We start from the raw sequence: 57671 nt of genomic DNA on the forward strand, positions 1-57671 counted from the left end.
AACACCCGGACGGCGTTCATCGGCGCGGTCCGTCCCCGGGGGACCGCACCGAGGTGCAACGCAACTGTTACCGCAGGAGGACCGACAGCCGTGGCCGTGACCGAACCAGCTCCGGTGGCAGCTTCCCCCGCGCACGAAGGGATCCTGAGGCGCCAGGCGCTACGGGAGTCCGCCGCCCGCACCTATGCGCGGTCCCTGCCGATCGTGCCCGTGCGCGCGCGGGGCATGACGATCGAGGGAGCCGACGGGCGGCGCTACCTCGACTGTCTGTCAGGAGCCGGCACGCTGGCCCTCGGCCACAACCACCCGGTGGTGCTCGAAGCCATCAGGAAGGTCATCGACTCCGGCGCGCCGCTGCACGTGCTCGATCTCGCCACCCCCGTCAAGGACGCCTTCACGACCGAGCTGTTCGCCACCCTGCCCAGGGAACTGGCCGACAACGCGCGGATCCAGTTCTGCGGTCCGGCGGGCACGGACGCCGTGGAGGCGGCGTTCAAGCTGACCCGGGCGGCGAGTGGACGCAGCGAACTCCTGGCGTTCACCGGCGCGTACCACGGCATGACCGCCGGTGCCCTGGCCGCCTCCGGCGGTGCCACGGACGTGCGGGTGACGCGACTGCCCTTCCCCCAGAACTACCGCTGCCCCTTCGGAGCCGGCGGGGAACGCGGCGCGGACATCGCCGCGCACTGGACCGAGTACCTCCTGGACGACCCCAGGAGCGGAGTACCCGCTCCGGCCGCCATGATCCTGGAACCCGTCCAGGGCGAGGGCGGGGTGAATCCCGCCCCCGACGGCTGGATGCGCCGGATGCGGGAGATCACGCAGGAGCGTTCCATCGCCCTGATCGCTGACGAGGTACAGACCGGCGTCGGCAGGACCGGTACCTTCTGGGCGGTCGAACACAGCGGTATCGTGCCCGACGTGATGGTGCTCTCGAAAGCCATCGGCGGCTCGCTGCCCCTCGCGGTGATCGTCTACCGCTCCGAGCTCGATCTCTGGCCGCCCGGTGCCCACGCGGGCACGTTCCGGGGCAACCAGCTCGCCATGGCGGCCGGTGCCGCGACCCTCGCGTACGTACGCGAGAACGGGCTCGCCGAGCGCGCGGGGACGTTGGGCGCACGCATGATCGCCAGGCTCCAGGCGCTGAGCGCGGACCATCCGAGCATCGGCGACGTCCGGGGCCGCGGTCTCATGATCGGCATCGAGCTCGTGGATCCCGGGGCCGAACCGCTCGACGTCACCGCCGAGAACGGCTCCGCCCCGCCGCCCGATCCCGCCCTCGCCGCCGCGGTGCAGCAGGAATGCCTACACCGCGGCCTCATCGTCGAACTCGGTGGACGACACAGCGCAGTGGTCCGACTGCTCCCTCCCCTCACTCTCACCGACGAACAGGCGACGGCGGTCGTCGACCGCCTCGCCGACGCGCTGAGAGCGGCCGAGCGCTCTTCGTACCGCCGGGCCGCTGCCGGGCCGACCCGCTGATCCCGGACCCCCCAGAAGGAAGACCGCCGTGAACCCCACCCCCGCGCCCGAGGCCGACGGCCCCCTGACCAGTCAGCAGCGAGGACACGACCTGCCGGAGGGCCAACTCGCCGTCGAGTCGACGACCGTGCCGCGCCAGAAGGCCGGCCCGCACGGAACCCCGGGCCCTGGCACGGACACCCCCGCGGTCGCCGTCCCGGCTGACCGCCCCGGCCACACCGAGCCGGATCCGCTGGACGATCCCGACCCGTTCCGGGCAGCGGACTCGGCCGGGACGGAGAACCTGCTGCGCTGCTGGACCAGGGAGAACGACCTGCCCCGTCCGTCAGGAAGCACACTGCGCATTCCGCTCCCCGAGAGCGGTACCGCCCTGATCGTCCAGGTGACCCACTGGTCCGCGACGGGCCTGCACCGCTTCGGGACACCGGTCCTGGAGAACGCTCCCGCCGGCGCCCCGGGCGTCGACGCCGTCACCGTGGCCGCACTGCTGAGCCGTGAGTGCGAGCGGAACGCCGGGACCGACCTGGTGGCCAGGGTGGCCGACTCCGTACGGCACACGGCGACCTTCATCGCGGGCCGGCGCCGCACCCCCACCGCGTCGCCCGAGGCCGACCTCTTCCTCACCGCCGAGCAGTCCCTCGTCCTCGGCCACCCCCTGCACCCCACGCCCAAGAGCCGCGAAGGGCTCTCCGAATCCGAGACGCTGCTCTACTCACCCGAGCTGCGCGGTTCCTTCCCGCTCCACTGGATGGCCGTGGACCGCTCCGTGCTGGCCACCGAGTCCACCTGGACGAAGGCCGGCAGGACCATTTCCGCGGAGGCTCTCCTCGCACCCCACGCCGAGGGCCTGAGTCTCCCGGAAGGGGCTGCGGCGCTCCCGCTCCATCCCTGGCAGGCGGCGGAGGTCCTCCGCCGCCCCGAGGTCGTCTCCCTGTGCGAGAAGGGCCTCCTGCACGACCTCGGTCCCTACGGGGAGCGCTGGCATCCCACGTCCTCCGTCCGCACCGTGCACCGCCCCGGCTCCGACCTGATGCTCAAGCTGTCCCTGGGCGTACGCATCACCAACTCCCGCCGGGAGAACCTTCGCAAGGAGCTCCACCGCGGAGCCGAGGTCCACCGGCTGCTGCGCACCGGACTGGCGGAGCGGTGGCAGGCGGCGCACCCCGGCTTCGACATCGTCCGCGACCCCGCCTGGCTGGCCGTGGACCACCCGGACGGCAGTCCCGTGTCCGGGCTCGACGTGATGCTCCGTCACAACCCGTTCGGACCGGCCGACGACGCGGTGTGCATCGCCGGACTCACCGCTCCCCGTCCGTGGCCCGGCCGTCCGGGCACGCACTCGCGGCTCTCCGACACGATCTCCTCGCTGGCCGCCCGCACGGGCAGGACGACCGGGGCCGTGTGCGCCGAATGGTTCCTGCGCTACCTCGACCGCGTCGTCCTCCCCGTCCTCTGGCTCGACGCACACGCCGGCGTCGCCCTCGAGGCACACCAGCAGAACACGATCGTGCTCCTCGACGCGGACGGCTGGCCCGTCGGCGGCAGGTACCGCGACAACCAGGGCTACTACTTCCGGGAATCCCACCGGTCCGCGCTCGAGCACCGGCTCCCGGGCATCGGCGCCGTCAGCGACACCTTCGTCTCCGACGCCGTCACGGACGAGCGGCTCGCCTACTACCTCGGCATCAACAACGTGTTCGGGCTGATCGGCGCCTTCGGTTCCCAGCGGCTCGCCGACGAGGAGCTGCTCCTCGCCGCGTTCCGCCGCTTCCTCGAAGGCGCCGCCCCACTGGGCTCCCCCCTGCCCGCCTACTTGCTGGAGACCGGCAAGCTCCGCTGCAAGGCCAACCTGCTGACCCGGATGCACGGCCTCGACGAACTCGTCGGGCCGGTCGACACCCAGTCCGTGTACGTGTCCTTGACCAACCCGCTGCACGCCTGAGAGACACGACCGACCGAACACACGAGAGGGGAGCGTCACGGTGAGTCGAGCCGATGCCGACACCGGGACCGGTGGCGTCCCGCCCGCCGCCACCGGCACCGAGGACACCCTGGAGCTGCGGCTCACGGAGGAGCTTCTCGCCGTGCTCGGAGACGTCCCCGCGGCGACCGCCGCGGGGACCGACGCCTCCGCTCTCGTGGGCGACCCCGGCGCGTGGCGGCCGGTCACGACCCCCGCCGGCGTGTTCCGACTCGTCGTGGTGGAACGGGAACGCGATCTCTCGGTGATCAGCCGCTGGATGAACGACCCGGCGGTCGCCGCCTTCTGGGAGCTCGCCGGGCCGGACTCGGTCACCGACGCCCACCTACGCCGACAACTGGCGGGCGACGGCCGAAGCATTCCGTGCCTCGGCGTCCTGGGCGGTACGCCCATGAGCTACTGGGAGATCTACCGGGCGGACCTGGACCCGCTGGCCCGGCACTACCCGGCGCGACCCCACGACATGGGGGTCCACCTCCTCATCGGCGGCGTGGGCAATCGCGGACGGGGCATCGGCACCGTGCTTCTCAGAGCGGTCGCCGACCTCGTCCTGGACAACCGTCCGCTCTGCGGCCGTGTGGTCGCCGAGCCGGACCTGCGTAACACGCCCTCCGTCTCCGCCTTCCTGGGCGCCGGCTTTCGCTTCTGTGCGGAAGTGGACCTTCCCGACAAGCGCGCCGCCCTGATGGTCCGTGACCGAGCCCACCGTGAACACCTGTGAAGAACTCGCCGCACCGAACAGCCCGCTCGAACCCCATCGGTCCCACCCGGAGGAGTCCACGTGCCGACATATCCTGCGAGCCACCATCCGGCGAAACCGCCCGCGCCACTCGACCGTCCGGAACTCGACCGGGCCGCCTGGGACCGGGCGGCGGTGAGGCTCCTCGCCAAGATGCTCGGTGAGTTCGCCTACGAGGAGATCATCGAGCCGACGCCCCGGACGGACGGCGGCGCCGAACGGACCGGCGACTACACGGTGCCGCTCGACGACGGCGCGGACCTGAGCTTCCACGCCCGGCGCGGTGTCTACGGCAGCTGGCGCGTCGACCCGGCGACGATCCGCGAGGGCAGCGCCACAGGTGCCGGGGGCATCCCCTTCCGCGACCCCCTGCGATTCCTCGCCCGCGGCAGCGGACTCCTCGGACTCGACGGGGCCACGCTCGCCCACCTCATCCGTGAACTCACCGCCACACTCGCCGCCGACGTCCGCCTCGACCGCACCGCGCTCCGTGCGTCGCAGCTCGCCGAACTCCCGTACGCCGAGCTCGAGGGACACCAGACCGGGCATCCCTGGCTCGTGGCGAACAAGGGCCGCCTAGGCTTCTCCGCCGCCGACGCCGCCCGCTTCACGCCGGAGGCCCGGACGGCCGCCGTACTGCCCTGGATCGCCGTCAGCACCCGCATAGCCGGTTACCGGGGAGTGGGGCAGCTCACCACCCCCGAAGACCTCTACGACCAGGAACTGGACCCGCGCGTCCGGGAGTCGTTCGCCGCGATCCTGCGCGGACGGGCCCTCGACCCGGCGGACTACCTGTTCCTTCCCGTGCATCCGTGGCAGTGGGACGAGTGGATCATCCCCCTCTTCGCCCCCGCGATCGCGGACGGCGACATCGTGCTGCTGCACCCCGACGACGACCTGCGACTGCCGCAGCAGTCCATCCGCACCTTCACCAATGTGGGACGGCCCGACCGGCACACGGTCAAACTCCCCCTGTCGATCCTCAACACCCTCGTCTGGCGTGGCCTGCCCACCGAGCGCACGCTCGCCGCCCCGGCCGTCACCGCATGGGTCCAGGGGCTGTGCGAGGGCGATCCGTTCCTCCGTGACACCTGTGGCGTCGTCCTGCTCGGCGAGGTCGCCTCGGTGGCCGTCGAGCACCCGTTCTACGACCGCCTCCCGGAGTCGCCGTACCAGTTCAAGGAGATCCTCGGAGCGATCTGGCGGGAGCCCCTCCAGCCACGGCTCGTACCCGGGGAACGGGCCCGCACGCTGGCCTCCCTGCTGCACACGGACCCGGAGGGCCGCGCGTTCACCGCAGAGCTCGTCGCCCGCTCGGGTCTGACCCCCGCCGCCTGGCTGACGAGGCTCTTCGCCGCCCTGCTGCCCCCGCTGCTGCACTTCCTCTACCGTTACGGCACGGTGTTCTCCCCGCACGGCGAGAACGCCATCGTCGTCTTCGACGAGAACGACGTGCCGGTACGCCTCGCGATCAAGGACTTCGTCGACGACGTGAACGTCAGCAGGCGGCCGCTGCCCGAGCACGACACGATGCCCGCGGACGTCCGGGGCGTCCTGCTCACGGAGGAACCCTCCTTCCTCACCCAGTTCATCCACTCGGGGCTCTTCGTGGGCGTCTTCCGCTACCTCTCCCCGCTGTGCGAGGAGCAACTGGACGTGCCGGAGGGTGAATTCTGGTCACTCGTCCGTGCCGAGATCCTGAGGCACCACGCCCGCTTCCCCGACCTCAAGGAGCGGTTCGAGATCTTCGACATGCTGACGCCGACGATCGAGCGCCTGTGTCTCAACCGCAACCGTCTGCATCTGGACGGCTACCGCGACCGGTCGCAGCGGCCGCACGCCGCCGTCCACGGCAGCGTCCCCAACCCGCTCCACCCCTCCGCGTGAGGCCGGGAGCGATCGGTGTTGTCGGTGGGGCGCCGTAGGGTGGACGCGCTATGACGAAGCCATCTCTTCCCGACCTCCTGCACGCCGCCGTCGCCGCCGTCGGCGGCACGGAACGGCCCGGCCAGGTCTCCATGGCCGAGGCCGTCGCCGAGGCCGTCGACGACAACGCCCACCTGCTCGTGCAGGCCGGCACCGGCACGGGCAAGTCCCTGGGCTATCTGGTGCCGGCGCTGGCCCACGGCGAGCGGGTGGTGGTGGCCACCGCGACGCTGGCCCTCCAGCGCCAGCTGGTGGAGCGGGACCTCCCGCGTACGGTCGACGCGCTGCACCCGCTGCTGCGCCGTCGGCCGCAGTTCGCCATGCTCAAGGGCCGCTCGAACTACCTCTGTCTCCACCGGCTCCACGAGGGTGCGCCGCAGGACGAGGAGGAGGGGCTCTTCGACCAGTTCGAGGCGGCCGCCCCGTCGAGCAAGCTGGGCCAGGACCTGCTGCGCCTGCGCGACTGGTCGGACGAGACGGAGACCGGCGACCGGGACGACCTGACACCCGGTGTCTCGGACCGCGCCTGGTCGCAGATCTCCGTCTCCTCGCGTGAGTGCCTCGGCGCGACGAAGTGCGCGTACGGCGCCGAGTGCTTCGCGGAGGCGGCCCGGGAGCGGGCCAAGCTCGCCGATGTCGTCGTCACCAACCACGCCCTGCTCGCGATCGACGCGATCGAGGGCGCCCCTGTGCTCCCCAAGCACGAGGTACTCATCGTCGACGAGGCCCATGAGCTGGTCTCCCGGGTCACCGGTGTGGCCACGGGCGAGCTCACCCCCGGCCAGGTGAACCGAGCGGTTCGCCGTGCGGCGAAGCTGGTCAACGAGAAGGCGGCCGACGCCCTGCTGACCGCGTCGGAAGGGTTCGAGCGTGTCATGGAGCTGGCGCTTCCAGGGCGTCTCGAAGAGGTGCCGGAAGACCTGGGTTACGCGCTGATGGCGCTGCGCGACGCCGCGCGTACGGTGATCTCCGCCCTCGGCGGCACCCGGGACAAGTCCGTCCAGGACGAGGACGCGGTGCGCAAGCAGGCCATGGCGTCCGTCGAGTCCATCCACAGCGTCGCGGAGCGCATCACACAGGGCTCCGAGTACGACGTCGTCTGGTACGAGCGTCACGACCGCTTCGGGGCGTCGGTCCGGATCGCGCCGCTCTCCGTGTCCGGGCTGCTGCGCGAGAAGCTGTTCGCCGAGCGGTCGGTTGTGCTGACCTCGGCCACGCTCAAGCTCGGCGGCGACTTCAACGGGGTGGGTGCGTCGCTGGGACTCGCGCCCGAGGGCATGGCGGGCGACGACGTCCCGCAGTGGAAGGGCCTCGACGTCGGCTCGCCCTTCGACTACCCGAAACAGGGCATTCTGTATGTCGCCCGGCACCTGGCCACGCCAGGCAGGGAAGGCTCCCGCACCGACATGCTCGATGAGCTCGCCGAGCTGGTGGAGGCGGCGGGCGGCCGCACCCTGGGACTGTTCTCCTCCATGCGGGCGGCCCAGGCGGCGGCCGAGGAACTGCGCGGCCGCCAGGACAAGCCGATCCTGCTGCAGGGAGAGGAGACCCTGGGCGAGCTGATCAAGAACTTCGCGGCCGACCCGGAGACCTGTCTGTTCGGGACGCTGTCCCTGTGGCAGGGCGTCGATGTGCCCGGCACGAGCTGTCAGCTCGTGGTCATGGACCGGATTCCCTTCCCCCGGCCGGACGACCCGCTGATGAGCGCCCGCCAGAAGGCGGTCGAGGAAGCCGGCGGGAACGGGTTCATGGCGGTGGCGGCGACCCACGCGGCGCTGCTGATGGCGCAGGGCGCGGGCAGGCTCGTCCGGGCCATGGGCGACAAGGGTGTGGTCGCGGTGCTGGACCCCCGACTGGCCAACGCCCGTTACGGGAGCTATCTACGCGCCTCCCTGCCGGACTTCTGGTACACCACCGACCGCAACCAGGCACGGCGGTCACTCGCTGCCATCGACGCGGCCGCCAAGACCGCGGAGTGAGCGAAAGGCGGGCCGCAGGGGAACCATCGGGCGGCCCGCCGCAGGGCCGGGGCCTTGCCTGCCCGGCTCCGGGAAGGTCCGTGGGCGCGTTACAGGGCTCCGGGGTCGACGAAGCGGTCCCGGAGCCCTGTAACGCACCCGGCAGCGTTCAGACCCGCCGCAGCACCGCCACGACCTTGCCCAGGATCGTCGCCTCGTCACCGGGGATCGGCTGATAGGCGGAGTTGTGCGGGAGCAGCCACACATGGCCGTCCTCGCGCTTGAAGCGCTTGACCGTCGCTTCGCCGTCCAGCATGGCTGCCACGATGTCGCCGTTCTCCGCCACGGGCTGGCGGCGCACCGTGACCCAGTCCCCGTCCATGATCGCCGCCTCGATCATCGAGTCACCGACGACCTTCAGCACGAAGAGCTCACCGTCACCGACGAGCTGGCGGGGGAGCGGGAAGACGTCCTCGACGGACTCCTCGGCGAGGATGGGCCCGCCGGCGGCGATCCGGCCGACCAGCGGCACGTACGACGCTGCGGGCTTGCCGGTGGTGTCCGTCGGCTGCGAGGTGGGCTGGTCCGAGCCCCGGACCTCGTACGCGCGGGGTCGGTGAGGGTCACGGCGCAGGAAGCCCTTGCGCTCGAGGGCCATCAGCTGGTGGGCGACGGACGATGTGCTGGACAGCCCCACCGCCTGACCGATCTCGCGCATCGACGGGGGATAACCGCGCCTCTGTACGGAATCCCGGATCACCTCGATCACGCGCCGCTGCCGGTCCGTGAGCCCCGAACTGTCCGCCCTGATTCCTGGGGGACGGCCGGGCAAGGAGCGTGCGGGTCGCGTGGGTTCCGGACCCTCCGCGTTCATGACTGAGTCATTCATGGCATGCACCGGCTCAAGTCGGCCCTGGGAGCGGTGGTCCTGGGCAGTGATGGTGGCGCTGTCTGCGGTGGTGGTCACGTCGGCCCCTCTCGAATGGTCTCCCTGGTTAGGCAACGGTAGTAGCTTTCGAAAGGTTGCGCCAAACACACGTTCGAGTGAAAAACAAATAAAGGGCCGCCGCGGACCTGTCGAGGGGTGTATGTGCTGTAGCGGTGGACCGGAACGGGGCGGTGGATCCGGAGGATCACGCTAGCGTTCCGTCGGTCCGCCGCCCTCTGCGGGGGTGTGTCCCGGGTGTGCTGTGAGGGGGGTCCGCGGGTCGTGCCCCGGGTCCGCCGCCGGGGGCCCGCGGCCCGGAGGGCCGTGCGTTTCCCGTACCCTCGTGCCGGGCCGTAAGCTGCCCGCCGACCCCCGCCGCAGCGCGACACGCGCGGAGGGTGGGAGTGGAGCAAAACCCTAGATGTAGTGGTTGCATTGCTCGTGCCGCCCATAAGTAGTGGTCCCCGGTTCAACGGGGTCGGGTTCATCGCCTATGCTTGCGAGTGTCCTCAGGGGCCCCGAACGGGGCACGGAGGGCCATTCAGTCGTGCTGTGAAGGAGGGTTCGGAGACATGCACTGCCCCTTCTGCAGGCACCCCGACAGCAGGGTCGTGGACAGCCGCACGACGGACGACGGGACGTCGATCCGGCGGCGTCGGCAGTGCCCCGACTGTTCCCGCCGCTTCACGACGGTGGAGACCTGCTCGCTGATGGTGGTCAAGCGCAGTGGCGTGACCGAACCCTTCAGCCGCACCAAGGTCATCTCGGGAGTACGCAAGGCGTGCCAGGGCCGCCCCGTCACGGAGGACGCCCTGGCGAAGCTCGGCCAGCGGGTCGAGGAGGCCGTGCGGGCCACGGGAAGCGCCGAGCTGACGACACACGACGTGGGTCTCGCCATACTCGGGCCCCTGCAGGAGCTCGACCTGGTCGCGTACCTGCGTTTCGCTTCGGTGTACCGGGCGTTCGACTCGCTCGAGGACTTCGAGACCGCCATCGCCGAGCTCCGTGAGCAGCGGAGCGGAGCGGAGCGGTGCGGGAGTGGCGAGACCCCCGGGGGCCCCGCCCCCGCCGCAGTCGCCACTGATTGACGAACTAAAAGCCGGCCCCCGCAGGGCGGCGGAGGGCGGCACCAGACCTGTTCCGCGACGCCGCGCGTGGCGTCCGGAGCATCAGACACACACTGTGCCCTGGGAAGAACTGGGCACTTCAGGGCGTTTTTGCCCACACATGGGAGGCGGCATGACAGAGACGGCGAGCGGCCCGGCACGAGGTTCCCGCACCAAGGGAGCCAAGTCGACTGCGACCAAGCAGGGCCTGCGCATCGAGCGCATCCACACGACTCCCGGCGTGCATCCGTACGACGAGGTCGCGTGGGAGCGCCGTGACGTCGTCATGACCAACTGGCGCGACGGCTCGATCAACTTCGAGCAGCGTGGCGTCGAGTTCCCCGGCTTCTGGTCGGTGAACGCGGTCAACATCGTCACCAGCAAGTACTTCCGGGGGGCCGTCGGCACGCCGCAGCGCGAGACAGGTCTGCGGCAGCTGATCGACCGGATCGTGAAGACGTACCGGAAGGCCGGCGAGGAACACAGCTACTTCGCTTCCCCCGACGACGCCGAGATCTTCGAGCACGAGCTGGCCTACGCCCTCCTGCACCAGATCTTCAGCTTCAACTCCCCGGTCTGGTTCAACGTCGGAACGCCCCAGCCGCAGCAGGTCTCGGCCTGCTTCATCCTGGCCGTCGACGACTCCATGGAGTCGATCCTCGACTGGTACAAGGAAGAGGGCATGATCTTCAAGGGCGGCTCCGGCGCCGGCCTGAACCTGTCCCGCATCCGCTCCTCCAAGGAACTGCTCTCCTCCGGCGGCAACGCCTCGGGCCCCGTCTCCTTCATGCGCGGCGCCGACGCCTCGGCGGGAACGATCAAGTCCGGTGGCGCCACCCGCCGCGCGGCCAAGATGGTCATCCTCGACGTCGACCACCCCGACATCGAGAACTTCATCGAGACCAAGGTGAAGGAAGAGGAGAAGATCCGCGCCCTGCGTGACGCGGGCTTCGACATGGACCTGGGCGGCGACGACATCACGTCCGTCCAGTACCAGAACGCCAACAACTCGGTCCGCGTGAACGACGAGTTCATGAAGGCCGTCGAGTCCGGCGGGAAGTTCGGACTGCGCGCCCGGATGACCGGTGACGTCATCGAAGAGGTGGAGGCCAAGTCCCTCTTCCGCAAGATGGCAGAAGCGGCCTGGGCCTGTGCCGACCCCGGCATCCAGTACGACGACACCATCAACCAGTGGCACACCTGCCCGGAGTCCGGCCGGATCAACGGCTCGAACCCGTGCAGCGAGTACATGCACCTGGACAACACCTCGTGCAACCTCGCCTCGCTGAACCTGATGAAGTTCCTCAAGGACGACGGCGAGGGACACCAGTCCTTCGAGGTCGAGCGCTTCGCCAAGGTCGTCGAGCTCGTCATCACCGCGATGGACATCTCGATCTGCTTCGCGGACTTCCCGACGCAGAAGATCGGCGAGAACACCCGCGCCTACCGCCAGCTGGGCATCGGCTACGCCAACCTCGGCGCCCTGCTGATGGCCACCGGGCACGCGTACGACAGCGACGGCGGCCGTGCGCTCGCCGGCGCCATCACCTCGCTGATGACGGGCACGTCCTACCGTCGCTCCGCCGAGCTCGCCGCTGTCGTCGGTCCGTACGACGGCTACGCCCGCAACGCAGAGCCGCACCAGCGCGTCATGAAGCAGCACTCGGACGCCAACGCCGTGGCCGTCCACGTCGACGACCTGGACTCGCCGGTCTGGGCCGCCGCCACGGAGGCATGGCAGGACGTGATCCGCCTCGGCGCGAAGAACGGCTTCCGCAACGCCCAGGCCTCGGTCATCGCCCCGACCGGCACCATCGGTCTCGCGATGTCCTGTGACACCACCGGCCTCGAGCCCGACCTCGCCCTGGTCAAGTTCAAGAAGCTCGTCGGCGGCGGTTCGATGCAGATCGTCAACGGCACGGTGCCGCAGGCACTGCGCCGTCTCGGCTACCAGCCGGAGCAGATCGAGGCGATCGTCGCCCACATCGCCGACAACGGCAACGTGGTCGACGCCCCCGCCCTCAGGACCGAGCACTACGAGGTCTTCGACTGCGCCATGGGTGAGCGTTCCATCTCGGCCATGGGGCACGTCCGGATGATGGCGGCCATCCAGCCGTGGATCTCCGGCGCGCTGTCCAAGACGGTGAACCTGCCGGAGACGGCCACCGTCGAAGACGTCGAGGAGGTCTACTTCGAGGCGTGGAAGATGGGCGTCAAGGCGCTCGCGATCTACCGCGACAACTGCAAGGTGGGCCAGCCCCTCTCCGCGAAGACGAAGGAGAAGGAGAAGGAGGCGGTCACCGCCAAGGCCGAGGACACCATTCGCACGGCCGTCGAGAAGGTCGTCGAGTACCGCCCGGTACGCAAGCGTCTGCCCAAGGGCCGTCCCGGCATCACCACCTCCTTCACGGTGGGCGGCGCCGAGGGCTACATGACCGCCAACTCCTACCCGGACGACGGTCTCGGCGAGGTCTTCCTGAAGATGTCCAAGCAGGGCTCCACCCTCGCGGGCATGATGGACGCCTTCTCCATCGCCGTCTCGGTCGGCCTGCAGTACGGCGTGCCGCTGGAGACCTACGTCTCCAAGTTCACCAACATGCGCTTCGAGCCGGCAGGCATGACGGACGACCCGGACGTACGGATGGCACAGTCGATCGTCGACTACATCTTCCGCCGCCTGGCACTCGACTTCCTGCCGTTCGAGACGCGGTCCGCGCTCGGCATCCACTCCGCCGAGGAGCGTCAGCGTCATCTCGACACCGGGTCGTACGAGCCCGACTTCGGGAACGACGAGCTGGACGTGGAGACCCTGGCCCAGTCCGCTCCCGTCGAGCCGCTGAAGGCCGTCGCGTCGCCCGAGAAGGGTGCCGCCGAGAAGCCGGCTCCCCGGGCCGCGCACACATCGGCCGAACTGGTCGAGATGCAGCTGGGCATCAGCGCGGACGCGCCGCTGTGCTTCTCCTGCGGCACGAAGATGCAGCGCGCCGGCTCCTGCTACATCTGCGAGGGCTGCGGCTCCACCAGCGGGTGCAGCTGACACCGGGCGGAGCCGCATCGGACGTGACGTCCGGTGCGGACCGCACGGGCGGCTGACCAGCAGCTCGCGAAGGGGACCGGCCGTCGGCCGGTCCCCTTCGGCGTGCCGTCAGGCCGAACCGTCGTGGTCAGGAGGATTCGCTCCGCGGGCGGCGGTAGTGGAGCAGTACGACGCCGTTGCCGAAGGTGTGGGTGCCGGTGAGCCGGAGAGGCAACGGTGTCACCCCGGACGGCGAGAACAGCGGAGTGCCCCGGCCCAGTACGACCGGATGGACGTACAGCTCGAACTCGTCGATCAGACCCAGGCGCATGAAGGCCGCGGCGAGATCGGCACCGCCGACCAGCATGTCCCCGCCCGGTCGTGCCTGCAGTGCGCGGATGTCCTCGACGACGACGTCGCGTACCACGGTGGTGTTCCAGCCCGCCCGGTCCAGGGTCCTGGAGAACACGAACTTCGGCATGTCCCGCCAGATGGCCGCGAATTCCGCCACCGAGGCCGGGCTCGACGGATCACTGTCCGCGGTCGGCCAGAACCCGGCCATCATCTCGTAGGTGACACGGCCGTCCAGGAAAGCCCCGACCGTTGCTCATCCGCCGGTTGAAGTGACCGTGCACCTCCTCGTCGACGAGGTGCCGGTCCAGCTCTCGGTCCGGTCCCTCGAAGAAGCCGTCGAGGGACACCGACATCATCAGGATGATCTTTCTCATGTGCCCTCGCGGTGGAGTGAGGGGCCGGTGCCCCGCCGGGTGTCAGCCGGACCGGCTCCCCATCATCATGGCGAACGAATCAGGATCGCCGTCGAATCCGCGGACGTCCCCCTTGAAGCCCCAGGAACCCGAGGCGTCCCGGACGAACTCCGCGACGACCGCGGCGGTGGCGGCGGCCACCGCCGAGAAGTCGTCCTCCGCCAGATTCGTGTAGCCCTCGCGGATCTGCACTGCCGTGTGCTCTATCTGGCCGAAGGTCTTGCGGCCGTCGCGCTGCTGGATGGCCACTCCCACGACGACCCTGGAGTAGGCGTCCGACAACCGGTCCAGTTCGAGCGTCATGACCTCGTCGAAGCCGAACCCCTGTCCGGTCCGGCTGTCCCGGTTCAATGTGATGGTTCCGTCCGGCGACCTGCTGTCGAAGTGCACGAGATAGGCGGGGCTGCCGTAGGGGGCGTCCGTCCCGTACGTCGCCGCGATGATGTCGAGGTCGTTGGCGGGCTCGCCGGTGGCGCTGGGGTCCCACTTGACCCTTACTTCGACCTTCTCGATGTCCTTGTTGGGAGTGCTCATCGGACGTGCCTCCTCGCTGCTGGACCGTCGGACCTCTTCCATCCTCAGATCATGTCCGTAACTGTCCGTGGATCCAACCGCGTTGGAATCGGTCGTCGCATTCGGGCCATGGTGTGGCCGGAGTTGTGCGCTATCGGCGCCGACAGGTCCCGGCCGGTCGGGGAGCGTGACCCGCGCCACGCCGGGCGCCGTACGATGGCGCAGTGCTGGTCAAGTGGATTCGCTGCACCGTGGTGGACCGCCGCGGTTTCGAGCGGGGGCAGCGGAAGTGGGCGGGGCTGCTCGATGAGCCGGGATTCCGTACCCAGAGCGGCGGGTGGAGCCGAGGGCGGCCCGACGTCGCCCACGTGTTCGCGTTCTGGGAGAACCGGGTCTTCTACGACTCCTTCATGGCCCGCGGACACGACACCCTGGCCGCGGCGCAGTCCGGTATGTACAAGGACCTGAGTGTCAGCCTCTTCGAGTACCGCTTCGATGTGAAGACCGGTTTCGCGCCGGATTTCACCGACGCGGACGTGGTCAGGGTCGCGCACAGCCGGGTGTACGAGGATCGTGTCGACCACTTCGCGCTGATGCAGCAGCGCGTGTGGAACCCCGCCATGGCCGGTTCCCCCGGCATGCTGCGCGGAGTCTTCGGAGAAGCCCCGGGACACGAGTTCCTGGTGCTGTCCATGTGGCAGTCGAGCGCCGAACGAGGCAAGTACCGGCCCGACAGCGTCGCCCGGCTGTCGGCGCGGGCGGAGACCGAGAAGGACGTCGAATCGCTCACGGGGGACGTGGTGCAGCTCGAACCGTCGTGGACGGTCTGAGCGGGCCCTCCGGTCGTTTCCTCGGTCACATACGCCGGATGGGGCCCGCACAGTTGCTCGAGCGGGCCGGACGCCGTCTAGGGTCGGTACATGGCACGACCGCAACGCATCGTTCTTGTCCGCCACGGCGAGTCCGAGGGCAATGTCGACGACTCGGTCTACGAACGCGAGCCCGACCACGCCCTCAGACTCACGGCGCAGGGCAGGCGTCAGGCGGCGGCGACGGGCTCCGAGCTGCGTGAGACCTTCGGTGACGAGCGTGTCAGTGTCTACGTCTCGCCCTACCGGCGCACTCATGAGACGTTCAGGGCGTTCGGCCTCGAACCGGAGCACGTGCGCGTCAGGGAGGAGCCCCGGCTGCGCGAGCAGGACTGGGGCAACTGGCAGGACCGGGACGACGTCAGGCTGCAGAAGGCCTACCGGGACGCCTACGGGCACTTCTTCTACCGCTTCGCGCAGGGCGAGTCCGGGGCCGATGTGTACGACCGGGTCGACGCCTTCCTGGAGAGCCTCCACCGCAGCTTCGAGGCCCCCGACCATCCGCCGAACGTCCTGCTGGTCACCCACGGCCTGACCATGAGGCTCTTCTGTATGCGCTGGTTCCACTGGTCGGTCGCGGAATTCGAGTCGCTGTCCAATCCCGGAAACGGGGAATCCAGAGTGCTGCTGCTCGGCGAGGACGGCCGCTACACGCTCGACCGGCCCTTCGAGCAGTGGCGCACCCCTGAGCCCTACGGCGTCACCGGTGAGCCGTACGGCATCACCGGATAGAGTGGCGGAGCGATGACCGCTGACTCTGCTACCGACCGCTTCGAACGCGCTCTGGCCAGCCTGCGTGGACTGTCCGTGGGGGATGCCCTCGGCTCCCAGTTCTTCGTCCCGGCCAATTACCCCCTGCTCAAGAGCCGTGACCTGCCGCCCGACGGCTGGCAGTGGACCGACGACACCGAGATGGCCTGCTCCGTGCTGTCCGTGCTGGCCGCCCACGAGCGGATCGACCAGGACGCGCTCGCCCGCTCCTTCGCCCACCACCACGACTTCGACCGGGGCTACGGGCCCGCGGTCAACCGGCTGCTCAGGCTGGTGAGAGAAGGCGGCGACTGGCGGGAGCTGGCTTCGGCCCTCTTCCAGGGGCAGGGGTCCTGGGGCAACGGTTCGGCGATGCGCATCGCGCCGCTGGGCGCCTGGTACGCGAACGACCCCGAGCAGGCCACCCACCAGGCGGAGATCTCCTCGTACACCACCCATCAGCACCGCGAAGCCGTCGTCGGGGCGATGGCGGTCGCGGCCGCCGCCGCTCTCGTCGCCGCACCGGGAGGGCCGCCGACACCGGAGGACCTGATCGACGGCGTCGTCGCCCTCGTACCGCGCAGTGCTGTCGGCGCCGGGCTGCGCAGGGCGCGCGACATGCTCGACTACCGGGACGCCGGGACGGTCGCGGCGGTGCTCGGCAACGGCCGCCGTACGAGTGCGCACGACACGGTCCCGTTCGCGCTCTGGTCCGCGGCGCGGAGCCTCGGCGACTTCGAGCAGGCCTTCTGGGTGACGGCGCAGGCGGGAGGCGACGTGGACACCACCTGCGCCATCGTCGGCGGAATCGTCGCGGCGGAGCCGGCCGGTGCCCCTCCGGCGGACTGGCTGGCCCGGACGGAGCAGCTCCCGCCCTGGGTCCCTCTCGCTCCGGTGCGCGGCTGAGGTGGCGCGGGACCCGCGGGCGCGGCTGACGTACTGCGGGGCCCGTGGGCGCAGCTGACGCGCGTCGGGGTCCGTGGGCCATGCCCCGGTATCGACAGGTTCACTGTCACGGTCCTGCCACAGCAGGGAACGTGACCGCCCGGACAGCCGGAACGGAACTTACTCTTTCGGCCACGACGCCCTCATCGATCTTGGTGGGCGCGCGCCTAGAGACGCCGGGGCCGTCGTGCCGCGATGTGGCCGTGCGAGCGGACCTCGGTGGGGGAGGGGTCCCATGTCCGATCAGTCGTCCGATGCGTCCAGCAGGCCCGAGACGTCGGCGGAGTCCCGTGACGTGACGGAATCCGCGTCCGGCACGGCACCTGAGGCGGTGAGCGAGGCGCCGCCCGGAGGTGGCGGCCGGGCGAAGGCCGCCGGGGAGCGGTCGGCTGCGGGCAAGGAGCTCGCACTTACGTCCACTCCGCCGGTTCCACCGCAGAACGCCGGACCGGACGTGCCGAAGGTGCCCGCCTATCTCGGGGCGCCGCCCGGGGACGTCTGGCAGAAGCGGAGACAGCAGCCGCCGCCCGGTGTGCTCTCACGGCTGCGGGCCGCGTCCCCGCCCGCGATCGGACCGGGCACACTCTGGTCGGCCTTCGCCACAGCACTGCTCAGCGCCCTGCTGCTCGGCGACGGCCTTGGGCCCAACCTGCTGATCGTGGCCCTGCCCGCAGCCCTGGGCGCCTTCTTCGCCGCGCGCTCCGCACGGCGCCGGCTGCGGCCCTGGACCGCCGTCTGGGCGGTGGGCGGTCTGGCGCTCCTGGCGGTCCCGGCGCTCCGGGCAGCAGGATGGCCGGTCTTCCTGGCAGTCGTCTCGGCCCTCGCCCTGGGCTCGCTCGCCCTGCACGGAAGCCGCAGCTGGCAGGGGGTGCTGCTCGGTTCGGTGGGGCTGTTCCCCTCGGCCTCGGCGGGCGTGCGCTGGGGATGGCAGGGGGTACGCGCCCGAGCGGACGACTCCCGGGGCCGGGTGCGCACCGTCGTGCGCAGCACTGCGGTGGCCGTGGTGCTGCTCATCGTGTTCGGCGCGCTCTTCGCCTCGGCGGACGCGGCATTCGCCGACCTGCTGGGCAGCCTCACCCCCGACGCGTCGGTCGGTGACAGCCCCTGGCGCGTGTTCCTCTTCGCACTGGGGCTCGTCGGAGCACTGGCCACCGCGTACAGTGCCGCCGCGCCGGTGCGCTGGGACGGCATCACCATCCGGCCGGGCAAGGCCAGGAACAGGGCCGAGTGGGCGCTCCCGCTGATCGTTCTCAACCTGCTCTTCGCCGCCTTCATCACGCTGCAGCTCGTCGTCCTCCTCGGCGGGTACGACAAAGTGCTGGAGGAGACGGGGCTGACCCCCGCCGCGTACGCCCGCCAGGGCTTCTGGCAGCTCCTCTGGGCCACGGTGCTGACCCTGATCGTCATCGCACTCGCCCTGCGCTGGGCCCCGAGGGGCGGACCGCACGACCGGACCCTGGTCCGGAGCGTCCTCGGTGTCCTGTGCGTCCTCACACTCGTCGTCGTGGCCTCCGCGCTGCGCCGCATGGACCTCTACGTGGACGCCTTCGGTCTGACCCGGTTGCGGATCTCCGTGGCCGCCGTGGAGCTCTGGCTCGGGGTGGTGCTGGTCCTGATCCTCGCTGCCGGTGTCTTCGGAGCCAGACTGCTGCCGCGCGCCATCGCCGTGAGCGCCGCCGTCGGCGTGCTCGCCTTCGGCCTGGTCTCGCCGGACGGACTGATCGCCGAACAGAGCGTCCAGCGGCACCGCAGTGAAAGGCCGATCGACATCGAATACCTCAAGGGGCTCTCCGCTGATGCCGTACCGGCCCTGAACACGCTGCCCGAACCGCTGAGGTCGTGTGCCCTGGAGAACCTCGATCGCGACCTCAGGGTCATGGACGCTCCGTGGTACGCCTCCAGCTGGGGCGAAGTCAGGGCCCGGGACATCCTGGAGAAGCATCCCGTACAGAACCACGGGACCGAGTGCTACCGCCAAGGCCAGGGAACCGGCGAGCGCGAGGGGTACGAGGAGGACCACTCGTACGATCCGTACTGACCCCTCACCCGTACCGAGCAGGCCGGGCTTTCACCTGTGCTGAGGGGCGTCCCGTCGTGAAGCCGGCCGCCCCGGGCGGCCCGGCCTGCGACGACCCGCGGGCCCGGCTGCGGCTGTGTGCGCGTCGTGTGGGCCGCCTCTGGGGAGGCGGCCCACACGGTTCCGCCCGGGCCGGCCCCCGTACGTGCCTCCGATGGCTTCCTCACCGCGCCGGCTCAGGCCTTGGGCATCCCGAACACCTGGTGGTGGTTCGACGGCGTTCGGGAACGCCGCCCGGCCGACGACGCCGGTGCCACGTGCCGCCCCCCGACCTGCCGTGGCATGCGTCCGACGTGCAACTGCCGAAGCCGCCGGGCGAGTTCGCTGCCGACTGAGGACCGGCGTGCGGACGTGAGGAGAGGGACAGGGCTGTCACCTGCCCGATCCGGCCGGGCCCCGGCCGCACTCGCGCCGCTTCGGGCGCCGAGCGGGCTTCCGCCGCGCACCGGCTCCGGGCGCCCCGGACGAGGTCGGGCCGGTGCCGAAACCGCCGGACGGCACCCCGGGGTGTTCTTGCCGTCCCCATCGGCGTAACCTGGCAGGCGCCATGCCGTACGAACCACCCACGCACACCGTCGAGCGCTCACTGCGCGCTACGTCCGGTGCCAGGACCGTCGCAGGTGTCGATGAGGTCGGACGCGGAGCGTGGGCCGGCCCCGTCACCGTGTGCGCGGCCGTCACCGGTCTCCGTAGACCTCCTGAGGGCCTGACCGACTCCAAGCTGATCAGCCCCAAGCGCCGGGCGGAACTCGCCCCCGTGCTCGAGAAGTGGGTCACGGCCTACGGACTGGGGCACGCGTCACCGCTGGAGATCGACGATCTCGGCATGACCGCGGCTCTTCGTCTTGCGGCTGTCAGGGCGCTCGAGGCGCTGCCGGTGCGACCCGACGCCGTGATCCTCGACGGCAAGCACGATTACCTCGGACCGCCCTGGAACGTCCGCACCGTGATCAAGGGTGACCAGTCCTGCATCGCCGTCGCGGCGGCCTCGGTGATCGCCAAGGTCCGACGGGACACGATGATGGGCGAACTGGGCGCGGACACGGGGCAGTACGCAGACTTCGCCTTCGGCGCGAACGCCGGTTATCCGTCGCCGGTGCACCGGGCCGCGCTGGAGGAGCGTGGGCCTACGCCTCACCATCGCCTCAGCTGGGCCTACCTCGACGCGCTGCCCAAGTGGCAGCACCTGAAGAAGGTCCGGTTCTCCGCGGAGGCGGCGGCACTGGAAAGCGGGGGCCAGCTCGGCTTCGATTTCTGATCGCCCAGGCGTACCCACCACCCGCCGGCGTTTTCGCGTCGGCTGTGACAGACCACCATTCATGCCTCTCATCATCGAGGAGCCTCAGATTACCGAGAGCGCCCAGGGTCCCCGCGTCACTCCGGCCGCCGGCCGCACCGCGCCGACCCCCCGTCCTGTACCCGGCCCGCGTTCCGCGGCCACACCGCGCCCCGGAAACCCGGGCCGCGGCCCCGCGCGGCCCGCACCCCCGGCGCCGCGCCCGCACACCACACCCAGCACCCCCGCTGCCCCGGCTCCCGCCGTGCGGAAGGTGCCCGAACAGGGTTCCACCGCGCAGTTCCAGCTCATTCCGTCCTCGGCCGACGGTGCGGTCGACGCTGCCGAGGAGACCGTCGACCTGTTGCTCGACTCCGGCCGGGCACCTGGGGACATCCTGGTGCTCACCACCGGCGAACAGCACCCCTGGGCCGCGCACGAACTCTCCTTCGGAGAGGCGACGTACTGGGCCCAGCACGACGCGGGTGACGACGTGTTCTTCGCCCGCACGGCCGACGCGGGCCGTTGCGCCTCTCGTTCAGTGATCGTCGTCGCGGTGAACAGCGATCTCGACGACGCCGCTGCCCGTGCGCTGACAGGCCTACGGGAGCGCGTCGGCGCCCTGCTGATCGTGTGCGGGGACCCGCAGAAGATCAACTCGGCGCTCGGTGCCGGGGTCTGACGATATGTCCGTGGGGTCCCGGGCGTCCGTGAGGACGTCCGGGACCCCACGTCCCGTTTCAGCGGGCTGCGCTTCGTCTCAGTGCCTCGGCCGCCCCGCCCCCGGTGCGCAGCGGGACGGGATCGGGGTCGGTGGAGGTGTCCGCCAGCGCCGACGGCCTGGACAGCAGAGTCGGACTGCGGCCGCCCCGGCCTTCGCCGAGGACCTGCCAGCCTCCACGCGTCAGGGTGATGTAGGCCCCGCACCGAAGGCCGTGCAGCGTGCAGGCGTCTCTCAGCCCCCACATCCACGCCCCGTCCTCCTCCGTCCAACGCTCGTCGCCCTCACGGCAGTAGAGCAGGACCGCGGTACGCACCGGGGTGCGGCGCCGCAGATCGTGCGGGATCACACGGCGCAGATGTGCGAGCAGGGCGTTGCGGAACTCCCAGCCGTCCGTGGCGACGGTGGACCGCCGGGCGAAGGAGGCGCTGGCCGTGAGGCGTTCCTCATGGTCGAGGACGGCGATGACCGCGGTGGCGGGAGTCGGGCGGTGCCGCGAGTGAAGGCCGCTGACCACCTCACGCGGACTGCGCAGCAGAGGTATGCCCGCCGCAGCCCACTCGGCTGGTTCGAGCATTCTGGCAACATGGCTGACGGAGCCTGCGGACGCCGACAGAGATGTGGCTGCGGACGGAGCGAATCCGAAGGTCACGGTCCTCCCTTCGCTACGCGCCCACGGTGCGGGCAGGGTGGAATGAGGGCGCGCCGCGGCACAGCCCTTCCGGGCCCGCGAAGAGACCGTGCGGGGAGCGACTCCAATTCTTCCTGTCGTTCCGGCGGGCGGCAACGAGCAATTGGGGCGGCTGACGGATATCTGACGGAATGACACGGATATCCTGCCCCGTTCGGCGACGAACGATGCCGTCCGTCATGCCTGGACCGCGAGGACCAGGGGAAACACCTGCTCCGCTCCCGCACGCCGGAGCAGCCTTGCCGCGACGGCCAGGGTCCACCCGCTGTCGGACAGATCGTCCACGAGCAGGACGGGTCCGCCCGCGGCCGTCAGTGCCTCAGCCAGTGCGGGCTCCACGACGAGCGCCTCGTGCAACGCCTTCACCCGCTGCGCACTGTTGGTCCGGGAAACCAGCAGTTCCTCGCTCCCCGGAGCGTAGGCGACCGTCCCCAGCAGCGGCATCTGTCCGACCTCCGCGATACGGCTCCCGAGAGAGTGGACCAGTCGCGGTCTGCGGCGTGAGGCGACCGTCACGACACCCACCGGCCGAGGCGCTGCGTCCGGTGCCCCGGTCGCCCAGCCCCCTGGACCCTTCGCCCAGTCGGTGATGACCGTGACCACCGCGCCGGACACGTCGTCCGGGACCGTGCCGTCCTGCGCCTGCGCCGCGAGCATCGGACGGAGCCTGTTGCCCCAGCCGATGTCCGAAAGCCTGCCGAGCGCCCTGCCGGGAAGCGCCAGTTCGCCCGCGGGGATGCGACCCTTGAGGTCGACCCCCACCGCGGAGAGCCCCGTGGGCCACATCTTGCGCGGCTCCACCTCGACCCCTGGCCTTCCGAGTTCGCCGCGCGCTCCGTCGAGGGCGGCGGTGGAGACCTTGTCGTCGAATCGCGCGCCCGCGCAGTTGTCGCAGCGGCCGCAGGCGGTGGCCTCCTCGTCGTCCAGCTGACGCCTGAGGAACTCCATGCGGCAGCCGGTTCCGGACGCGTAGTCGCGCATGGCCTGCTGTTCGGCGGCCCGCTGCCGCGCGACCCAGGCGTAGCGCTCCGAGTCGTACGCCCAGGGTTCGCCGGTGGAGATCCAGCCGCCCTTCACCCGCTTCACCGCCCCGTCGACGTCCAGCACCTTGAGCATCGTCTCGAGACGGGTGCGCCGCAGGTCGACCAGCGGTTCCATGGCGGGTAGCGACAGGGGCCGCCCTGCCTGGGCGAGGACATCGAGTGTGCGCCGGACCTGCTCCTCCGGAGGGAAGGCGACCGAGGCGAAGTACTGCCAGATGGCTTCGTCCTCCTTGCCCGGGAGCAGCAGGACCTCGGCGTGCTCGACTCCACGTCCCGCGCGCCCCACCTGCTGGTAGTAGGCGATGGGCGATGACGGCGATCCCACATGCACGACGAAGCCGAGGTCCGGCTTGTCGAAGCCCATGCCGAGCGCGGACGTGGCCACCAGGGCCTTGACCCGGTTGGCCAGGAGATCGTCCTCGGCCTGCTGCCGGTCGGCGTTCTCCGTCCGCCCGGTGTACGACGTGACCTGATGCCCGCACTGGCGGAGGTAGGCCGTGATCTCCTCGGCCGCGGCGACCGTGAGGGTGTAGATGATGCCCGAGCCCGGCAGCTCTCCGAGATGGTCGCCCAGCCAGGCCAGACGATGTGCGGCATTGGGCAGTTGGAGTACCCCGAGACTGAGGCTCTCCCGGTCCAGCGGCCCCCGCAGCACCAGTGCGTCCGTGCCGGCCCCCGTGCCGAGCTGCTCCGCGACGTCCGCGGTCACACGGGCATTGGCGGTGGCCGTCGTGGCGAGCACGGGAACGCCTGCGGGGAGGTCGGCCAGCATGGTCCGCAGCCGTCGGTAGTCCGGCCGGAAGTCGTGGCCCCAGTCGGAGATGCAGTGTGCCTCGTCGACCACCAGCAGACCCGTCGCGGCGGCAAGGCGCGGCAGCACCTGGTCCCGGAAGTCGGGATTGTTGAGCCGCTCCGGACTGACCAGCAGCACATCCACCTCGCCCGCCGCCACCTCGGCCTGGACCGTGTCCCACTCCTCGGTGTTGGAGGAATTGATGGTGCGGGCACTGATACCCGCCCGGGCCGCCGCCGCCACCTGGTTGCGCATCAGCGCGAGCAGGGGCGAGACGATGACCGTCGGCCCGCTGCCCCGTGCGCGCAGCAGCGACGTCGCGACGAAGTACACGGCGGACTTGCCCCACCCCGTCCGCTGGACGACCAGGGCTCTGCGCTTGTCGGCTACGAGGGCCTCGATGGCCCGCCACTGGTCCTCGCGCAGCCGGGCGGCGCCGGTCGTGTCCCCGACCAGGCGGGCGAGTACGGAATCGGCGGAGGCTCTGAGCTCTGCGCGGTCTGCGTTGGTCATGCCCCCATGCAACCCGATGGGTACGACAAACCGCGAACGGTGGCAGGTGCCTGTGGATAAAGTTATCCACAGGGGTCGCGGAAATCGGCGGCCCACGGGACCGTCAGGGCATGAACAGGCACGACGAAACCACCGGACCGTCCGACGCGCAGCAGATCACCCTGCGCGGTCCCGCCGAACTTGCCGACGCTCTTCCGTATCTGATGGGTTTCCATCCGAACGACAGCGTGGTCATGGTGGCCCTGCACGGTGGCCGGGGCCGCTTCGGCGGCCGGCTCAGGCTGGGCATCCCGCACGAGCCCGAGGAGTGGGCACCGGTCGCCGACCAACTGGCGCAATGCCTGATCGCGGGGAGTGAGAAGCACGAATCCCGCCCTGACGCCATCATCGTCTTCCTCTGCCAGGACCCTGCCGCAGGAGAGAGCGCCCCGCAGGTCATGGAACGGCTGCGGCCGCTCGCGCAGCTGCTGCGCACGGCCTGCGGCGCGCTCGACGTCCCCGTGCTCGAAGCGCTGTGCATCTCCGACGGCCGTTACTGGTCCTACTGCTGCCCCGATGACCGCTGCTGCCCGGTCGAGGGCAATCCGCTCGCGCTACCGGGGACGACGGTGATGGCGGCCGCAGCGGCGTACGCCGGCGTCCAGGTGCGTGGATCGCTGCGGGACATGGAGGCAGGGCTCACACCATGGAAATCACCGGCGGCACAGGAGCAGGAGCGCGTCCTGGATTCGGCGGGGGCAGTGCTCGTGTCCCGCATCCTCGACGTCGACGGGCGCGGTGAGGTGGCGCGCGAGACCCTTGCGCTCGCCCGTGACCTCATGGAACGCCTCCGGAGCGCGCCGGCCGCAGGTGCCGGAGGCGAGGACAGCCGTGACGACGCCCTGATCACCGCCGACGAGGCGGCGGCTGTGATTCTCGGCCTCCAGGACCGTGAGACCAGGGACCGGGCCGCAGAGTGGATGGAGGGCCGCGAAGGCGGATCGGCGTTGAGGCTGTGGCGCGCTCTCGCCCGCCGGTGTGTCGGCCCGTACGTGGAACACGCCGCGGCGCCGCTCACACTGGCCGGGTGGGTCTCGTGGTCCACCGGCGACGAGGCGGGCGCCAGGGTCGCGCTGGGCCTGGCCCTGCGGGCCGACCCCGACTACACGTTCGCTCAACTGCTCCATCAAGCATGTAATCAGGGGCTGGACCCGGAAACGCTGCGCCGCTGTCTCCGCGGGGAGCGCAGCCTGCGCGGCGGCGGAAGCGACAGCACCACGGCGGAACGGGGCGGCCTACGTCCGGAGCGGGGCACCTCGCCGCGGCCCGTGCGTGCGCCGGCCGCGCCGGGGTCGAGGCACTCATCGACCGGCAGGCGGAAGCGGAGCGCGACGCAGCGGCCGTCGCCACGAGCCGCCTCCCGCGCCGGCACGGAGGCCGGCCGGGGGCGGGCCCGTGACACCCGACGGCGTGGCCACCGTGGCGCCCGGAGCGGCGATTGACGAGGTGCGGCCCGCGGGGCGGACGACACTCCTACCCCGGTGCGACCGCACCTCGAGGGGAAGGGGCCACGAACGGGGGCCGGGCGTGGAACCGTTGCCGCGAAGGGAGTGTTTATCGTCAGGGAGACGACTATGATTTCGGTATGCCGCCCTACGACCCGTCGACCTTCCCGCCCTTCGCTGTCACCGTCGACCTGGTCGTCCTCACGGTGCGGCGTCACGCGCTCTGCGCGTTGGTGGTACGCCGAGGCGAATCGCCTTTCCAGGGACGGTGGGCGCTGCCCGGCGGGTTCGTCAGAGCCGATGAGGACCTGGGCGCGGCGGCAGCCCGTGAACTCGCCGAGGAGACCGGGCTCTGCGCGCACGATCCGGCTGCCCCCGCCGTGGGTAACGGCGCCCACCTCGAACAACTGGCCACCTACGGGGACCCGGCGCGTGACCCCCGGATGAGGGTGGTCAGTGTCGCTCACCTCGCACTGGCCCCCGACCTCCCGGCGCCGCGTGCCGGAGGCGACGCGAACAGTGCCCGTTGGGCGTCGGTCGAAGATCTGATCGGGGCGGGAGGAGGCTTCGTCCGCGACGGCGAGCAGTCCGCGCCGCTGGCCTTCGATCACGCGAGGATCCTCGACGACGGAGTGGAGCGGGCACGCTCGAAGATCGAGTACTCCTCCCTGGCCACGGCGTTCTGTCCGCCCGAGTTCACCGTCGGTGAGCTGCGGCGGGTGTACGAAGCGGTCTGGGGGGTGGTTCTCGACCCCAGGAACTTCCACCGCAAGGTCACGGGCACGCCCGGTTTCCTGGTTCCGTCAGGAGGCACGACCACGCGGCAGGGGGGCCGTCCGGCGCAATTGTTCAGGGCCGGTGCCGCGACGGTGCTCAACCCTCCGATGCTGAGGCCGGAAGTCTGACCGGATCAGGTCGGAAGGCGCACGCCGCGGGGACCTACGGAACGCCCACCGATGCACCGATGCGCCAAAAGTCTGAAATGTCGCGTTATCTTGCAGGGGTCCTCCCCACTGCCGCAGAGCGGTCTCACCCTCCGCGAGAGAAGCGATGCTCCAGGCCATCGGACTCACCAGCGCCCCCCGCCGCGACGGTCCCCCCGTCGTGGACGACCTGACCTTCGAAGCCCCCTCCGGCAGTGTCACCGTGCTGCTCGGTGCTCCCGGCTCCGGCAAGACCACGGCTCTCCGTCTGATGCTCGAGCTGGAGGCGGGGCGGGGAGTCACCTACTTCAAGGGCCGCCCGCTGCACCGCATCGGTCATCCCGCCCGGGAGGTCGGGGTGCTGCTCGGAGACGTGCCGGGGCATCCCGCGCGCACCGCGCGAGGGCAGCTCCGCATGCTCTGCGCAGCCGCGGGGGTTCCCGCTTCACGAGCCGACGAACTGCTCGAGGTCGTCGGTCTCGCAGGTCTGGGGGACCAGCGCGTCGGGACTCTCTCGGCAGGTATGGACCGGCGGCTCGGTCTGGCCTCCGCACTGCTCGGCGACCCTCATACCCTCGTGCTCGACGAGCCCACGGCAGGTCTCTCGCCCCGTGAGAGGAGCTGGCTCCACGGCCTGCTCCGCGCACACGCCGCCGAGGGCGGCACGGTCCTGCACACGACCGGCGATCCGAAGGAGGCCGCCCGTGCAGCCGACCGAGTGGTCACCATCGACGACGGACGCCTCGTGGCCGACCAGGACGTCGCGGATTTCTCCCGCACCCGCCTGCGGCCGCGGGTCGCCGTGCGGACTCCGCACGCCGCCCGGCTGGCGGCTGTGGTGAGCCGGGAGGCCCGCGCCGCCCGTCGATCGGTCGAAGTGGTTGCCGAGGGCGGCAGCAGGCTGTCGGTGTACGGCAGCAGTTGTGCTGAGGTCGGGGACACGGCCTACCGGCATGGTGTCCCGGTGCACCAGCTCGCCGACGAGACCGGGGACGCGGGCCCCTCGGTCGTTCCGGCCCGAGGCCCGGGCGGCGGTCAGGTGCGGACTGTCCTGCCGGGACCCGCCTCGACCGTGGCGATCTCGAAGCTGCCACCTCCGATCTCCGTGCGCCCGGCCCGTGGGCCGCTTCGCCCCCTGCGGTACGAGATGCGCCGCCTCTTCGGCGTCAGGACGGCCGGCCTGGTCATGGCGGCCGTCCTGGTCGTGTCCGCGGGCCTCTCCGTACTGCTGGCCCGCACGGGGAGGACACCCCTGCCCGACCTGCTGGTCGCCTGGCCGGATCTGCTGCCGCTTCCGCCCGCCGCGTTCGCCGCCGGGTTGCTGGGCGCCCTCTCCTTCGGCGACGAGTTCCGCTACCCGGCGCTCGCCGCGGGGCGCGGGACGGTGCCGCGGCGACTGGGCTTCCTGCTGGCCAAGCTGTCGGTATCGGCGGGAGTCGCGCTGTTGCTCGCGGTGCTCTCCGTGTTGGTGGACGCAGAGGCACTGCGGCTCTTCTACGGGAACGACTTGGTCGGTGTACCGGAGAACGCCGTTCAGCTCGCTGTCAGTTGGGCGGGGCTCTCGGTCGGGTGCGCCTGGGCGGGGCTGCTGGGAGCAGGTGTGTTCAGGCTGGCCGGTGCCGGAGTAGCGGCCGTCCTGGCGGTACCCGTGCTCGTCGTACCGCTGATGCAGAAGCTCCTCGCGGGCCCCTCCGCCCGTTCGATCGCCGGCCTGCCGGGCAGGCTGCGCGAACTCGGCTGGCTGCAATGGCCGTACGAGACGGACCGGTGGGTCATGGCGGTCGTGCGCGTCGTGGCTCAACCCGTGGGGCTGGCACTTTCCTTGTCGTTGTCCGCCCTGATCTGCGCGTATGTGTTCACCAGCCTTCGAGGCAGGGCTCGTTGGTGACCACATCGTCCGCGTGCGATGAGACTTTGCAGGCAACTCACCTGAAAAGATGTGATTTCTACCGATAACGCGTCAATTGAGGGGTGGGTGCCGATCACCCTTTCGTGTGCTTTTCAGCAAAGACCTCAAGGGCTGGCTGAGCCGCGCCGAAAAAGGATGCGTGAGTACCCTTGCGCACACCATGATGACCGCCGCCCGCTCCGCCGACTCCGGCCTCGCCGGTCCGGGCGAACTCGACCGTTATCCCTACACGGAGACGCCGGCCGGAGAGCGTGCCGCCCTCCGTTCCTGGGGCGGCGCCGAATCCGACCTCGGGCGGGTGAGTCGACGCGGTACGGCCAGTCGCGGCCGTGGACTTCACGGCCAACTGGTCCAGCAACTCGGCCAGATGATCGTTTCCGGTGACCTCGGTGCCGACCGACCGCTCGTCCCGGAGGAGATCGGGCAGCGATTCGAGGTGTCCCGCACCGTCGTGAGGGAGTCCCTTCGCGTTCTCGAGGCCAAGGGCCTGGTCAGCGCCCGGCCCAACGTGGGCACCCGGGTCCGGCCGGTGAGTGACTGGAACCTGCTGGACCCCGACATCATCGAATGGCGCGCCTTCGGCCCGCAGCGTGATGACCAGCGCCGCGAACTGGACGACCTCCGGTGGACCATCGAGCCACTGGCCGCGCGGCTGGCCGCGGGGCACGGGCGCGAGGACATCCAGCAGCGTCTCGGCGACATGATCGAGATCATGGGGCACTCCATGGGGCAGGGGGACGCCCTCACCTTCTCCAGGGCGGACGCGGAGTTCCATGCCCTGCTGATCCAGGCGGCGGGCAACCGCATGCTCGAGCACCTGTCCGGGATCGTGTCGGCGGCCCTGCATGTTTCCGGCGGTCCCGTCACCGGCTGTGACCGGCCGGCCGAGGCGTCCCTGGGCCACCACGCGCGGATCGTCGAAGCCCTCGCGTCGGGTGATTCCGCAGGCGCCGAGGCCGCCATGCGGCAGCTGCTGGTCGGCCACGCCGATGGGGAGCGGGTGGTTCCCGCGCCTCGCGAGCACTGAACGCCGCAAGGCCGGGTAGGCGCACCGTGCATCGCCCGGCCCATGCGGTTCGGCGGCATCTTTACACGGAGATGTGACCTCTGGGTCTGTTTGTCGCGGATGGGGTGTGACTGGGGCCACGCGAATTGGGCGTAACACTCCTCGAAACAGTGCGATGACTTAAGAGGTGACCGCCGCGGAAGGAATACAGCAGCCACGCAGTGCGCTGTGCAGTTCTGAGGCCAAGCCCGCGCCGTCGGCGACATCCCCAGCCGACGGTCGTCGGTTCCAGCCCTCTCCAGGGCCGGGCCGGAAGCCGTTTCCATCGTTCCGAGAGGTTGTTCGTGTCGGCCAGCACATCCCGTACGCTCCCGCCGGAGATCGCCGAGTCCGAGTCTGTGATGGCGCTCATCGAGCGGGGAAAGGCTGATGGGCAGATCGCCGGCGATGACGTGCGTCGGGCCTTCGAGGCTGACCAGATTCCGCCAACCCAGTGGAAGAATGTTCTGCGCAGCCTCAACCAGATCCTCGAGGAAGAGGGTGTGACGCTGATGGTCAGTGCCGCGGAGTCGCCGAAGCGCGCCCGCAAGAGCGTCGCAGCGAAGAGCCCGGTCAAGCGCACCGCCACCAAGACCGTCGCGGCCAAGACCGCCGTGACACGGACCGTCGCGGCATCTGCCGCCCCGGCGGCCGAGAGCGCGGACGTGGCGGGCGACGGCGCTGCCGTTGCCGCTCCCGCGAAGAAGGCGGCAGCCAAGAAGACGGTTGCCAAGAAGACCGCGGCGAAGAAGACCGCGGTCAAGAAGACCGCAGCGAAGAAGTCCGGCAAGCAGGACGACGAACTGCTCGACGGCGACGAGGCGGTCGAAGAAGTAAAGGCCGGCAAGGGCGAGGAAGAGGAGGGCGAGGGCGAGAACAAGGGCTTCGTCCTCTCCGACGACGACGAGGACGACGCGCCCGCGCAGCAGGTCGCCGTCGCCGGCGCCACGGCCGACCCGGTCAAGGACTACCTGAAGCAGATCGGCAAGGTCCCCCTCCTCAACGCCGAGCAGGAGGTCGAGCTCGCCAAGCGCATCGAGGCCGGACTCTTCGCCGAGGACAAGCTGGCGAACTCCGACAAGCTCGCGCCGAAGCTCAAGCGCGAGCTGGAGATCATCGCCGAGGACGGCCGACGCGCCAAGAACCACCTGCTGGAGGCCAACCTCCGTCTCGTGGTGTCGCTGGCCAAGCGCTACACCGGTCGCGGCATGCTCTTCCTGGACCTCATCCAGGAGGGCAACCTGGGTCTGATCCGTGCGGTCGAGAAGTTCGACTACACCAAGGGCTACAAGTTCTCCACGTACGCCACGTGGTGGATCCGCCAGGCGATCACCCGCGCCATGGCCGACCAGGCACGCACCATCCGTATCCCGGTGCACATGGTCGAGGTCATCAACAAGCTCGCGCGGGTGCAGCGTCAGATGCTCCAGGACCTGGGCCGTGAGCCCACCCCGGAGGAGCTGGCCAAGGAACTCGACATGACCCCCGAGAAGGTCATCGAGGTCCAGAAGTACGGCCGTGAGCCGATCTCCCTCCACACCCCGCTGGGTGAGGACGGGGACAGCGAGTTCGGGGACCTGATCGAGGACTCCGAGGCCGTCGTGCCCGCGGACGCCGTGAGCTTCACGCTGCTCCAGGAGCAGCTGCACTCCGTGCTCGACACGCTCTCGGAGCGCGAGGCGGGCGTGGTGTCGATGCGTTTCGGTCTCACCGACGGTCAGCCGAAGACGCTGGACGAGATCGGCAAGGTCTACGGGGTGACGCGCGAGCGCATCCGTCAGATCGAATCCAAGACGATGTCGAAGCTGCGCCACCCGTCGCGTTCGCAGGTGCTGCGCGACTACCTCGACTAGATCTCGGACGCACACGGGCCGGGCCCGGAACCTCAGTGGGTTCCGGGCCCGGCCCATGTGCGCATGCGGGCGGCACCGGGGCGGATGACGCTGAGTGGGCAACGTCCACCTCGGTGTAAGGAGCCTCCATGTCCCGCGTTCTCGTCCGTGTCCTTCCCGCCGCCTGTACCTTGGCCGTCGCTGCGGCGGTGATACCGCTCGGCCCTCCGGTACCGGCCTCGGCGGACAGCATCATCGTCGGCGGACGCCCGGTGGCCGTCGCGGACAGCCCGTGGACGGTGGCCGTGTCGAGCCGTGACCGGTTCGGCGGAACCCGAGCGGGTCAGTTCTGCGGCGGTGCGGCGATCGCCCCCACCAAGGTGCTGACGGCCGCCCACTGCATGGGGGACGACGTCCTGGGGGCCGCCGTCCAGGAGGTCCGGGATCTGCGGATCATCGCCGGGCGGGACGAGCTGAACGGGGCCGGGGGCCAGGAGATCCCGGTGCGTTCGGTGTGGGTGAACCCGGCTTACGACCCGGGCAGCAACGTCGGCGACCTCGCGGTCCTCACCCTGGACCGGGCCCTGCCGAAGGGCAGCGTGATCCCGATGGCCGCGGCCGGGAGTGCCGCCTACGAGCCTGGGACCCCGGCGACGGTCTACGGCTGGGGGGACACCACCGGATACGGCGCCTACGCGTCAGGACTGCGCGCCACCACGGTGCGGGTGATGTCCGACAGCGACTGCCGACGCGCTTACCCGGGCGGCGCACAAGGCGCGTACGACGCCTCGTCGATGCTCTGCGCCGGTGATGCCGCGGGTGGGCGCGACGCGTGCCAGGGGGACAGCGGAGGCCCGCTGGTGGCCCGTGGGCGCCTCGTCGGGCTCGTCTCGTGGGGCAGTGGCTGCGGGAGCCCCGGAAGTCCTGGGGTGTACACACGCGTGTCCGCGGCGATCCGGTGGATGGCTGACCGGACCTGACCGCGGAGGTCACACAGGCGTCCGAGAACGTGAGAACGGGCGGCTTCCCCTGAGGGAGCCGCCCGTCGGCCGGTCCTGGACCGTGCCCATAGCTCGTCGTGGATGCGAGGTGTCAGTGTTGTTCCTCGTCGGCGGCACTGGCCTGCACGGCCGTGAGCCGATCTGTCTCATCCTGTATTTCCGCGGCGATCTTCTTGAGTTCCGGCTCGAACTTGCGCCCGTGGTGGGCGCAGAACAGCAGTTCACCGCCACTGATCAGGACGACGCGCAGATATGCCTGGGCGCCGCAACGGTCACAGCGGTCTGCTGCGGTCAGCGGGCTCGCGGGGGTCAGAACAGTAGTCACGTCGCCTCTTCTCTAGCTCGACGAGCTGTCGTACCAGGGTCAACATCCAACCAGGCCGAAAACGTTCCCGCTCGTGGCATTTCTTCGAAACTTCTTCTCGGGATGGCTGTCTGTTGCTGGTTCGCGGCGAATGTGCCGTATTGCGTAGCGCTACGGTTTCGCGTTGCTTGTGTGGGCCGGTCCGCCGGCTGGCTTGCCGGTTGTTCATGAGGACGTGCCCGGAGCCTAAATGGTTCATGCCTCGAAGGGAACGTGATGTGCATGTCACTCCAACGAGTGATCGAACGCGTATGCGAGGCTGGACTAGCATAAGGATTCCCCCTGGGTGGCGTTACAACCGCTCTACCAGGCCTCGGTAGGCTCTCAGCGGCCACCGAGGCCGAGCCCGTCACCCACTGGGCCCCAAATGAAAATTCAGCGAGGAGCGAACCGCGTGACCGCCGATTCCGTGCCGTCCACTGCGCTGCTGACCGGAGCAGGCGGCGCAGACAGGGACAGCTCCAACTACACCGCGCGGCACCTTCTCGTCCTCGAAGGGCTCGAAGCGGTCCGTAAGCGCCCCGGCATGTACATCGGGTCCACGGACAGCCGCGGACTCATGCACTGCCTCTGGGAGATCATCGACAACTCGGTCGACGAGGCCCTCGGGGGCTACTGCGACACCATCGAGGTCATCCTCCACGACGACGCCTCCGTCGAGGTCCGGGACAACGGCCGCGGCATCCCCGTGGACGTGGAGCCCAAGACCGGGCTCTCCGGCATCGAGGTCGTCATGACCAAACTGCACGCCGGCGGCAAGTTCGGCGGCGGGTCCTACGCGGCGTCGGGCGGCCTGCACGGCGTCGGCGCCTCGGTCGTGAACGCGCTCTCCGCCCGGCTGGACGTCGAGGTCGACCGCAACAGCGCGACCCACTCCATCAGCTTCCGGCGCGGTGTCCCGGGCATGTTCACCGAGCAGGGCCCCGACAGCCCCTTCGATCCCGCCAACGGTCTGCGCAAGGGCAAGCGGGTGCCCAAGACGCGTACGGGTACCCGGGTGCGGTACTGGGCGGACCGCCAGATCTTCCTCAAGGACGCGAAGCTCAACCTGGAGACCCTGTACCAGCGGGCCCGGCAGACCGCTTTCCTCGTGCCCGGCCTGACCATCGTCGTACGCGACGAGCGAGGCATCGACGGCGAGGGCAAGACGGAGGAGACCTTCCGCTTCGACGGAGGGATCAGCGAGTTCTGCGAGTACCTGGCGCAGGACAAGGCCGTCTGCGACGTCCAGCGCCTGAGCGGCACGGGGACCTTCAAGGAGACCGTGCCGGTCCTGGACGACCGCGGGCACATGACGGCGACCGAGGTCACCCGCGAGCTGGCCGTCGACATCGCCCTGCGCTGGGGCACCGGCTACGACACCAACCTCAAGTCCTTCGTCAACATCATCGCCACCCCCAAGGGCGGCACCCACGTCACCGGATTCGAGCGCTCCCTCACGAAGACGGTGAACGAGGTGCTGCGCTCCGCCAAGTTGCTGCGCGTCGCCGAGGACGACGTCGTCAAGGACGACGCTCTGGAGGGCCTGACCGCGGTCGTCACCGTACGGCTCGCGGAGCCGCAGTTCGAAGGACAGACGAAGGAGGTGCTGGGCACCTCGGCCGCCAACCGGATCGTGGCCAATGTGGTCGCCAAGGAGCTCAAGGCGTTCCTGACGTCCACGAAGCGAGACGCCAAAGCCCAGGCCAGGGCGGTGCTCGACAAGGCGGTGGCCGCAGCCCGTACCCGTATCGCCGCACGCCAGCACAAGGACGCGCAGCGCCGCAAGACCGCGCTCGAGTCCTCCTCGCTGCCCGCGAAGCTCGCCGACTGCCGGAGCGACGACGTGGAGCGCAGCGAGCTCTTCATCGTGGAGGGCGACTCGGCCCTCGGTACGGCGAAGCTGGCTCGCAACAGTGAGTTCCAGGCCCTGCTGCCGATCCGCGGCAAGATCCTCAACGTACAGAAGTCGTCCGTGTCGGACATGCTCAAGAACGCCGAGTGCGGGGCCATCATCCAGGTTATAGGAGCAGGCTCCGGGCGTACCTTCGACATCGACGCCGCGCGCTACGGCAAGGTCATCATGATGACGGACGCCGACGTCGACGGTTCGCACATCCGCACCCTGCTGCTCACGCTCTTCCAGCGCTACATGCGGCCGATGGTCGAGGCAGGGCGGGTCTTCGCGGCCGTTCCCCCGCTGCACCGGATCGAGCTCGTCCAGCCCAAGAAGGGCCAGGACAAGTACATCTACACCTACTCCGACAACGAGCTCCGGCAGACCCTGTTGGAGCTGCAGCGCAAGAACGTCCGGTTCAAGGACTCGATCCAGCGCTACAAGGGTCTCGGAGAGATGGACGCCGACCAGCTGGCGGAGACCACGATGGACCCGCGCCACCGGACCCTGCGCCGGATCAACATCGGTGACCTCGAATCCTCGGAGCACGTCTTCGATCTGCTGATGGGCAACGAGGTCGCCCCCCGCAAGGAGTTCATCACCAGCTCCGCAGCCACCCTGGACCGCTCGCGCATCGACGTCTGACGGCTTCCACCCGTGGGTGGAGGTATCTTCTCCACCCACGGCCAGGCCCTGAGCCGATCCCGTCGTCGCCGCGCCTCCGTGGCGTCGAAGACGTCGAATCCTCACGCCGTCGGAGGCTGTCGTGTCGGAGCCTTCAACGGTCCTGTGTTCGTCGCGGCCGTCGCGCTTCTAGCCGTGCGTCGGTTCCCGGCCCAGCGGGTCGGTGACGAGCAGCGGTGGTGGATGCTGCCCGTGATCCTCTGCATCGTCGCCCTCCGGCGTGACGGAGCCGTCGATCCGCAGCACGTAACACCGTCCGCTGCGTTGCCCGCGCGGGCCTCGTGAGGGGGCCGGTCACCGGTGCGGGGTGGGCTTGACCGTCCCGTCGTGGCAGGGCCGGACGAGTCCTTCCGCAACCGGGGCCACGACAGGGGCGCGCGGCAGAACAGGGGCCGCGCGCCATGCGTACGGCCAGGGGCTCGCACACCCGCCCGGCGCTCCCGTCACCTGAAATGGTGAAGCACGGCGAATGAAGTGCCCGAGATCTTCCCGATCTGCCCATTCTTGGCTACGCGGCCGAAAAGGCTCGTGGACAAGGGAGTTCTTGGTGGAGAAGGAAGCAGGGCCGGTCGTCTCGGCAACACGGCTCGACGACCCGTGGTACGAGCCGTCGGCCACCGGGTGGGGCGAGCCGGACGGAGCGTCGGCCGTCGCGGCCGAAATGCCGTCCCGGCAGGCGGAGCAGCGCTGCCACAGCGCGGCCGAGGTCTATCTGGAGGTGCAGAACAGCCCGGCGTTTCGCGAAGTGCGCCGCCGTTACAGGCGGTTCGTGGTTCCCGCGGCGGCCGCATTCCTGCTCTGGTATCTCGCCTACGTCGTCGTGGCCACCACCGCACACGACCTGATGGCGCGTCCTGTCGTCGGCGCGCTCAACGTGGCCATGGTGGCGGGGCTCGGCCAGTTCCTCACCACGTTCCTGCTCACCTGGGCGTACGCCCGTCACGCGCGTCTCCACCGGGACCGCGCCGCTCTGGAACTGCGCTGGGAGACCCAGGAGATGACAAGAGGTGCCGGCCGGTGAGGGAGGACCACCAGACCCTGGCTCTGCTGCTGTTCAGCGTGTTCGTCGCGGTGACGCTCGGCATCACCACCTGGGTCAGCCGGAACAGGCAGGGCTCCGCCGAGGAGTTCTACGCGGGCGGACGGTTGTTCTCCCCGATGGAGAACGGATTCGCCATCGCCGGTGACTACATGTCCGCCGCTTCCTTCCTCGGTATCTCGGGGCTGATCGCCCTCTTCGGCTACGACGGCATGCTCTACTCCGTGGGATTCCTCGTGGCCTGGCTCGTCGTCCTGCTCCTCGTCGCCGAACTGGTGCGCAACTGCGGGAGGTTCACCCTCGCCGACGTGGTGGCCGCCCGGATGGCGGAACGCCCGGTGCGTACGGCGGTGGGCGCCTCGTCAGTCACGGTCTCCGTTCTCTACCTGGTGGCCCAGATGGTGGGGGCGGGGAGCCTGGTCGCGTTGCTGCTCGGTGGCACGAGCGACACCGCGCGGTCGTGGACCGTGGTCGGAGTGGGAGCGCTCATGGTGGTCTACGTGTCGTTCGGCGGCATGCGCGCCACGACGTGGATCCAGATCGTCAAGGCGGTGCTGCTGATGGCCGGCGCCGTCGCGCTCACCGCGCTCGTCCTCGCCCGCTTCCACGGGGACGTCAACTCCCTGCTCGATACGGCTGCCGAGCGCAGCGGCCACGGCCGGGACTTCCTCGCGCCCGGGCTGAGGTACGGCGGGAGCTGGACGGCGCGTCTCGACTTCATCAGCCTCGGCCTCGCGCTCGTCCTCGGCACGGCCGGCCTGCCGCACATCCTGTCGCGCTTCTACACCGTGCCCACCGCCCGCGCGGCGCGGCGCTCCGTCGTGTGGTCCGTCGGCCTGATCGGCAGCTTCTACCTGATGACCATCGTGCTGGGGTTCGGAGCCGCCGCGCTCGTCGGCCCGTCGGACGTCCGGGCGTCCAATGCGTCCGGGAACACCGCTGTCCCGCTCCTGGCGCTCGTCCTCGGGGGTGGTGAGGGTTCGACGGGCGGGACGGTGCTCTTCGCGGTCGTGGCCGCCGTCGCCTTCGCCACGATCCTCGCCGTCGTCGCCGGGATCACCCTCGCCTCCTCCGCCTCCGTCGCCCACGACCTCTACGCCTCCTTCCGGCGGCCGGGTTCCAAGCCGCGGAGCGAGGTCGGCGTGGCGCGGGTGGCGGCGGCGGGCGTCGGAGTGGTGGCCATCGCCCTCGGACTCCTCGCCCAGGATCTGAACGTCGCCTTCCTGGTGGGTCTGGCCTTCGCTGTCGCGGCCTCCGCCAACCTGCCCGCGCTGCTCTACTCCCTGTTCTGGCGGAACTTCACCACGAGGGGAGCGGTCTGGGCGGTGTACGGCGGCCTGATCCCGGCAGTCGTGCTCGTCCTGCTCTCCCCGATCGTCTCGGGAAGCCCCACCTCGCTCTTCCCTGGTGTTGACCTCGCACTCTTCCCCCTGGAGAACCCGGGGCTGGTGTCGATCCCGGCGGGCTTCCTGGCGGGATGGATCGGCACCGTCACCTCGCCCGAGCCTCCCGACCCGGCGAAACACGCGGAGACCGAGGTCAGGTCGCTCACCGGGGCGGGGGCGGCGTAGCCCGGGCCGGGAGAGCGGTCAGGAGCCGGTGGCCCAGGTGTACCGGTGTTCGGGCCGGCCCGTCTCGCCGTACCTGAGCGACAGTCGCACCCGGCCCGTGCGCTCCAGGAGCTTCAGATAGCGCTGGGCCGTCTGCCGGCTCATTCCGGCGCTCTCCGCGACCTCCTGCGCGGAGAGCGGTCCGTCGGCCGCGCGCAAGGCCTGCCGGACCAGTTCCGCGGTCGTCGTCGAATGCCCCTTGGGGAGATCGGACCCGTCCGTGGCCCACAAGGCCCCGAACAACCGGTCCACCTCCGTCTGCTCGGCCTCGCCGCCTCCCTCGAAGGTGCGGCGCAGTGCGGCGTACGCCTCCAGCTTGGTGCGAAGCCCGGCATACGCGAACGGCTTGACCAGGTACTGGAGAGCGCCGTGGCGCATCGCCGCCTGAACGGTCGCGACGTCGCGCGCGGCCGTCACCATGATCACGTCGGTGTGGTGGCCGAGCCCGCGCAGCTCCCGGACCACGGCCAGGCCGTTGCGGTCCGGCAGGTAGTGATCGAGCAGGATCAGGTCGATGGGCGTATCGCCGATCCTGGCGAGTGCCTCGGTCGCCGAGTGGGCCGTGGCGGCCACCCTGAATCCGGGCACCTTGGAGACGTAGGCCGCGTTGATACGGGCGACCCGTACGTCGTCGTCCACGACCAGCACCTCGATCACGGGAGGTCTCCTGAGGTCGCGGGTCGTCCGGGGCCAGGGGGGCCACCGGGAGCGTTGCCGCCCGCCCGGTCGGCCCGGCTGCGGGCGGAGAGATCTCCGGGGCCGCCTTGACCGGGGAGGTCCGGCACTTCCCGTTCGCCGGGGGAGGGGGCGCTCAGTCGATCCGGCTCGCCCAGAGCCTCCGGCAGGACCACGGTGAACACCGCCCCGTCCCCGGGGAAGCCGGTTACGGACACGCTGCCGCCCTGTCGCTCGGCGAGCCGCCGTACCAGGGGCAGTCCGAGGCCGCGCTTGCCGTGGGCCGGCAGTTCCTTGGTCGACCAGCCCTCCATGAAGATGGATTCGTGGTCGCCGGCCGGTACTCCGGGTCCGCTGTCGCGCACCCGGAGTACCACCGTGCGGTCCTCGGCCCGCAGCTCGACCTCGATCCTCGCCCCGTCCGATCCCGCGGCCGCGTCCAGCGCGTTGTCGACCAGGTTGCCGAGGACCGTGACGAGTCCACGCGGGTCCACCAGCCGGTCCGGCAGCAGTGTCCCCGGGGCGATGCGCAGGGCGACTCCGCGCTCCGCGGCCACGGTCGCCTTGCCGACCAGGAGGGAGGCCAGCAGAGGATCGTGGACCTTCTCGGTGACCTGCTCAGCCGTCGCCCGGTGGACGCCGACGACCTCCGTGACGAACTCCACCGCCTCTTCGTGCATCTCGAGTTCCAGCAGTCCCAGCAGGGTGTGGAGCCGGTTGGCGTGCTCGTGGTCCTGTGCGCGGAGCGCGTCGATCAGACCGTGGGTGGAGTCGAGCTCGCGCCCCAGGTACTCCAGCTCCGTACGGTCGCGCAGCGTGGCCACGGCCCCGCCGTCGTCGGTCGGCACCCGGTTGGCGAGCAGCACGCGGTTCCCCCGGACCGTCACCAGGTCGTCGCCGACCACCCGCCCGGTCAGTACGTCGGTGGTCCGGCCGTCGCCCAGGGCCTCGTCGAGTCGCCTGCCGGCTGCGTCCGGGCCGAGGCCGAGCAGTCGCTGGGCCTCGTCGTTCAGGAGCCTGATGCGTCCGGTGCGGTCGAGTGCGACGACCCCCTCGCGGATGCTGTGCAGCATGGCCTCGCGCTCGGTCAGCAGCGCGGAGATGTCGGAGAAGGCCAGGTCGTGGGTCTGCCGCTGGAGCCGGCGGGAGATCAGATAGGCGGCCAGGGCGCCCACGGCCAGCGCACCGCCCGCATAAGCGAGGAGACCGGGGATCGCGGCGAGCAGCCGGGCCCGGACGCTGTCGTACGCGATACCGACCGAGACGGCGCCGACGACCCGTTCCGACCCGTCGAGGAGCGGGACCTTGCCGCGGGCCGAACGTCCGAGTGTGCCGCTGTCGATCTCCATCACGGACCGGCCGGCGAGCGCCGTGCTGGGATCGGTGGAGACGACCTCACCGATGCGGGAGGTGTCGGTGTGCGACCAGCGCACCCCTTGCTTGTCCATGATCACGACGTACTCGGCGCCGGTCGACCGCCTGATCCGCTCGGCCGCGGCCTGCACGGCGCCGTCCGGGCGCGGCGCGGTGGTGAGCAGTGAGGTGGCGATCTGGGGCTGTGCCGCCGTGCTCTGCGCGATCGCCAGTGCGCGGCGCATCGCCTGGTCGTCGAGCTGCGCGCTGAGCGGCGCCAGGAAGAGGCCCGTGACGAGGACCGTGACGCCGGTGATGATGGCCAGCTGCATCAGCAGGACCTGCGAGAAGACCCGCTTCGGCCAGCCGAATCGGCGAGGTCCCCGCAGGGTGGTCGATGGGGCGCTCATCGTACGAACGGTAAGGGGCAAACCGCGCTCACCGAAATCTCCGGCTGCCGGAGCCAGGTCGACCGCATGCCGACCGCTGTCGGCCGCATGCTGATCCCAGCCGACCTGGCCGGCCCAAGCGGCCCGGCCGGGCAGGGCTCTTGCCTCCTCGAGCTCCGTCTGTGAGCGTTCTACGAGACCCCGCTCCAGCGCAATATTCTTGCGATTTTTGCGCTAATCTTGCGCGCATGACGCGACGACTTGCTCAGGTTGCCCAGAAAGTAGGAGTCAGCGAGGCTACGGTCAGCCGCGTGCTGAACGGCAAGCCGGGCGTCTCCGACGCCACTCGGCAAGCCGTTCTCTCCGCGCTGGACGTACTCGGATACGAGCGTCCGACGCAACTGCGCGGTGAGCGCGCCCGCCTGGTGGGACTGGTCCTGCCCGAGCTGCAGAACCCGATCTTCCCGGCTTTCGCCGAAGTGGTCGGCGGTGCGCTCGCCCAGCAGGGACTGACTCCTGTGCTCTGCACGCAGACCAAGGGCGGGGTCTCCGAAGCCGACTACGTCGAGCTCCTCCTCCAGCAGCAGGTGTCGGGAGTCGTGTTCGCCGGAGGCCTGTACGCACAGGCCGACGCCCCCCACGATCACTACAAGGTGCTCGCCGACCGCAAGATCCCGGTCGTCCTGATCAACGCCGCCATCGCCCACCTCGGATTCCCCGCGGTCTCCTGCGACGACTCCGTGGCCGTCGAGCAGGCCTGGCGCCATCTGGTCTCGCTGGGCCACGAGCGGATCGGGTTCGTCCTCGGCCCGGCCGACCACATGCCCTCGCAGCGAAAGCTCGCCGCCGCCCGCACGCTGGCCGCCCGGTCGGGGACGACCGTGCCGGACGAGCGGGTGTCCCGTGCCATGTTCTCGCTGGAGGGCGGTCAGGCCGCAGCCGCGCGGCTGCTCGACCAGGGGGTCACCGGCATCATCTGCGCGAGTGATCCGCTTGCCCTGGGCGCGGTGCGCGCCGCGCGGCGCCGCGGGCTGTCGGTGCCCGGCGACGTCTCCGTGGTCGGCTACGACGACTCGGCGTTCATGAACTGCACGGAACCGCCGCTGACCACGGTGCGCCAGCCGATCGAAGCCATGGGCAGGGCCGCGGTCGAACTGCTCTCGGTGCAGATCGGGGGCCGTGCGGTGCCGTCGGACGAGCTCCTCTTCGAGCCCGAGCTGGTCGTTCGCGGGTCCACGTCCCGCCCGCCCCGGTAAGTGGAAAGCGAGATTTTCTCCCGGCTGTAGCTAATTTGCGGACCGGGGCCCTGAGGAGGCGACCCTCTCCGAGGCAGTCGCCTCCGGCGTCGGCAGCGGCCGGGGCGGGCGCGGCCCGTTGTACTGACCGCTGGGCCGCATGCGCAGTGGCCGTTCCGCGTACTCCTCCATCGCGTGGGCGATCCAGCCCGCCGTACGCGACACCGCGAACACCGTCTCGCCCGTCTCGGCCGGCATGCCGCACGCGACCGAGAAGACGGCCAGGGCCAGGTCGACATTGGCGTGCAGGGGCGTGTGCCCGGCGGTGGTCGCGACCACGTCGCGGGCAGCCGCCATGACCGGGACGGCCGACGGCATCTCGTCCAGGAGCGCGAACAGGGCCCGGGCCCGTGGGTCCTCAGCGGCGTAGAGGCGATGACCGAGCCCCGGCACCCGCCTGCCGGTGCGCAGATGGTCCGCGACGACCGGAGCCGCGCCACCCCGGTCCATGACCTCCAGGAGCATGCGGTGCGCCAGCCCGCTCGCGGCGCCGTGCAGCGGCCCCTCCAGCACGCCCAGCCCGGCGGAGACCACGGCGTACGGGTGGGCGTGGGCCGACGCGGCGACGCGTGCTGCCAGGGTCGAGGCCGCGAGATCGTGGTCGGCCAGCAGCGTGAGCGCGGAGTCGAGCACGGCCAGCGACGCCGCGTCGGCAGGCAGCGCGGAGAGCTTCGGCCACAGCCGCGCGGCGAGAGAGCCGCCCTCGCCGTCAGCCTCTCCGGCCGGGGGCAGCGCGCCCACCAAGGTGGGGATCAGGCTGCGCGCGCTGTTGAGCACCCCCTCGGGGGAGAGATCGAACCGCAGCGGATCGGCGGACGCGGCTGCGGCCACAGCGGCCCGGAGCCGGTCCGTCGAACTGCTGTGCCGCGGCAGTGAGGCGGCGGTGCGCCGTGCCGCCGCGAGGGACTCGGGTGCGGCGGTGAAGCGGATTCCGGCACGGAGCTCACCGGTCCAGATCCACTCCGCGACCTCCTCGTAGCCGTAGCGGCGGGCGAGATCGGTCGCGTCGACGCCGCGGAAGTAGTAGCGGTCCGGCTCGATGAGCGTGATCCCGGTGCGGAAGACCAGATCACCCGCGACGGAGGGCGAGGGCTCCCGGCGCCCGGTCCGGCGGACCAGGGCCTCGACCTCGGAGGCGTCGAACGTGCTGCCGCGTCCTCCGGGGGTGCGTCTGCTGGCGAGCTGCCCCCGGCTCACGTACGCGTACACGGTCTCGGGCTTCACCCCGAGCCGCTCGGCGGCCTCCCGCGTGGTGAGCCTGCGCTCCTGCGCCGCCCCATCGGCTCCCGTGTCCTGTGTGCCGGTCCCGTGGGCCGAGTCATGCGTCATGGAGTCCACCGTATCCATATCCGTCAATGCCGGATCATCCCCAACGCGACTTGATATTGATTCAATCAATGTTGACAGTCAGGAAGTCAATCATAGACAGTCGAATCAACGTTCAATTCGCTGTGGAGGAGAGACCTGCCATGCCCGCCTCGCAAACGGAACCCTCACCGCTCGCTGTACCCCGGGGCCTCGCCGGCGTGATCGTCACCGACACCGCGCTGGGAGACGTGCGCGGACGCGAGGGCTTCTATCACTACCGGCAGTACTCGGCGATCGAACTGGCGCAGCGCCGCAGCTTCGAGGACGTCTGGTACCTGATGTTCCACGGCGAGCTGCCCGGCCGGGCGGAGAGCACCGCCTTCGCGGCGCGCACCGCCGGTCTGCGCCGACTGCCTCCCGACGTGCGGGAGGCGCTGCCCGCCATCGCCCGCGCAGGTGCGGTCTCGGGCCCGCTCGCGGGACTGCGTACCGCGCTCTCGCTGCTAGGGGCCTCGGCGGGGTTCCGCCCCGTGTACGACATCGGCGCCGACCGCCGCGGACAGGACGCGCTCGCCGTGTGCGCCGCCGTCCCCACCGTGCTGACCTCCCTGTACCGACTGGGCCAGGGGCTGGAGCCCGTGGAACCTCGCGACGACCTTCCGTTCGCCGCGAACTACCTCCACATGCTCACCGGTGAGGAGCCGGACGCCGCACGGACGGCGGCCGTCGAGCGGTACCTCGTCTCCACCGTCGACCACGGCTTCAACGCCTCCACGTTCACGGCCCGGGTGATCGCCTCCACCGGTGCCGATGTCGCGGCCTGTCTCGTCGGAGCCGTCGGCGCGCTCTCCGGTCCGCTGCACGGCGGCGCGCCCAGCCGGGCGCTGGACACCCTGGACGCCATCGGCACCCCGGACCGGATCGACGGCTGGATCCGGCAACGCGTCCTCGCGGGAGAACGGATCATGGGATTCGGGCACCCCGTGTACCGCACGGAGGACCCACGCTCACGCATGCTCCGCTCGGTCGCGCAGAGCTTCGGCGGTCCGCTCGTCGACTTCGCCGTGGAGGTGGAGCGCCGGGTCGAGGCGATCCTCGCCGAGCTCAAGCCGGGACGTGAACTGCACACGAACGTGGAGTTCTACGCCGGTGTCGTCATGGAGCTCTGCGGGCTGCCCCGCGAGATGTTCACTCCCACCTTCTGTGCCGCGCGCATGGTCGGCTGGAGCGCCAATATCCTGGAGCAGGCGGACGACTCGAAGATCATCCGCCCGGCGGCCCGCTACGTCGGCACCCCGCCCCCGCACCCCGTGCCACCACTCTGACCGACCCGAGGAAGGCCCCCGTTGACCCAGCCCCGCGCCCCGCAGATCCCGGTCGTCGTCCTGGCGGGGTTTCTCGGATCCGGCAAGACGACACTGCTGAACCACCTGCTCCGCAACAGGTCGGGCAACCGGATCGGTGTCATCGTCAATGACTTCGGGTCCATCGAGATCGACGCCATGACCGTCGCGGGACAGGTCGGTTCCACCGTCTCGCTGGGAAACGGCTGCCTGTGCTGTGCCGTCGACGCGAGCGAGCTCGACACCTACCTGGAGACGCTGACCGGACCGGCCGCCCGGCTCGACGTGATCGTCATCGAGGCGAGCGGCCTCGCCGAGCCCCAGGAACTCGTACGGATGCTGCTGGCCAGCGACAATCCGCACATCAGGTACGGGGGACTGGTGGAGGTCGTCGACGCCGCCGAGTTCCCGGCCACGCGTGAGCGCCACCCGGAGATCGACCGCCATCTCGCGGTCGCCGACCTGATCGTGCTGAACAAGACCGACCGGGTCACGGACACGCGGCTGCGTGCCGTCAGGGAGGCGGTCGGCGCTTCGGGCGGAAGGGCCGCGGTCATCTGCTCCGCCTACGGGAGGATCGACCCGGGGCTGCTCTTCGACCCCGTGCTCCGGCCGGACGAGGACGGCTCCTTCCGGCAGCTGACGTTCGAGGACCTGCTGCCCGAGACGGACCGCACGCACGAGGAGCATCTGCATGCGGCGTACGAGAGCGTGTCCTTCACCTCCGAGGTGCCGCTCTGCCCGCGCCGCTTCATGGCGTTCCTCGACTCCAGGCCCGCGGGCCTCTACCGGATCAAGGGGTTCGCCGACTTCGGCGCGGGTGACCCCGGCAACCGGTACGCGCTGCACGCCGTCGGCGGGTTCCTGCGCTTCGTACCGCGACGCTGGGCCCGCGACGAGCCCCGGCGGACCCAGCTGGTGCTGATCGGGACCGGTGTCGACGCCGAGGCCTTGCGGAAGGGCCTGGAGGACTGCAAGGACGCGTGGCAGCCCGCCGCGGACGACCAGGACGCCAGCGAGCTGCTGGAACGCGGCATGTGGGGCGTCCTGCGCTACGTGCGACAGCCGGACGACACCGGGGCCTGAGGTCCCCGGGGGCCGCCCGGCCGGATCGGACCTGATCCGGCCGGCCGGCCGGTGGCCTACAGCGGCCCGGCGATCACCGCGACCGGACTCGTCAGCGGTGTGCCCGAACCGTCACGGCGTGGGTCGGCGGCGGGCAGCTCGGCCGGTGTGCCGTTCTTCTGCGCCGCCCGTGCGGGGGTCTCGCCCGCCCAGGCGAAGACCAGGACGTCCTCCCCCTTCAGGAAGCGCTGGCAGCGAACGCCGCCCGTCGCCCTGCCCTTGCGCGGATACTGGTCGAACGGGGTCAGCTTCCAGGTCAGCTCGGAGTCGTCCAGGGTGCCGTGCGACCCGGCGACGGTGAACACCGCGGCGTCCGCCGAGGGATCCACCGCGGCGAACGAGAGCACGGTGGCACCCGCCGCGAGCTTCACGCCCGCCATGCCGCCCGCGGCGCGTCCCTGCGGACGCACCGACGCGGCCGGATAGCGCAGCAACTGCGCGTCGGACGTGATGAAGACCATGTCCTCGTCGCCCGTACGCAGCTGGGTGGCGCCGACGATCCGGTCGCCGTCCTTCAGCGAGATGACCTCCAACTCGTCCTTGTTGGGCGGGTAGTCCGGCACCACACGTTTCACGACCCCCTGCAGGGTTCCGATGGCCAGGCCCGGAGACTCCTCGTCCAGGGTGGTGAGGCAGACCAGCTCCTCGTCCGGCTCCAGGCTGAGGAACTCGGAGATCTGGGCCCCGCCGGAGAGGTTCGGAGCCGCGTGGGTGTCCGGCAGCTGCGGCAGGTCGATCACCGAGAGCCGGAGCAGTCGCCCGGTGGACGTCACCGCGCCCACGTCACCGCGTGCCGTGGCGGCGACCGCGGAGACGATCGCGTCGTGCTTCGTGCGCCTGGCGTCCTCCGTCTGTGTGAGCGGCTCCGCGTTGGCCGTACGGGCCAGGAGGCCGGTCGAGGAGAGCAGCACCTGGCACGGGTCGTCGGCGACCTCCAGCGGCACCGAGGCGATCTGCGAACCCGCCGACTCCAGCAGCACCGTGCGCCGGTCGGTGCCGAACTTCTTCGCCACCGCCGCCAGTTCGGACGAGACCAGCTTCCGCAGTTCCGCGTCCGACTCCAGGATCGCGGTCAGCTCGGCGATCTCCTCGTTGAGCTTGTCGCGCTCGGTCTCCAGCTCGATCCTGTCGAAGCGCGTCAGCCTGCGCAGCGGGGTGTCCAGGATGTACTGGGTCTGGATCTCGCTCAGCGAGAAGCGCTCCATCAGGCGCTCCTTCGCCTGGGCGGAGTTGTCGCTGTCCCGGATGAGGCGGATGACCTCGTCGATGTCGAGCAGTGCCACCAGGAGGCCCTCGACCAGGTGCAGCCGGTTGCGGCGCTTGGTCCTGCGGAACTCGCTGCGCCGGCGCACCACGTCGAAGCGGTGGTCGAGGTAGACCTCCAGGAGCTCCTTGAGCCCCAGGGTGAGGGGCTGCCCGTCGACCAGCGCCACGTTGTTGATGCCGAAGGACTCCTCCATCGGCGTCAGCTTGTAGAGCTGCTCCAGCACGGCCTCAGGCACGAAGCCGTTCTTCACCTCGATCACCAGACGCAGACCGTGCGCCCGGTCCGTCAGGTCCTTGACGTCCGCGATGCCCTGGAGCTTCTTCGAACCGACCAGGTCCTTGATCTTGGCGATCACCTTCTCCGGGCCGACGCTGAAGGGCAGTTCGGTGACGACGAGGCCCTTGCGGCGGGCCGTGACGTTCTCTATGGCGACGGTGGCGCGGATCTTGAACGTGCCGCGGCCGGAGGCGTAGGCGTCCTTGATGCCGCCGAGGCCGACGATCCTGCCACCGGTCGGCAGGTCCGGTCCGGGCACGAAGCGCATCAGCGTCTCGAGGTCGGCGCCCGGGTGCCTGATCAGGTGGCGGGCGGCGGCGATGACCTCGCCGAGGTTGTGCGGGGGCATGTTGGTCGCCATGCCGACCGCGATCCCGGAAGCGCCGTTGACCAGGAGGTTCGGGTACGCCGCCGGGAGGACGACCGGCTCCTGCTCCTGGCCGTCGTAGTTCGACTGGAAGTCGACGGTGTCCTCGTCGATGGACTCCGTCATGAGGGACGTGGCGTCGGCCATCCGGCACTCGGTGTACCGCATGGCGGCCGGCGGGTCGTCGTTGCCCAGGGAACCGAAGTTGCCGTGCCCGTCGACGAGGGGCAGGCGCATCGAGAACGGTTGTGCCATGCGCACCAGTGCGTCATAGATCGACGCGTCACCGTGCGGGTGCAGTTTGCCCATCACCTCGCCGACGACCCGCGCGCACTTCACGTACCCGCGGTCAGGGCGCAGACCCATCTCGTTCATCTGGGACACGATGCGGCGGTGCACGGGCTTCATGCCGTCACGGGCGTCGGGCAGAGCCCGGGAGTAGATCACCGAGTACGCGTACTCGAGGAAGGAGCCCTGCATTTCGTCGACGACGTCGATGTCGAGGATCTTCTCCTCGAAGTCGTCCGGCGGCGGGGTTTTCGTGCTGCGGCGGGCCATCGCGGCTGCGACTCCTTCACAAGATTCTGTCGGACAACCTCAGGTTCTGACGCCGACCATTGTGGCCCGCCGTACTGACAACGCCGACCTCGACCCGTCCGAAGTGGTCCACAGGGCCTTCGCGGAACCCCTGTTTACGGCAGCATCTACGACAACATTCACCCGGCGGGAACTTCGCCAGGTGCCCGTGCGCTTGCCTAGAGTGGCAGGTCCGGCAGGAAATCCTGTACCGATCGAAGGGACGTACATGCCCATGGGTCACACGGCCACAGCCCAGGCCGGCTCCGGCGGCTTGACGGCGACCGAGCACCGTCTGGCCAACGGCCTGCGCGTGGTGCTCTCCGAGGACCACCTGACCCCCGTCGCCGCGGTCTGCCTCTGGTACGACGTCGGCTCCCGCCACGAGGTCAAGGGGCGTACGGGCCTGGCTCACCTTTTCGAGCACCTGATGTTCCAGGGCTCGGGCCAGGTCAAGGGGAACGGACACTTCGAGCTGGTGCAAGGCGCCGGTGGTTCCCTGAACGGCACGACCAGCTTCGAACGCACCAACTACTTCGAGACGATGCCCACGCACCAGCTGGAGCTGGCCCTGTGGCTCGAGGCCGACCGGATGGGCTCGCTGCTCGCCGCGCTCGACGAGGAGTCCATGGAGAACCAGCGGGACGTGGTGAAGAACGAGCGCCGCCAGCGCTACGACAACGTCCCGTACGGCACGGCCTTCGAGAAGCTCACCGCCCTCGCCTACCCGGAGGGCCATCCGTACCACCACACCCCGATCGGCTCGATGGCCGACCTGGACGCGGCGACCCTGGAGGACGCGCAGGCGTTCTTCCGGACGTACTACGCGCCGAACAACGCGGTCCTCTCCGTGGTGGGGGACATCGATCCGGAGCAGACGCTCGCCTGGATCGAGAAGTACTTCGGCTCCATCCCCTCCCACGACGGCAAGCAGCCCCCGCGTGACGGCACGCTGCCCGGGACCATCGGTGAACAGCTGCGCGAAGTGGTCCAGGAGGAGGTGCCCGCGCGTGCGCTGATGGCCGCCTACCGGCTGCCGCACGACGGGACGCGCGAGTGCGACGCCGCGGACCTCGCGCTGACGGTGCTCGGCGGCGGCGAGTCGTCCCGCCTGCACAACCGCCTGGTCCGGCGTGACCGCACGGCGGTGGCGGCGGGATTCGGGCTGCTCAGGCTGGCCGGCGCACCCTCGCTGGGCTGGCTGGACGTCAAGACGTCCGGTGGTGTCGAGGTGCCGCAGATCGAGGCCGCCGTCGACGAGGAGCTCGCCCGGTTCGCCGAGGAGGGTCCCACACCGGAGGAAATGGAACGCGCCCAGGCACAGTTGGAGCGCGAGTGGCTGGACCGTCTCGGCACGGTCGCGGGCCGCGCGGACGAACTGTGCCGCTACGCCGTCCTGTTCGGCGACCCGCAGCTCGCCCTGACCGCGGTGGGCCGCGTCCTGGACGTGACGGCCGACGAGGTCAAGGCCGCCGCCCGGGCGCACCTGCGCCCCGACAACCGTGCCGTCCTGGTCTACGAGCCGGTCGAACCGGCCGACGAGGCCGACGGCACCGACGCGCACGAGGGGGCCGACAAGTGACCGACGCCGCCGTGACTGGAGTAGCGATGGAGTACCACCCGCAGCCGACCGCCGGCGAGGCCAGGCCCTGGGCCTTTCCCGCGCCCGAGCGCGGCGCCCTGCCCAACGGGCTGACTGTGCTGCGCTGCCACCGCCCCGGCCAGCAGGTCGTCGCCGTGGAGATCTTCCTCGACGCCCCGCTGGACGCCGAGCCCGAGGGCCTGGACGGCGTGGCCACGATCATGGCGCGCGCCCTGTCCGAGGGCACGGACAAGCGCTCCGCGGAGGAGTTCGCCGCCGAGCTGGAGCGGTGCGGCGCCACGCTGGACGCCCATGCGGACCACCCGGGGCTGCGCGTCTCCCTGGAGGTCCCGGTCTCCCGGCTCGCCAAGGCCCTCGGCCTGGTCGCCGAGGCCCTGCGCGCCCCGGCCTTCGCGGAGGACGAGGTCGAGCGCCTCGTGGGCAACCGGCTCGACGAGATCCCGCACGAGCAGGCCAACCCCGCCCGGCGGGCCGCCAAGCAGCTCTCCAAGGAGCTCTTCCCCGCCACGGCGAGGATGTCGCGTCCGCGCCTGGGCACCGAGGAGACGGTCCGGCGGATCGACGCCGCCGCCGTCCGCGCCTTCTACGACGCCCATGTCCGCCCGTCCACCGCGACGGCGGTCGTCGTCGGGGACCTCACCGAGGTGGACCTGGACGCACTGCTCGCCGACACGGTCGGGGACTGGTCGGGCAATGCCGGCCAGTCCCGGCCCGTGCCTCCGATCACCGCGGACGACACCGGCCGTGTCGTCATCGTGGACCGTCCCGGAGCTGTGCAGACGCAGCTGCTGATCGGCCGGATCGGAGCGGACCGGCACGACAGCGTGTGGCCCGCCCAGGTCCTCGGCACGTACTGCCTGGGCGGCACCCTCACCTCCCGGCTGGACCGCGTGCTGCGCGAGGAGAAGGGCTACACCTACGGTGTCCGCGCCTTCGGGCAGGTGCTGCGCTCGACGGCCCCCGGATCGGCCTCGGGGGCGACGGGTGCCGCGATGCTCGCCATCAGCGGCTCCGTCGACACGGAGTCCACCGGCCCCGCGCTCGACGACCTGTGGAAGGTCCTGCGTACTCTGGCCGCCGAGGGGCTCACCGACGCCGAGCGCGAGACCGCCGTGCAGAACCTCGTGGGCGTCGCCCCGCTGAAGTACGAGACGGCGGCCTCCGTCGCGGGCACCCTGGCCGACCAGGTGGAGCAGCACCTCCCGGACGACTACCAGGCGCAGCTGTACGCGCGTCTGGCCGGGACCGGCACCGTCGAGGCGACCGCCGCCGTGGTCAACGCCTTCCCGGTCGACCGCCTGGTCACCGTTCTCGTCGGCGACGCCGCGCAGATCGCGGAGCCCGTGAGGGCTCTCGGTATCGGCGAGGTGTCGGTCGTCAGCGGCTGAGGGAAGCAGGACATGACGGGCCCCGGCGAGTTCGCTCTCGCCGGGGTTCGGTCGTTTGTCCGCTTTGTAAAGAAAGTTCCATTCATCCTGTGGGATGTGCGACAAAAGGCCCTTTCCGTTTGGTGCGGGAAAGAAGCCCGCTCTAGCGTCGGCCCGGCTGTCCGCCGGACGAAAGCCGCGACCGCGGCGCCGGACAGTCATCGCCGAGTCCCCGTCAGGCGCGAGCCTGGGGAGCCGGGGACCCACGAAGTCCCTGGGGTGAATCGGATCCCTGCGTCTCGCGCGAGGCGGAGGGGACCGTAGGAGACCTTCCTGCTCCGAACCCGTCAGCTAACCCGGTAGGCGAGAAGGAAGGAAAGGAACAGCCCCTCCATGGCATTCATCCGTGCCACCGGGAAGCATCGTGCCCCGAGCCGCCTGACGCGCAGGAGCGCCGAGGTCGCCGGTATCGCGGCCCTGGCCGCCACCGGTGTCATCGGCGCCACGGCCTCCCCGGCCCTCGCCGCGGACGCCGAGGCCGTCGCCGCCGGGACCGGTCTGACCCAGACCGTCGCCCTCGACACGACCCTGGCGGCCCAGATCGAGGCTCAGGCGAAGGTCCAGCAGCGCCAGGCCGACGCGGCTGCGAAGGCCGCGGCGGAAGCGAAGGCGAAGGCGGAGGCCAAGGCCGAGGCGAAGGCGGAGGCCAAGCGCAAGGCGGAAGCCCGCGCCAAGGAGGTCCGGGAGGAGAGGGCGCGCGCCGCACGCGCCGCCGAGCGCGCCCGGCTCAACTCCTTCCACCTCCCGGTCGCCGGCTCGCACGTGACCACCTCGTACAAGTCCGGCGGAGCGCTCTGGTCCTCCGGGAGCCACTCGGGCGTGGACTTCCAGGCGGCGTCCGGCACCTCCGTCGTCGCGGTCGGCGCCGGCACGGTCGTCGAGGCCGGCTGGGGCGGCGCGTACGGCAACAACATCGTGCTCAGGATGAAGGACGGCACGTACACCCAGTACGGCCACCTCTCCTCGATCGGTGTCTCCGTCGGCCAGAGCGTCGGCTCCGGCGAGCAGATAGGCATCTCCGGCTCGACCGGTAACTCCACCGGTCCGCACCTGCACTTCGAGGCCCGGACCACGCCCGAGTACGGCTCGGACATGGACCCCGTCGCCTACCTCCGCGCGCACGGCGTCCAGGTCTGACCCCACACGCGCGACACCGCTCCGACGAAGGCCCCGGCTCCGCGCGGGGCCTTCGTCGTGTCCCGGGGGATGCGCCCGCCGAAGCCCTCGCGGAAGTAGCTTCCGGCCAAAAGATATCCATGGATTCCACCCCGCCATCGGAAATTCCTGCCGGTTGCAATAGAGTCGCAGAACAGGCGTCGATCGGCCGCGTTTCGCGGGGATTAAGGCGGAGGTTCGGACATGCGCATTCCCGCGCATTCGGTATGTACGGCAATCCGTGACGACATCGTCTCGGGTGTCTTCGAGCGCGGCAGCCGCCTCACCGAAGAGGTGCTGGCGCGGCGCTACGGCGTATCCCGCGTCCCTGTGCGCGAGGCGCTGCGCACCCTGGAGTCCGAGGGGTTCGTCGTCACCCGCCGGCACGCCGGTGCCTGCGTCGCGGAGCCCACGGAACAGGAGGCCGCCGACCTTCTGGAGGTACGGATGCTCCTGGAGCCGCTCGGGGCGGCGCGGGCGGCGCAGCGTCGCACGGAGGCGCACCTGAAGGTGCTCCGCGGCCTGGTCAGGCTGGGGCAGGATCGGGTGCGCCGGGGGGAGGGGGAGGACCTGCGCTCCCTGGGCGGCTGGTTCCACGAAACGCTGGCCCAGGCCTCGGGAAGCCCTGCGTTGATCTCGCTGCTCACCCAGCTCCGCCACAAGATCACCTGGATGTACGCCGTGGAGCAGCCGGCCCGCCCCGCCGACTCCTGGGCCGAACACGGGGCCCTGGTCGACGCCGTGGCGCGCCGTGACCCGGAGCGGGCCAGGGTGCTGGCCGCCCAGCACGCGGAGCGGGCCGCCGCGGCCCACCGGCTGCGGGGCGTGGACCGGTCGGGTCGCACGGCGGGAACGGCCCGGGTGAGGTCTTCGCAACACCCCGTAAACATCGGGGGAGCCCGCCATTAACATTTACGCCGTATATAAAGAGGGTAATTCTCGGAGGGCTTTCTTTTCGCTGCCCTGATTTACATTCTCCGGGGCGCCGGCCGGCCCGGTTCGGGAAACAGGAAAGCCGCGACTCCCGGTGGGGAGGCGCGGCCTTCCTGTAGAAAAGGATCCGATTCGACGAGGTCGAGTCAGACGGTCTCCGGAAGCTCTTCGAGCCCCTCGGTGACCAGCTTCGCCAGACGGTCCAGGGCCGCCTCGGCGTCATCCGCCTCGGACGCGAGCACGATCTCCTCGCCGCCCTGGGCGCCCAGGCCGAGCACCGCGAGCATGGAAGCGGCGTTCACCGGGTTGCCGTCGGACTTGGCGATCGTCACGGGGACGCCGGAGGCCGTGGCGGCACGGACGAAGATGGAAGCGGGGCGGGCGTGCAGGCCCTCGGCCCAACCGACGTTGACGCGGCGCTCAGCCATGGTTCTGCCCTTCACGTAACGATGAGTTGTCTAGACCAGTCTCTCATGCAGTGCGGACTGCTGTGCCCGGCCTCGCCGACCGCCCGTCGGCTCCCTCAGCGTGCCCCTGCCACGCTCCGGCCGCGACCGGTGCCCCGGGTCGTAGGCTTTGGCCATGGAGCCCACTCCGGAGCAGAGTCCGCATCACGCGTACCCCGACCACTGGGAGGCGGACGTGGTGCTGCGCGACGGTGGTACCGCGCGCATCAGGCCCATCACCACGGACGACGCCGAGCGGCTGGTCAGCTTCTACGAGCAGGTGTCCGACGAGTCGAAGTACTACCGCTTCTTCGCTCCGTATCCGCGTCTCTCCGCCCGGGACGTGCACCGCTTCACCCATCACGACTACGTCGACCGGGTGGGACTGGCCGTCACGATCGGCGGCGAGTTCATCGCCACCGTCCGTTTCGACCGGATCGACGAGCGGGGCAGGCCCGCGTCGGCCCCGTCGGACGAGGCCGAGGTCGCGTTCCTCGTCCAGGACGCCCACCAGGGCCGCGGCGTGGCGTCCGCCCTCCTCGAACACATCGCGGCGGTGGCCCGGGAGCGGGGCATCCGCCGCTTCGCGGCAGAGGTGCTGCCCGCCAACAACAAGATGATCAAGGTGTTCCGGGACGCCGGATTCACCCAGCAGCGCAGCTTCGAGGACGGCTCCGTGCACCTCACCCTCGACCTGGAGCCCACGGCCGAGTCCCTCGCCGTCCAGCGCGCACGTGAACAACGGGCCGAAGCACGCTCGGTCCAGCGTCTGCTGGCCCCCGGCTCCGTCGCGGTCATCGGCGTCGGCCGCGAACCCGGCGGCGTGGGCCGGACCGTGCTGCGCAACCTCCTCGGCTCGGGCTTCACCGGACGCACCTACGCGGTGAACACGTCCTTCGCCGCGAGCCTGGACGCCGTCGACGGAGTGCCCGCCCATCGCTCCGTGGGCGGGATCGGTGAGCAGGTCGACCTCGCCGTGGTCGCCGTCCCCGCCGACCGGGTGCCCGAGGCCGTCGCCGACTGCGGTGAACACGGGGTCCAGGGCCTCGTCGTCCTCTCGGCCGGCTACGCCGAGCGCGGCGCCGGAGGCAGGGAACGGCAGCGGGAACTCGTCCGGCAGGCACGCTCGTACGGCATGCGGATCATCGGCCCGAACGCCTTCGGCATCATCAACACCTCCGACACCGTCCGCCTCAACGCCTCCCTCGCCCCCGAGTCGCCCAACGCCGGGCGCATCGGGCTCTTCACCCAGTCCGGCGCCATCGGCATCGCCGTCCTGTCCGGTCTCCACCGCAGGGGCGCGGGACTGTCGGCCTTCATCTCGGCGGGCAACCGGGCCGATGTCTCGGGCAACGACTTCCTGCAGTACTGGTACGAGGACCAGAACACCGACGTCGCCCTGCTGTACCTCGAGTCACTCGGCAATCCGCGCAAGTTCACCCGGCTCGCACGCCGGACGGCCGCCGTGAAGCCCGTCGTCGTGGTGAAGGGCGCCCGGCACAGCGGCTCCAACCCGCAGGGGCACGCCGTACCGGTCAGCCGCATCCCCGACGCGACGGTGTCCGCGCTGATGCGCCAGGCGGGAGTGATCCGTGTCGACACGGTCACGGAGATGGCCGACGTCGGACTGCTCCTCGCCGGCCAGCCCCTGCCGAACGGCCCCCGGGTGGCGATCCTGGGGAACTCGGAGTCGCTCGGCCTCCTCACCTACGACGCCTGCCTGGCGGAGGGGCTGCGCCCGCGCCCGCCCCGCGACCTCACGACGGCGGCGGGCCCGCAGGACTTCCGGCGCGCGCTGGCCGAGGCGCTGGCCGACGGGACGTGCGACGCCGTGATCGTGACCGCGATCCCCTGGGTGGGGGAGAACGGCGAGGCGGAGACCGGGGAGGGCGAGGTCCTCGCCGAGGCACTGCGGGAGGCGGCGGCCACCGGCCCGGCCAAGCCGGTGGCGGTGGTGCACGTGGAGATGGGCGGCCTGGCGCAGGCCCTCGCCGCCGCCACGCGCACCGCCGGCCCGTCCGCGCCCCCGCAGGCCGGTCCTCCGACTGCCCGGCAGCCCCAGCCCGCCCCTCCGTCCGACGCGCACACCCCGGGCCCGCAGCCCCGGCCCTCGTCCCCGCCGCCCCCCGACGCGTCGGCCGCGGACGGACCCCGCGTGGGAGCCCCGGCGCCGGTGGGAGCAGGAGAGGGCGCGGGGGCCGCCGGCAGTCCCGACCCCTCCGCGGGGCGGATCCCCGCCTACCCCGCCGCCGAACGAGCCGTCCGCGCGCTCGCCGAAGCGGTGAAGTACGCCCAATGGCGGCGTCAGGCGGCAGCTCCCGGCAAGGTGCCCGAATTCCTGGACGACACCATCGACGAGCACGGCACATCCCGGCTGATCGAGACACTGCTCGGCCCCGGCCCCGACCCGCGCGGCCGCCCGCTCACGCACGACGAGGCCCGAGAGCTGCTCGCCCGCTACGGCATCACCGTGCGGCCGGCACTCACCGCCCCCGATCCGGAGGCCGCTGTCGCCGCAGCCGCGAAGCTCGGCTACCCCGTGGCCCTCAAGACCACCGCACCCCATCTCCGGCACCGCGCCGACCTCGGTGGTGTCCGGCTCGATCTCGCGGGTGAGAACGCCCTGCGCCGGGCGTACGACGAACTGACCGATCTGCTCGGTACCCCCGCCGAACTCCGCCCCGTCGTCCAGGCCATGGCCCCCAGGGGCGTCGACACCGTCGTCAGGGCGTCCATCGACGCCGCCGCCGGAGCCGTCCTCTCCTTCGGCCTGGCCGGCGCGCCCTCCGAACTCCTGGGCGACACGGCCCACCGGCTGGTGCCCGCCACCGACCGCGACGCCGCCGAGCTGATCCGCTCCATCAAGGCGGCTCCGGTGCTGTTCGGCTGGCGCGGCGCCGCGCCGGCGGACACCGCGGCGCTCGAGGAGCTCCTCCTGCGGGTGTCCCGGCTCGTCGACGACCACCCCGAGGTCGTCTCGGTCACCCTGGAGCCCGTCGTCGTGGCGACACACGGGCTGACGGTGCTCGGGGCGAGCGTCCGGCTCGCACCGCCGCCGGCCCGCAGCGATCTCGGTCCCCGCCGGCTTCCCAGCTACTGACCGCGCACGGACCCGCGCACGACGTCCCCGGCAGTCACCGGCCCCCCGTAGGATGGTGCGCATGGCAAAGACCGGTACCACGACCCAGGGGCTGCGCGCGGCGATCGAGCGCAGCGGCTACTACCCGGCCCTCGTGGCCGAGGCGGTGGAGGCCGCCGTCGGCGGGGAGCCGGTCGCTTCGTACCTGGTGCACCAGGAGACCACCTTCGACTCCAACGAGGTCCGCCGCCATGTCACGGTCCTCGTCCTGACGGACACGCGCTTCATCGTCAGCCACACCGACGAGCAGGCGGCCGACACGAGTTCCCCGACGCCGTACGCCACGACGTCGACCGAGTCGGTCAAGCTCGACCGGATCTCGTCCGTCGTGGTCAGCCGCGTGGTCGCCAACCCGGAGAAGTACGTTCCCGGCACGCTGCCCCGCGAGGTCGTCCTGACCATCGGCTGGGGCGCCGTCTCCCGCATCGACCTGGAGCCCGCGGCATGTGGTGACCCCAACTGCGAGGCCGACCACGGCTACACCGGCAGCTCCACTGCCGACGACCTGAGCCTGCGCGTCAGCGAGGCGGGGGACGGGCCGGACACCGTGCGCCAGACCCTCGCCTTCGCACAGTCCCTCTCCGAGGCCACGGCCGCGACAGCGGCGACCGCCCGCTGATGGTCCAGCCCGCCTGGCAGGACCCCGTACTGCTCGCGCCCGAGGCCGCGCCCGTACCCGAGTACGGCTCCGGCTCGCTCGCCGATCTGCTCCCCACGCTCGTCGCGGGGCAGGGTGTACCCGGCTTCGAGGCGTCGATCGCGGAGCTCACCCCCGCCGACCGGAACTGCGTCTTCCTGATCGACGGACTCGGCTGGGAGCAGATCAAGGCACACCCCGACGAGGCGCCCTTCCTGTACTCGCTGCTGCCCACCTCCCGTGGTGGCACCGGCCGGCCGGTCACGTCGGGCTTCCCGGCCACCACGGCGACCTCGCTCGCCTCGGTCGGCACCGGCCTGCCGCCCGGTGAGCACGGCCTGCCCGGATACACGGTGCGCAACCCGGAGACGGGCGCGCTGATGAACCAGCTCCGCTGGAGGCCGTGGACCGAGCCCAAGGTGTGGCAGCCGCACCCCACCGTCTTCCAGCTCGCCGACGCCGCCGGTGTCCGCACGGCCCAGGTCTCAGCCCCCGC

General features: G+C 70.6%; 42 protein-coding genes, 1 pseudogene and 1 riboswitch (1 of these 44 only partly in view). Of the genes and pseudogenes, 32 read left to right on the forward strand and 11 right to left on the reverse strand.

Features of this window, described 5'->3' with window-relative positions; all coding sequences use genetic code 11:
* Positions 1-90: 90 nt before the first annotated feature.
* Genes JOC24_RS29930 through JOC24_RS29950 form a run of 5 tightly spaced genes read left to right on the forward strand, consistent with a single transcriptional unit; the run spans position 91 to position 8107 of the window.
* On the forward strand, positions 91-1482 hold the full coding sequence (locus tag JOC24_RS29930; protein WP_205023555.1) for a diaminobutyrate--2-oxoglutarate transaminase family protein: 1392 nt from the start codon (positions 91-93) through the stop codon (positions 1480-1482).
* A 28-nt stretch (positions 1483-1510) separates the two neighbouring features.
* Positions 1511-3424: an IucA/IucC family protein gene (locus JOC24_RS29935; protein WP_205023556.1), complete on the forward strand. Its 1914-nt coding sequence runs from the start codon at positions 1511-1513 to the stop codon at positions 3422-3424.
* 40 nt (positions 3425-3464) lie between these two features.
* On the forward strand, positions 3465-4184 hold the full coding sequence (locus tag JOC24_RS29940) for a GNAT family N-acetyltransferase (protein ID WP_205023557.1): 720 nt from the start codon (positions 3465-3467) through the stop codon (positions 4182-4184).
* Between the two features lie 60 nt (positions 4185-4244).
* The gene (locus JOC24_RS29945; RefSeq protein WP_205023558.1) at positions 4245-6089 is read left to right on the forward strand and encodes an IucA/IucC family protein; all 1845 of its coding nucleotides are present in this window, start codon (positions 4245-4247) and stop codon (positions 6087-6089) included.
* Between the two features lie 50 nt (positions 6090-6139).
* Positions 6140-8107, forward strand: coding sequence for an ATP-dependent DNA helicase (locus JOC24_RS29950; protein WP_205023559.1), 1968 nt, complete (start codon positions 6140-6142; stop codon positions 8105-8107).
* A gap of 148 nt (positions 8108-8255) precedes the next feature.
* On the opposite strand, the gene lexA is transcribed toward JOC24_RS29950, so the two are convergent.
* Entirely contained in the window at positions 8256-9053 is a 798-nt protein-coding gene (lexA, locus tag JOC24_RS29955) for a transcriptional repressor LexA (protein WP_031089315.1), read from the reverse strand.
* 533 nt (positions 9054-9586) lie between these two features.
* Here lexA and nrdR point away from each other — a divergent pair.
* Together nrdR and JOC24_RS29965 are read left to right on the forward strand one after the other, a co-directional pair.
* On the forward strand, positions 9587-10102 hold the full coding sequence (gene nrdR / locus JOC24_RS29960; protein WP_205023560.1) for a transcriptional regulator NrdR: 516 nt from the start codon (positions 9587-9589) through the stop codon (positions 10100-10102).
* Positions 10103-10253: 151 nt separating this feature from the next.
* Positions 10254-13157, forward strand: coding sequence for a vitamin B12-dependent ribonucleotide reductase (locus tag JOC24_RS29965; RefSeq protein ID WP_205023561.1), 2904 nt, complete (start codon positions 10254-10256; stop codon positions 13155-13157).
* A gap of 127 nt (positions 13158-13284) precedes the next feature.
* Here JOC24_RS29965 and JOC24_RS29970 read toward each other — a convergent pair.
* Positions 13285-13864: pseudogene (locus JOC24_RS29970) on the reverse strand (dihydrofolate reductase family protein).
* Positions 13865-13906: 42 nt separating this feature from the next.
* Positions 13907-14437: a TerD family protein gene (locus JOC24_RS29975; RefSeq protein ID WP_205023562.1), complete on the reverse strand. Its 531-nt coding sequence runs from the start codon at positions 14435-14437 to the stop codon at positions 13907-13909.
* Between the two features lie 203 nt (positions 14438-14640).
* On the opposite strand from JOC24_RS29975, the gene JOC24_RS29980 reads away from it, so the two are divergent.
* The 6 genes from JOC24_RS29980 (at position 14641) to JOC24_RS30005 (ending at position 21015) form a co-directional block, all read left to right on the forward strand.
* A complete protein-coding gene (locus JOC24_RS29980) occupies positions 14641-15246 on the forward strand; it encodes a YdbC family protein (RefSeq protein ID WP_205023563.1) in 606 nt (201 codons plus the stop codon).
* 90 nt (positions 15247-15336) lie between these two features.
* The gene (locus tag JOC24_RS29985) at positions 15337-16017 is read left to right on the forward strand and encodes a histidine phosphatase family protein (protein WP_205023564.1); all 681 of its coding nucleotides are present in this window, start codon (positions 15337-15339) and stop codon (positions 16015-16017) included.
* Between the two features lie 12 nt (positions 16018-16029).
* Positions 16030-16941: an ADP-ribosylglycohydrolase family protein gene (locus JOC24_RS29990; RefSeq protein ID WP_205023565.1), complete on the forward strand. Its 912-nt coding sequence runs from the start codon at positions 16030-16032 to the stop codon at positions 16939-16941.
* Positions 16942-17215: 274 nt separating this feature from the next.
* The gene (locus JOC24_RS29995) at positions 17216-19018 is read left to right on the forward strand and encodes a DUF4153 domain-containing protein (protein WP_205023566.1); all 1803 of its coding nucleotides are present in this window, start codon (positions 17216-17218) and stop codon (positions 19016-19018) included.
* Between the two features lie 586 nt (positions 19019-19604).
* The gene (locus tag JOC24_RS30000) at positions 19605-20315 is read left to right on the forward strand and encodes a ribonuclease HII (RefSeq protein WP_205023567.1); all 711 of its coding nucleotides are present in this window, start codon (positions 19605-19607) and stop codon (positions 20313-20315) included.
* A gap of 61 nt (positions 20316-20376) precedes the next feature.
* On the forward strand, positions 20377-21015 hold the full coding sequence (locus JOC24_RS30005; RefSeq protein WP_205023568.1) for a hypothetical protein: 639 nt from the start codon (positions 20377-20379) through the stop codon (positions 21013-21015).
* Positions 21016-21073: 58 nt separating this feature from the next.
* On the opposite strand, the gene JOC24_RS30010 is transcribed toward JOC24_RS30005, so the two are convergent.
* Together JOC24_RS30010 and JOC24_RS30015 are read right to left on the reverse strand one after the other, a co-directional pair.
* A complete protein-coding gene (locus JOC24_RS30010) occupies positions 21074-21706 on the reverse strand; it encodes a hypothetical protein (protein ID WP_205023569.1) in 633 nt (210 codons plus the stop codon).
* A 216-nt stretch (positions 21707-21922) separates the two neighbouring features.
* Entirely contained in the window at positions 21923-24094 is a 2172-nt protein-coding gene (locus JOC24_RS30015) for a RecQ family ATP-dependent DNA helicase (RefSeq protein ID WP_205023570.1), read from the reverse strand.
* Between the two features lie 110 nt (positions 24095-24204).
* Here JOC24_RS30015 and JOC24_RS30020 point away from each other — a divergent pair, with 110 nt between their 5' ends.
* The 6 genes from JOC24_RS30020 to JOC24_RS30045 all read left to right on the forward strand — a co-directional run bounded on the left by JOC24_RS30020 (position 24205) and on the right by JOC24_RS30045 (position 32267).
* Positions 24205-25575 (forward strand): DUF4192 domain-containing protein, encoded by a 1371-nt coding sequence (locus JOC24_RS30020; protein WP_205023571.1) that lies wholly within the window; start codon positions 24205-24207, stop codon positions 25573-25575.
* Between the two features lie 143 nt (positions 25576-25718).
* On the forward strand, positions 25719-26483 hold the full coding sequence (locus JOC24_RS30025) for an NUDIX hydrolase (RefSeq protein ID WP_205023572.1): 765 nt from the start codon (positions 25719-25721) through the stop codon (positions 26481-26483).
* Between the two features lie 145 nt (positions 26484-26628).
* Complete coding sequence (locus tag JOC24_RS30030) at positions 26629-28389, forward strand: ABC transporter ATP-binding protein (protein ID WP_205023573.1); 1761 nt, start codon at positions 26629-26631, stop codon at positions 28387-28389.
* Between the two features lie 160 nt (positions 28390-28549).
* Positions 28550-29437: a FadR/GntR family transcriptional regulator gene (locus tag JOC24_RS30035; RefSeq protein ID WP_205023574.1), complete on the forward strand. Its 888-nt coding sequence runs from the start codon at positions 28550-28552 to the stop codon at positions 29435-29437.
* 323 nt (positions 29438-29760) lie between these two features.
* Positions 29761-31308: an RNA polymerase sigma factor gene (locus JOC24_RS30040; protein WP_205023575.1), complete on the forward strand. Its 1548-nt coding sequence runs from the start codon at positions 29761-29763 to the stop codon at positions 31306-31308.
* A 128-nt stretch (positions 31309-31436) separates the two neighbouring features.
* Positions 31437-32267, forward strand: a complete 831-nt coding sequence (locus JOC24_RS30045; RefSeq protein WP_205023576.1) for a S1 family peptidase — start codon at positions 31437-31439, stop codon at positions 32265-32267.
* 112 nt (positions 32268-32379) lie between these two features.
* On the opposite strand, the gene JOC24_RS30050 is transcribed toward JOC24_RS30045, so the two are convergent.
* Positions 32380-32613, reverse strand: a complete 234-nt coding sequence (locus JOC24_RS30050; protein ID WP_014153643.1) for a DUF7455 domain-containing protein — start codon at positions 32611-32613, stop codon at positions 32380-32382.
* Between the two features lie 433 nt (positions 32614-33046).
* Here JOC24_RS30050 and JOC24_RS30055 point away from each other — a divergent pair, with 433 nt between their 5' ends.
* From JOC24_RS30055 to JOC24_RS30065, 3 genes are all read left to right on the forward strand, one after another.
* Positions 33047-35173 carry a DNA gyrase/topoisomerase IV subunit B gene (locus tag JOC24_RS30055; protein ID WP_205023577.1) on the forward strand — a complete coding sequence of 709 codons (2127 nt, stop codon included), beginning with the start codon at positions 33047-33049 and terminating at the stop codon, positions 35171-35173.
* 586 nt (positions 35174-35759) lie between these two features.
* Positions 35760-36233 (forward strand): DUF485 domain-containing protein, encoded by a 474-nt coding sequence (locus JOC24_RS30060; protein WP_205023578.1) that lies wholly within the window; start codon positions 35760-35762, stop codon positions 36231-36233.
* The gene (locus tag JOC24_RS30065) at positions 36230-37822 is read left to right on the forward strand and encodes a solute symporter family protein (protein WP_205023579.1); all 1593 of its coding nucleotides are present in this window, start codon (positions 36230-36232) and stop codon (positions 37820-37822) included. The genes JOC24_RS30060 and JOC24_RS30065 overlap by 4 nt, the downstream gene beginning before the upstream one ends.
* An 18-nt stretch (positions 37823-37840) precedes the next feature.
* Here JOC24_RS30065 and JOC24_RS30070 read toward each other — a convergent pair whose 3' ends face one another.
* Together JOC24_RS30070 and JOC24_RS30075 are read right to left on the reverse strand one after the other, a co-directional pair.
* Positions 37841-38518 (reverse strand): DUF7342 family protein, encoded by a 678-nt coding sequence (locus JOC24_RS30070; RefSeq protein WP_205023580.1) that lies wholly within the window; start codon positions 38516-38518, stop codon positions 37841-37843.
* Positions 38515-40299: an ATP-binding protein gene (locus JOC24_RS30075; RefSeq protein ID WP_205023581.1), complete on the reverse strand. Its 1785-nt coding sequence runs from the start codon at positions 40297-40299 to the stop codon at positions 38515-38517. The genes JOC24_RS30070 and JOC24_RS30075 overlap by 4 nt, the downstream gene beginning before the upstream one ends.
* Positions 40300-40526: 227 nt before the next feature.
* Between JOC24_RS30075 and JOC24_RS30080 the strand changes: the two genes are divergently transcribed.
* Positions 40527-41534: a LacI family DNA-binding transcriptional regulator gene (locus JOC24_RS30080; RefSeq protein WP_205023582.1), complete on the forward strand. Its 1008-nt coding sequence runs from the start codon at positions 40527-40529 to the stop codon at positions 41532-41534.
* 30 nt (positions 41535-41564) lie between these two features.
* Here JOC24_RS30080 and JOC24_RS30085 read toward each other — a convergent pair whose 3' ends face one another.
* On the reverse strand, positions 41565-42902 hold the full coding sequence (locus JOC24_RS30085; protein ID WP_205023583.1) for a citrate/2-methylcitrate synthase: 1338 nt from the start codon (positions 42900-42902) through the stop codon (positions 41565-41567).
* Between the two features lie 140 nt (positions 42903-43042).
* Here JOC24_RS30085 and JOC24_RS30090 point away from each other — a divergent pair, with 140 nt between their 5' ends.
* Positions 43043-44206, forward strand: a complete 1164-nt coding sequence (locus JOC24_RS30090; RefSeq protein WP_205023584.1) for a citrate synthase/methylcitrate synthase — start codon at positions 43043-43045, stop codon at positions 44204-44206.
* 21 nt (positions 44207-44227) lie between these two features.
* A complete protein-coding gene (locus JOC24_RS30095; RefSeq protein ID WP_205023585.1) occupies positions 44228-45310 on the forward strand; it encodes a CobW family GTP-binding protein in 1083 nt (360 codons plus the stop codon).
* Between the two features lie 56 nt (positions 45311-45366).
* Here JOC24_RS30095 and JOC24_RS30100 read toward each other — a convergent pair whose 3' ends face one another.
* Positions 45367-47817: a DNA gyrase/topoisomerase IV subunit A gene (locus JOC24_RS30100; protein ID WP_205023586.1), complete on the reverse strand. Its 2451-nt coding sequence runs from the start codon at positions 47815-47817 to the stop codon at positions 45367-45369.
* Between the two features lie 247 nt (positions 47818-48064).
* Between JOC24_RS30100 and JOC24_RS30105 the strand changes: the two genes are divergently transcribed.
* From JOC24_RS30105 to JOC24_RS30120, 4 genes are all read left to right on the forward strand, one after another.
* Positions 48065-49417, forward strand: a complete 1353-nt coding sequence (locus JOC24_RS30105; protein ID WP_205023587.1) for a M16 family metallopeptidase — start codon at positions 48065-48067, stop codon at positions 49415-49417.
* 26 nt (positions 49418-49443) lie between these two features.
* The gene (locus tag JOC24_RS30110; RefSeq protein ID WP_205023610.1) at positions 49444-50826 is read left to right on the forward strand and encodes a M16 family metallopeptidase; all 1383 of its coding nucleotides are present in this window, start codon (positions 49444-49446) and stop codon (positions 50824-50826) included.
* Positions 50827-51017: 191 nt separating this feature from the next.
* Positions 51018-51186, forward strand: a riboswitch (cyclic di-AMP (ydaO/yuaA leader).
* Between the two features lie 12 nt (positions 51187-51198).
* Entirely contained in the window at positions 51199-52002 is an 804-nt protein-coding gene (locus tag JOC24_RS30115) for a M23 family metallopeptidase (RefSeq protein ID WP_205023588.1), read from the forward strand.
* Between the two features lie 222 nt (positions 52003-52224).
* Positions 52225-52929: a GntR family transcriptional regulator gene (locus tag JOC24_RS30120; RefSeq protein ID WP_205023589.1), complete on the forward strand. Its 705-nt coding sequence runs from the start codon at positions 52225-52227 to the stop codon at positions 52927-52929.
* A gap of 170 nt (positions 52930-53099) precedes the next feature.
* Here the strand turns inward: JOC24_RS30120 and JOC24_RS30125 are convergent, their stop codons facing one another.
* Positions 53100-53381 carry an HPr family phosphocarrier protein gene (locus JOC24_RS30125; protein ID WP_205023590.1) on the reverse strand — a complete coding sequence of 94 codons (282 nt, stop codon included), beginning with the start codon at positions 53379-53381 and terminating at the stop codon, positions 53100-53102.
* A gap of 154 nt (positions 53382-53535) precedes the next feature.
* Here JOC24_RS30125 and JOC24_RS30130 point away from each other — a divergent pair, with 154 nt between their 5' ends.
* The 3 genes from JOC24_RS30130 to JOC24_RS30140 form a co-directional block, all read left to right on the forward strand.
* Entirely contained in the window at positions 53536-56499 is a 2964-nt protein-coding gene (locus JOC24_RS30130; protein WP_205023591.1) for a bifunctional acetate--CoA ligase family protein/GNAT family N-acetyltransferase, read from the forward strand.
* 61 nt (positions 56500-56560) lie between these two features.
* A complete protein-coding gene (locus JOC24_RS30135; protein ID WP_205023592.1) occupies positions 56561-57157 on the forward strand; it encodes a DUF5998 family protein in 597 nt (198 codons plus the stop codon).
* Positions 57157-57671, forward strand: the 5' end (the start) of a protein-coding gene (locus tag JOC24_RS30140; RefSeq protein WP_205023593.1) for an alkaline phosphatase family protein. Its footprint extends 673 nt past the window's final position; only the first 515 of its 1188 coding nucleotides appear in the window; the start codon lies at positions 57157-57159; its stop codon lies off the right edge, out of view. The genes JOC24_RS30135 and JOC24_RS30140 overlap by 1 nt, the downstream gene beginning before the upstream one ends.

The sequence above is a fragment of the Streptomyces sp. HB132 genome (assembly GCF_016909575.1).
In the GTDB taxonomy this organism is placed as follows: Bacteria; Actinomycetota; Actinomycetes; order Streptomycetales; family Streptomycetaceae; genus Streptomyces.

Excerpts from the sequence above, each read along its gene's own strand:
- JOC24_RS29950 (WP_205023559.1), top strand. The coding sequence starts at position 6,140 with ATGACGAAGCCATCTCTTCCCGACCTCCTGCACGCCGCCGTCGCCGCC.
- nrdR (WP_205023560.1), top strand. The coding sequence starts at position 9,587 with ATGCACTGCCCCTTCTGCAGGCACCCCGACAGCAGGGTCGTGGACAGC.
- JOC24_RS29965 (WP_205023561.1), top strand. The coding sequence starts at position 10,254 with ATGACAGAGACGGCGAGCGGCCCGGCACGAGGTTCCCGCACCAAGGGA.
- JOC24_RS29975 (WP_205023562.1), bottom strand. The coding sequence starts at position 14,437 with ATGAGCACTCCCAACAAGGACATCGAGAAGGTCGAAGTAAGGGTCAAG.
- JOC24_RS29985 (WP_205023564.1), top strand. The coding sequence starts at position 15,337 with ATGGCACGACCGCAACGCATCGTTCTTGTCCGCCACGGCGAGTCCGAG.
- JOC24_RS29990 (WP_205023565.1), top strand. The coding sequence starts at position 16,030 with ATGACCGCTGACTCTGCTACCGACCGCTTCGAACGCGCTCTGGCCAGC.
- JOC24_RS29995 (WP_205023566.1), top strand. The coding sequence starts at position 17,216 with ATGTCCGATCAGTCGTCCGATGCGTCCAGCAGGCCCGAGACGTCGGCG.
- JOC24_RS30000 (WP_205023567.1), top strand. The coding sequence starts at position 19,605 with ATGCCGTACGAACCACCCACGCACACCGTCGAGCGCTCACTGCGCGCT.
- JOC24_RS30005 (WP_205023568.1), top strand. The coding sequence starts at position 20,377 with ATGCCTCTCATCATCGAGGAGCCTCAGATTACCGAGAGCGCCCAGGGT.
- JOC24_RS30015 (WP_205023570.1), bottom strand. The coding sequence starts at position 24,094 with ATGACCAACGCAGACCGCGCAGAGCTCAGAGCCTCCGCCGATTCCGTA.
- JOC24_RS30020 (WP_205023571.1), top strand. The coding sequence starts at position 24,205 with ATGAACAGGCACGACGAAACCACCGGACCGTCCGACGCGCAGCAGATC.
- JOC24_RS30025 (WP_205023572.1), top strand. The coding sequence starts at position 25,719 with ATGCCGCCCTACGACCCGTCGACCTTCCCGCCCTTCGCTGTCACCGTC.
- JOC24_RS30030 (WP_205023573.1), top strand. The coding sequence starts at position 26,629 with ATGCTCCAGGCCATCGGACTCACCAGCGCCCCCCGCCGCGACGGTCCC.
- JOC24_RS30045 (WP_205023576.1), top strand. The coding sequence starts at position 31,437 with ATGTCCCGCGTTCTCGTCCGTGTCCTTCCCGCCGCCTGTACCTTGGCC.
- JOC24_RS30075 (WP_205023581.1), bottom strand. The coding sequence starts at position 40,299 with ATGAGCGCCCCATCGACCACCCTGCGGGGACCTCGCCGATTCGGCTGG.
- JOC24_RS30080 (WP_205023582.1), top strand. The coding sequence starts at position 40,527 with ATGACGCGACGACTTGCTCAGGTTGCCCAGAAAGTAGGAGTCAGCGAG.
- JOC24_RS30085 (WP_205023583.1), bottom strand. The coding sequence starts at position 42,902 with ATGACGCATGACTCGGCCCACGGGACCGGCACACAGGACACGGGAGCC.
- JOC24_RS30090 (WP_205023584.1), top strand. The coding sequence starts at position 43,043 with ATGCCCGCCTCGCAAACGGAACCCTCACCGCTCGCTGTACCCCGGGGC.
- JOC24_RS30100 (WP_205023586.1), bottom strand. The coding sequence starts at position 47,817 with ATGGCCCGCCGCAGCACGAAAACCCCGCCGCCGGACGACTTCGAGGAG.
- JOC24_RS30105 (WP_205023587.1), top strand. The coding sequence starts at position 48,065 with ATGCCCATGGGTCACACGGCCACAGCCCAGGCCGGCTCCGGCGGCTTG.
- JOC24_RS30110 (WP_205023610.1), top strand. The coding sequence starts at position 49,444 with ATGGAGTACCACCCGCAGCCGACCGCCGGCGAGGCCAGGCCCTGGGCC.
- JOC24_RS30115 (WP_205023588.1), top strand. The coding sequence starts at position 51,199 with ATGGCATTCATCCGTGCCACCGGGAAGCATCGTGCCCCGAGCCGCCTG.
- JOC24_RS30120 (WP_205023589.1), top strand. The coding sequence starts at position 52,225 with ATGCGCATTCCCGCGCATTCGGTATGTACGGCAATCCGTGACGACATC.
- JOC24_RS30125 (WP_205023590.1), bottom strand. The coding sequence starts at position 53,381 with ATGGCTGAGCGCCGCGTCAACGTCGGTTGGGCCGAGGGCCTGCACGCC.
- JOC24_RS30130 (WP_205023591.1), top strand. The coding sequence starts at position 53,536 with ATGGAGCCCACTCCGGAGCAGAGTCCGCATCACGCGTACCCCGACCAC.
- JOC24_RS30135 (WP_205023592.1), top strand. The coding sequence starts at position 56,561 with ATGGCAAAGACCGGTACCACGACCCAGGGGCTGCGCGCGGCGATCGAG.